The sequence below is a fragment of the Rahnella sp. CFA14(1/10) genome, assembly GCF_004195095.1.
Lineage (GTDB): Bacteria > Pseudomonadota > Gammaproteobacteria > Enterobacterales > Enterobacteriaceae > Rahnella > Rahnella perminowiae.
On sequence record NZ_SEWS01000009.1, the window covers coordinates 115,344 to 169,336 of the forward strand.

Annotated in this window: 70 protein-coding genes and 1 pseudogene; 18 read left to right on the plus strand and 53 right to left on the minus strand. The window is 50.5% G+C overall.

What is annotated here, in order from left to right; translation table 11 throughout:
* Positions 1-26: 26 nt before the first annotated feature.
* From EVX52_RS18275 to EVX52_RS18305, 7 genes are all read right to left on the minus strand, one after another.
* Positions 27-1,076, minus strand: coding sequence for a chemotaxis response regulator protein-glutamate methylesterase (locus EVX52_RS18275; protein WP_129952751.1), 1,050 nt, complete (start codon positions 1,074-1,076; stop codon positions 27-29).
* Positions 1,076-1,948, minus strand: coding sequence for a protein-glutamate O-methyltransferase CheR (gene cheR / locus EVX52_RS18280; protein WP_129952750.1), 873 nt, complete (start codon positions 1,946-1,948; stop codon positions 1,076-1,078). Before cheR ends, EVX52_RS18275 begins: the two co-directional genes overlap by 1 nt.
* Positions 1,949-2,010: 62 nt before the next feature.
* Positions 2,011-3,678, minus strand: coding sequence for a methyl-accepting chemotaxis protein (locus EVX52_RS18285; protein ID WP_129991817.1), 1,668 nt, complete (start codon positions 3,676-3,678; stop codon positions 2,011-2,013).
* A 121-nt stretch (positions 3,679-3,799) separates the two neighbouring features.
* On the minus strand, positions 3,800-5,494 hold the full coding sequence (locus tag EVX52_RS18290; protein WP_129991818.1) for a methyl-accepting chemotaxis protein: 1,695 nt from the start codon (positions 5,492-5,494) through the stop codon (positions 3,800-3,802).
* Positions 5,495-5,593: 99 nt separating this feature from the next.
* Entirely contained in the window at positions 5,594-6,187 is a 594-nt protein-coding gene (locus EVX52_RS18295; RefSeq protein WP_129952747.1) for a hypothetical protein, read from the minus strand.
* Between the two features lie 8 nt (positions 6,188-6,195).
* On the minus strand, positions 6,196-6,492 hold the full coding sequence (locus EVX52_RS18300; protein WP_037034842.1) for a hypothetical protein: 297 nt from the start codon (positions 6,490-6,492) through the stop codon (positions 6,196-6,198).
* Between the two features lie 198 nt (positions 6,493-6,690).
* Complete coding sequence (locus EVX52_RS18305; RefSeq protein ID WP_129952746.1) at positions 6,691-8,166, minus strand: MFS transporter; 1,476 nt, start codon at positions 8,164-8,166, stop codon at positions 6,691-6,693.
* Between the two features lie 114 nt (positions 8,167-8,280).
* Between EVX52_RS18305 and EVX52_RS18310 the strand changes: the two genes are divergently transcribed.
* Positions 8,281-9,294, plus strand: a complete 1,014-nt coding sequence (locus EVX52_RS18310; RefSeq protein ID WP_129952745.1) for a helix-turn-helix domain-containing protein — start codon at positions 8,281-8,283, stop codon at positions 9,292-9,294.
* A 68-nt stretch (positions 9,295-9,362) separates the two neighbouring features.
* On the opposite strand, the pseudogene EVX52_RS18315 reads toward EVX52_RS18310, so the two are convergent.
* Positions 9,363-9,644, minus strand: a pseudogene (locus EVX52_RS18315) (type I-F CRISPR-associated protein Cas7f/Csy3); the annotation flags it as partial.
* A gap of 380 nt (positions 9,645-10,024) precedes the next feature.
* Here EVX52_RS18315 and EVX52_RS18320 point away from each other — a divergent pair.
* The 4 genes from EVX52_RS18320 to EVX52_RS18330 all read left to right on the plus strand — a co-directional run bounded on the left by EVX52_RS18320 (position 10,025) and on the right by EVX52_RS18330 (position 12,547).
* Positions 10,025-10,342 carry a hypothetical protein gene (locus EVX52_RS18320; protein WP_129991819.1) on the plus strand — a complete coding sequence of 106 codons (318 nt, stop codon included), beginning with the start codon at positions 10,025-10,027 and terminating at the stop codon, positions 10,340-10,342.
* A 618-nt stretch (positions 10,343-10,960) separates the two neighbouring features.
* Positions 10,961-11,134, plus strand: coding sequence for a hypothetical protein (locus tag EVX52_RS25330; protein WP_165385186.1), 174 nt, complete (start codon positions 10,961-10,963; stop codon positions 11,132-11,134).
* Between the two features lie 36 nt (positions 11,135-11,170).
* The gene (locus tag EVX52_RS18325; RefSeq protein ID WP_129991820.1) at positions 11,171-11,434 is read left to right on the plus strand and encodes an XRE family transcriptional regulator; all 264 of its coding nucleotides are present in this window, start codon (positions 11,171-11,173) and stop codon (positions 11,432-11,434) included.
* Between the two features lie 39 nt (positions 11,435-11,473).
* Entirely contained in the window at positions 11,474-12,547 is a 1,074-nt protein-coding gene (locus tag EVX52_RS18330; RefSeq protein WP_129991821.1) for an acyltransferase, read from the plus strand.
* A 91-nt stretch (positions 12,548-12,638) separates the two neighbouring features.
* Here the strand turns inward: EVX52_RS18330 and EVX52_RS18335 are convergent, their stop codons facing one another.
* The 32 genes from EVX52_RS18335 to EVX52_RS18510 form a co-directional block, all read right to left on the minus strand.
* On the minus strand, positions 12,639-12,848 hold the full coding sequence (locus EVX52_RS18335) for a hypothetical protein (protein ID WP_129991822.1): 210 nt from the start codon (positions 12,846-12,848) through the stop codon (positions 12,639-12,641).
* An 861-nt stretch (positions 12,849-13,709) separates the two neighbouring features.
* Complete coding sequence (locus tag EVX52_RS18345; protein ID WP_129991824.1) at positions 13,710-14,306, minus strand: YmfQ family protein; 597 nt, start codon at positions 14,304-14,306, stop codon at positions 13,710-13,712.
* A complete protein-coding gene (locus tag EVX52_RS18350; RefSeq protein WP_129991825.1) occupies positions 14,303-15,448 on the minus strand; it encodes a baseplate J/gp47 family protein in 1,146 nt (381 codons plus the stop codon). Before EVX52_RS18350 ends, EVX52_RS18345 begins: the two co-directional genes overlap by 4 nt.
* A gap of 3 nt (positions 15,449-15,451) precedes the next feature.
* Positions 15,452-15,886, minus strand: a complete 435-nt coding sequence (locus tag EVX52_RS18355) for a phage GP46 family protein (protein WP_129991826.1) — start codon at positions 15,884-15,886, stop codon at positions 15,452-15,454.
* Entirely contained in the window at positions 15,883-16,467 is a 585-nt protein-coding gene (locus EVX52_RS18360; protein WP_129991827.1) for a phage baseplate assembly protein, read from the minus strand. Before EVX52_RS18360 ends, EVX52_RS18355 begins: the two co-directional genes overlap by 4 nt.
* The gene (locus EVX52_RS18365) at positions 16,464-17,525 is read right to left on the minus strand and encodes a phage baseplate assembly protein (protein WP_129991828.1); all 1,062 of its coding nucleotides are present in this window, start codon (positions 17,523-17,525) and stop codon (positions 16,464-16,466) included. Before EVX52_RS18365 ends, EVX52_RS18360 begins: the two co-directional genes overlap by 4 nt.
* Entirely contained in the window at positions 17,522-18,928 is a 1,407-nt protein-coding gene (locus EVX52_RS18370) for a DNA circularization protein (RefSeq protein WP_129991829.1), read from the minus strand. The genes EVX52_RS18365 and EVX52_RS18370 overlap by 4 nt, the downstream gene beginning before the upstream one ends.
* Before the next feature lie 46 nt (positions 18,929-18,974).
* Entirely contained in the window at positions 18,975-20,810 is a 1,836-nt protein-coding gene (locus EVX52_RS18375) for a hypothetical protein (protein WP_129991830.1), read from the minus strand.
* A gap of 109 nt (positions 20,811-20,919) precedes the next feature.
* A complete protein-coding gene (locus tag EVX52_RS18385; RefSeq protein ID WP_129991831.1) occupies positions 20,920-21,513 on the minus strand; it encodes a phage tail assembly protein in 594 nt (197 codons plus the stop codon).
* A 2-nt stretch (positions 21,514-21,515) separates the two neighbouring features.
* Positions 21,516-21,884 carry a phage tail tube protein gene (locus tag EVX52_RS18390; RefSeq protein WP_095921538.1) on the minus strand — a complete coding sequence of 123 codons (369 nt, stop codon included), beginning with the start codon at positions 21,882-21,884 and terminating at the stop codon, positions 21,516-21,518.
* A gap of 9 nt (positions 21,885-21,893) precedes the next feature.
* A complete protein-coding gene (locus tag EVX52_RS18395; RefSeq protein WP_129991832.1) occupies positions 21,894-23,378 on the minus strand; it encodes a phage tail sheath subtilisin-like domain-containing protein in 1,485 nt (494 codons plus the stop codon).
* Complete coding sequence (locus tag EVX52_RS18400) at positions 23,378-23,581, minus strand: DUF2635 domain-containing protein (RefSeq protein ID WP_129991833.1); 204 nt, start codon at positions 23,579-23,581, stop codon at positions 23,378-23,380. The genes EVX52_RS18395 and EVX52_RS18400 overlap by 1 nt, the downstream gene beginning before the upstream one ends.
* Positions 23,582-23,597: 16 nt before the next feature.
* Complete coding sequence (locus EVX52_RS18405; RefSeq protein ID WP_129991834.1) at positions 23,598-24,143, minus strand: ATP-binding protein; 546 nt, start codon at positions 24,141-24,143, stop codon at positions 23,598-23,600.
* The gene (locus EVX52_RS18410; protein WP_129991835.1) at positions 24,140-24,484 is read right to left on the minus strand and encodes a hypothetical protein; all 345 of its coding nucleotides are present in this window, start codon (positions 24,482-24,484) and stop codon (positions 24,140-24,142) included. Before EVX52_RS18410 ends, EVX52_RS18405 begins: the two co-directional genes overlap by 4 nt.
* A gap of 2 nt (positions 24,485-24,486) precedes the next feature.
* Complete coding sequence (locus tag EVX52_RS18415; protein ID WP_129991836.1) at positions 24,487-24,777, minus strand: hypothetical protein; 291 nt, start codon at positions 24,775-24,777, stop codon at positions 24,487-24,489.
* A gap of 2 nt (positions 24,778-24,779) precedes the next feature.
* The gene (locus tag EVX52_RS18420) at positions 24,780-25,829 is read right to left on the minus strand and encodes a major capsid protein (RefSeq protein WP_129991837.1); all 1,050 of its coding nucleotides are present in this window, start codon (positions 25,827-25,829) and stop codon (positions 24,780-24,782) included.
* 108 nt (positions 25,830-25,937) lie between these two features.
* Positions 25,938-26,351 (minus strand): head decoration protein, encoded by a 414-nt coding sequence (locus tag EVX52_RS18425; protein ID WP_129991838.1) that lies wholly within the window; start codon positions 26,349-26,351, stop codon positions 25,938-25,940.
* A complete protein-coding gene (locus tag EVX52_RS25335; protein ID WP_165385187.1) occupies positions 26,351-27,001 on the minus strand; it encodes a DNA primase in 651 nt (216 codons plus the stop codon). The genes EVX52_RS18425 and EVX52_RS25335 overlap by 1 nt, the downstream gene beginning before the upstream one ends.
* Before the next feature lie 2 nt (positions 27,002-27,003).
* Entirely contained in the window at positions 27,004-27,855 is an 852-nt protein-coding gene (locus tag EVX52_RS18440; RefSeq protein ID WP_129991840.1) for a S49 family peptidase, read from the minus strand.
* A complete protein-coding gene (locus tag EVX52_RS18445; protein WP_129991841.1) occupies positions 27,852-29,417 on the minus strand; it encodes a phage portal protein in 1,566 nt (521 codons plus the stop codon). The genes EVX52_RS18440 and EVX52_RS18445 overlap by 4 nt, the downstream gene beginning before the upstream one ends.
* A gap of 71 nt (positions 29,418-29,488) precedes the next feature.
* Positions 29,489-29,752 (minus strand): gpW family head-tail joining protein, encoded by a 264-nt coding sequence (gene gpW / locus EVX52_RS18450; RefSeq protein ID WP_129991842.1) that lies wholly within the window; start codon positions 29,750-29,752, stop codon positions 29,489-29,491.
* An 11-nt stretch (positions 29,753-29,763) separates the two neighbouring features.
* The gene (locus EVX52_RS18455) at positions 29,764-31,872 is read right to left on the minus strand and encodes a phage terminase large subunit family protein (protein WP_129991843.1); all 2,109 of its coding nucleotides are present in this window, start codon (positions 31,870-31,872) and stop codon (positions 29,764-29,766) included.
* Positions 31,814-32,383, minus strand: a complete 570-nt coding sequence (locus EVX52_RS18460) for a hypothetical protein (protein WP_129991844.1) — start codon at positions 32,381-32,383, stop codon at positions 31,814-31,816. Before EVX52_RS18460 ends, EVX52_RS18455 begins: the two co-directional genes overlap by 59 nt.
* A gap of 262 nt (positions 32,384-32,645) precedes the next feature.
* On the minus strand, positions 32,646-32,849 hold the full coding sequence (locus EVX52_RS18465; RefSeq protein WP_129991845.1) for a terminase gpA endonuclease subunit: 204 nt from the start codon (positions 32,847-32,849) through the stop codon (positions 32,646-32,648).
* 20 nt (positions 32,850-32,869) lie between these two features.
* A complete protein-coding gene (locus EVX52_RS18470; protein WP_129991846.1) occupies positions 32,870-33,514 on the minus strand; it encodes a hypothetical protein in 645 nt (214 codons plus the stop codon).
* Positions 33,515-33,818: 304 nt separating this feature from the next.
* Positions 33,819-34,289, minus strand: coding sequence for an Ig-like domain-containing protein (locus tag EVX52_RS18475; RefSeq protein ID WP_235173107.1), 471 nt, complete (start codon positions 34,287-34,289; stop codon positions 33,819-33,821).
* 80 nt (positions 34,290-34,369) lie between these two features.
* Positions 34,370-34,903: a hypothetical protein gene (locus EVX52_RS18480; protein ID WP_129991848.1), complete on the minus strand. Its 534-nt coding sequence runs from the start codon at positions 34,901-34,903 to the stop codon at positions 34,370-34,372.
* The gene (locus EVX52_RS18485) at positions 34,896-35,426 is read right to left on the minus strand and encodes a lysozyme (RefSeq protein WP_129991849.1); all 531 of its coding nucleotides are present in this window, start codon (positions 35,424-35,426) and stop codon (positions 34,896-34,898) included. Before EVX52_RS18485 ends, EVX52_RS18480 begins: the two co-directional genes overlap by 8 nt.
* A 2-nt stretch (positions 35,427-35,428) precedes the next feature.
* A complete protein-coding gene (locus EVX52_RS18490; RefSeq protein ID WP_129991850.1) occupies positions 35,429-35,656 on the minus strand; it encodes a phage holin in 228 nt (75 codons plus the stop codon).
* A 94-nt stretch (positions 35,657-35,750) separates the two neighbouring features.
* A complete protein-coding gene (locus EVX52_RS18495; protein WP_129991851.1) occupies positions 35,751-36,158 on the minus strand; it encodes a type II toxin-antitoxin system HicB family antitoxin in 408 nt (135 codons plus the stop codon).
* Between the two features lie 50 nt (positions 36,159-36,208).
* Complete coding sequence (locus EVX52_RS18500; RefSeq protein ID WP_129991852.1) at positions 36,209-36,385, minus strand: type II toxin-antitoxin system HicA family toxin; 177 nt, start codon at positions 36,383-36,385, stop codon at positions 36,209-36,211.
* 840 nt (positions 36,386-37,225) lie between these two features.
* A complete protein-coding gene (locus EVX52_RS18510; protein ID WP_129991854.1) occupies positions 37,226-37,927 on the minus strand; it encodes a hypothetical protein in 702 nt (233 codons plus the stop codon).
* Positions 37,928-38,483: 556 nt separating this feature from the next.
* Here EVX52_RS18510 and EVX52_RS18515 point away from each other — a divergent pair.
* Genes EVX52_RS18515 through EVX52_RS18525 form a run of 3 tightly spaced genes read left to right on the plus strand, consistent with a single transcriptional unit; the run spans position 38,484 to position 40,031 of the window.
* Positions 38,484-39,392, plus strand: coding sequence for a hypothetical protein (locus tag EVX52_RS18515; RefSeq protein ID WP_129991855.1), 909 nt, complete (start codon positions 38,484-38,486; stop codon positions 39,390-39,392).
* A gap of 1 nt (position 39,393) precedes the next feature.
* Positions 39,394-39,645: a hypothetical protein gene (locus tag EVX52_RS18520; RefSeq protein ID WP_129991856.1), complete on the plus strand. Its 252-nt coding sequence runs from the start codon at positions 39,394-39,396 to the stop codon at positions 39,643-39,645.
* A complete protein-coding gene (locus EVX52_RS18525; RefSeq protein ID WP_129991857.1) occupies positions 39,642-40,031 on the plus strand; it encodes a hypothetical protein in 390 nt (129 codons plus the stop codon). The genes EVX52_RS18520 and EVX52_RS18525 overlap by 4 nt, the downstream gene beginning before the upstream one ends.
* Before the next feature lie 7 nt (positions 40,032-40,038).
* Here the strand turns inward: EVX52_RS18525 and EVX52_RS18530 are convergent, their stop codons facing one another.
* The 10 genes from EVX52_RS18530 to EVX52_RS18570 form a co-directional block, all read right to left on the minus strand.
* Positions 40,039-40,389, minus strand: a complete 351-nt coding sequence (locus EVX52_RS18530) for an antiterminator Q family protein (protein ID WP_129991858.1) — start codon at positions 40,387-40,389, stop codon at positions 40,039-40,041.
* Between the two features lie 14 nt (positions 40,390-40,403).
* The gene (locus tag EVX52_RS18535) at positions 40,404-41,417 is read right to left on the minus strand and encodes a DUF968 domain-containing protein (RefSeq protein WP_129991859.1); all 1,014 of its coding nucleotides are present in this window, start codon (positions 41,415-41,417) and stop codon (positions 40,404-40,406) included.
* A complete protein-coding gene (locus EVX52_RS25340; protein WP_165383716.1) occupies positions 41,414-41,572 on the minus strand; it encodes a hypothetical protein in 159 nt (52 codons plus the stop codon). The genes EVX52_RS18535 and EVX52_RS25340 overlap by 4 nt, the downstream gene beginning before the upstream one ends.
* Positions 41,569-42,324, minus strand: a complete 756-nt coding sequence (locus EVX52_RS18540; RefSeq protein WP_129991860.1) for an MT-A70 family methyltransferase — start codon at positions 42,322-42,324, stop codon at positions 41,569-41,571. Before EVX52_RS18540 ends, EVX52_RS25340 begins: the two co-directional genes overlap by 4 nt.
* A complete protein-coding gene (locus EVX52_RS25605; RefSeq protein WP_240783487.1) occupies positions 42,321-42,827 on the minus strand; it encodes a hypothetical protein in 507 nt (168 codons plus the stop codon). Before EVX52_RS25605 ends, EVX52_RS18540 begins: the two co-directional genes overlap by 4 nt.
* Positions 42,820-43,167 carry a hypothetical protein gene (locus EVX52_RS18550; RefSeq protein WP_129991861.1) on the minus strand — a complete coding sequence of 116 codons (348 nt, stop codon included), beginning with the start codon at positions 43,165-43,167 and terminating at the stop codon, positions 42,820-42,822. The genes EVX52_RS25605 and EVX52_RS18550 overlap by 8 nt, the downstream gene beginning before the upstream one ends.
* Positions 43,164-44,171 (minus strand): conserved phage C-terminal domain-containing protein, encoded by a 1,008-nt coding sequence (locus EVX52_RS18555; RefSeq protein ID WP_129991862.1) that lies wholly within the window; start codon positions 44,169-44,171, stop codon positions 43,164-43,166. The genes EVX52_RS18550 and EVX52_RS18555 overlap by 4 nt, the downstream gene beginning before the upstream one ends.
* Positions 44,168-44,344 (minus strand): DUF4222 domain-containing protein, encoded by a 177-nt coding sequence (locus tag EVX52_RS18560; RefSeq protein ID WP_120162338.1) that lies wholly within the window; start codon positions 44,342-44,344, stop codon positions 44,168-44,170. Before EVX52_RS18560 ends, EVX52_RS18555 begins: the two co-directional genes overlap by 4 nt.
* Before the next feature lie 183 nt (positions 44,345-44,527).
* On the minus strand, positions 44,528-45,049 hold the full coding sequence (locus tag EVX52_RS18565; protein ID WP_129991863.1) for a YmfL family putative regulatory protein: 522 nt from the start codon (positions 45,047-45,049) through the stop codon (positions 44,528-44,530).
* 19 nt (positions 45,050-45,068) lie between these two features.
* Positions 45,069-45,320 (minus strand): helix-turn-helix transcriptional regulator, encoded by a 252-nt coding sequence (locus EVX52_RS18570; protein WP_112198248.1) that lies wholly within the window; start codon positions 45,318-45,320, stop codon positions 45,069-45,071.
* A gap of 97 nt (positions 45,321-45,417) precedes the next feature.
* Here EVX52_RS18570 and EVX52_RS18580 point away from each other — a divergent pair, with 97 nt between their 5' ends.
* Entirely contained in the window at positions 45,418-46,113 is a 696-nt protein-coding gene (locus tag EVX52_RS18580) for a helix-turn-helix transcriptional regulator (RefSeq protein ID WP_129991864.1), read from the plus strand.
* Positions 46,114-46,358: 245 nt separating this feature from the next.
* On the opposite strand, the gene EVX52_RS18585 is transcribed toward EVX52_RS18580, so the two are convergent.
* Complete coding sequence (locus tag EVX52_RS18585; RefSeq protein WP_129991865.1) at positions 46,359-46,610, minus strand: bssS family protein; 252 nt, start codon at positions 46,608-46,610, stop codon at positions 46,359-46,361.
* A 776-nt stretch (positions 46,611-47,386) separates the two neighbouring features.
* On the opposite strand from EVX52_RS18585, the gene rdgC reads away from it, so the two are divergent.
* The 9 genes from rdgC to EVX52_RS18630 all read left to right on the plus strand — a co-directional run bounded on the left by rdgC (position 47,387) and on the right by EVX52_RS18630 (position 52,706).
* Positions 47,387-48,304, plus strand: a complete 918-nt coding sequence (gene rdgC / locus EVX52_RS18590; RefSeq protein WP_129991866.1) for a recombination-associated protein RdgC — start codon at positions 47,387-47,389, stop codon at positions 48,302-48,304.
* 178 nt (positions 48,305-48,482) lie between these two features.
* Positions 48,483-48,974, plus strand: coding sequence for a hypothetical protein (locus EVX52_RS18595; RefSeq protein WP_129991867.1), 492 nt, complete (start codon positions 48,483-48,485; stop codon positions 48,972-48,974).
* A 1-nt stretch (position 48,975) separates the two neighbouring features.
* Positions 48,976-49,272, plus strand: a complete 297-nt coding sequence (locus EVX52_RS18600) for a DUF4406 domain-containing protein (RefSeq protein WP_129991868.1) — start codon at positions 48,976-48,978, stop codon at positions 49,270-49,272.
* Positions 49,265-49,897, plus strand: coding sequence for a hypothetical protein (locus tag EVX52_RS18605; protein WP_129991869.1), 633 nt, complete (start codon positions 49,265-49,267; stop codon positions 49,895-49,897). The genes EVX52_RS18600 and EVX52_RS18605 overlap by 8 nt, the downstream gene beginning before the upstream one ends.
* On the plus strand, positions 49,897-50,385 hold the full coding sequence (locus tag EVX52_RS18610; protein ID WP_129991870.1) for a class I SAM-dependent methyltransferase: 489 nt from the start codon (positions 49,897-49,899) through the stop codon (positions 50,383-50,385). The genes EVX52_RS18605 and EVX52_RS18610 overlap by 1 nt, the downstream gene beginning before the upstream one ends.
* The gene (locus tag EVX52_RS18615) at positions 50,382-50,891 is read left to right on the plus strand and encodes a hypothetical protein (RefSeq protein WP_129991871.1); all 510 of its coding nucleotides are present in this window, start codon (positions 50,382-50,384) and stop codon (positions 50,889-50,891) included. Before EVX52_RS18610 ends, EVX52_RS18615 begins: the two co-directional genes overlap by 4 nt.
* 94 nt (positions 50,892-50,985) lie before the next feature.
* On the plus strand, positions 50,986-51,279 hold the full coding sequence (locus tag EVX52_RS18620) for a hypothetical protein (protein ID WP_129991872.1): 294 nt from the start codon (positions 50,986-50,988) through the stop codon (positions 51,277-51,279).
* Between the two features lie 43 nt (positions 51,280-51,322).
* Positions 51,323-51,580, plus strand: a complete 258-nt coding sequence (locus EVX52_RS18625) for an excisionase (RefSeq protein WP_129952702.1) — start codon at positions 51,323-51,325, stop codon at positions 51,578-51,580.
* On the plus strand, positions 51,561-52,706 hold the full coding sequence (locus EVX52_RS18630; RefSeq protein ID WP_129991873.1) for a phage integrase Arm DNA-binding domain-containing protein: 1,146 nt from the start codon (positions 51,561-51,563) through the stop codon (positions 52,704-52,706). Before EVX52_RS18625 ends, EVX52_RS18630 begins: the two co-directional genes overlap by 20 nt.
* A 296-nt stretch (positions 52,707-53,002) precedes the next feature.
* On the opposite strand, the gene EVX52_RS18635 is transcribed toward EVX52_RS18630, so the two are convergent.
* Positions 53,003-53,221 (minus strand): helix-turn-helix transcriptional regulator, encoded by a 219-nt coding sequence (locus EVX52_RS18635; protein WP_129991874.1) that lies wholly within the window; start codon positions 53,219-53,221, stop codon positions 53,003-53,005.
* Complete coding sequence (locus EVX52_RS18640; RefSeq protein WP_129991875.1) at positions 53,218-53,607, minus strand: hypothetical protein; 390 nt, start codon at positions 53,605-53,607, stop codon at positions 53,218-53,220. The genes EVX52_RS18635 and EVX52_RS18640 overlap by 4 nt, the downstream gene beginning before the upstream one ends.
* Positions 53,608-53,993 lie beyond the last annotated feature (386 nt).

A 53,993-nucleotide genomic window follows, 5' to 3' on the forward strand; every position in this document is an offset into this window, starting at 1 on the left:
TTGCTACCCAGCACAAGGCTGAAAAATTAAATACGTAATGCCTGACCGGCTGATATTTGCGCCAGCATCCGCTGGCTGATTTGGCTCAGATCCACCACTTCGTTTACGCCACCCGTGGCGATAGCCTCACGAGGCATACCAAATACCACACAACTGGCTTCGTTTTGTGCAAGGGTGTAAGCCCCGGCGCGGTGCATCTCAAGCATGCCGGCGGCGCCGTCATTGCCCATTCCCGTCAGGATCACCCCGACGGCATTGCGTCCGGCAAACTGTGCCACCGAACGGAATAAAACGTCGACCGACGGACGATGGCGGTTCACCGCCGGACCGTCGTTCAACTTAACCTGATAGTTAGCGCCACTGCGCGCCAGTTCCATGTGTCTGTCACCGGGTGCGATATAGGCATGGCCCGGCAGAACACGTTCACCGTCTTCGGCTTCTTTCACCGTAATCTGACATAACTTGTTCAGACGATCGGCGAAAGAACGGGTGAAACCCGGTGGCATATGCTGAGTGATCATCAGCGCCGGACAGGTCGGCGGCAGCGGCTGCAGCACGTGACGGATAGCTTCTGTACCGCCCGTCGATGAGCCGATGGCAATCAGCTTTTCACTGCTCAGCAGCGGTGTATGGCTGAGAATGCGCGGCTGATCAAGATTGACGCTTTTGTTCAGACGCGCTTTGGAGGCGGTACGGATTTTATCGGCAATCATCTCGCTGTAGGCCAGCATGCCTTCGCGGATCCCCAGTTGCGGTTTGGTCACAAAGTCAATCGCGCCAAGTTCCAGTGCACGCAAGGTAATTTCCGAGCCTTTACCGGTCAGTGAAGACACCATCACCACCGGCATCGGGCGCAGACGCATCAGCTTTTCCAGGAAATCCAGGCCGTCCATGCGCGGCATTTCAACATCCAGCGTCAGCACGTCCGGGTTGAATTTTTTAATGAGATCACGCGCCACCAGCGGATCGGGGGCGGTCGCCACCATTTCCATATCCGGATGGCTGTTGATGATTTCAGTCATCAGCTGACGCATTAACGCCGAGTCATCGACGCTCAACACTCTGATTTTATTCATTACCTCTCCTTGGCGAGGCCATAGACAGTCTGACCGCGCAAATAAAATTCCCGGCTGATTTGGCTGAAGTTTTCGGAGTGTCCGGCAAACATCAGGCCCCCCGGTTTAAGTAACGGAACAAATCGGCGTAAAATTTTCTCCTGCGTTTCTTTATCGAAATAAATCATCACATTGCGGCAGAAAATTGCATCAAACGGACCGTTAAGCTGCCACTGGTTTGCCAGCAGATTCAGCTGCTGGAAAGCCACCATCTGCGCCAGTTCAGGGCGCACACGCACCAGGCCGCTGTGCGGGCCTGTGCCTTTGAGGAAAAATTTCTGTAACTGCTGCGGGCTGAGGGTTCGCAGCTCTTCGAGGCGGTAAACCCCGGCGGTGGCTTTTTCCAGCACCTGCGTGTCAATATCACTGGCCTGAATACGGCAGCTTGCCATTTTCGGCCCCAGCGCTTCACTCAGCGTCATGGCGATGGAATACGGTTCTTCGCCCGTTGAGGCCGCCGTACTCCAGACGCTGTAATTATTCGGACGCGAACGGGCATGTTCCGCCAGGATCGGGAAGTGATGCGCTTCGCGGAAAAATGCCGTCAGATTGGTGGTCAGTGCGTTGATAAACGCCTGCCATTCCGGGCTGTTGCTGTCGTTTTCCAGCAGTGCCATATAGCTGGTGAAATCATTCAGCCCGAGTATCCGCAACCGCCGTACCAGGCGGTTGTAGACCATTTCGCGTTTGTGATCCGCCAGCACAATACCCGCGCGCTGATAAATCAGCTCGCTGATCCGGCGGAAATGGGTATCAGACAGCGGTAAACGCTGGATCATCTGTGCCATGATCGAGGTGTTATCAGCACTCATTGGCGAGCCTGGTTGATTCATGGTGCAGCTCCATTAAATGGACAGGTGGTGTAACGGGTACCCAATTCACTCTTCATCCGATGTCAGAAGGTTTCCCAGTTATCTGCCGATGCCGCACGTGCGGTGGTCGGAAGTAACGCAGGCTGTGCCACCTGGCGGGGCGTAAAGCCCGGAGCCTGTCCGCTGCGGCGTAAGGCACTGTCCGCGGAGGACAGTCGGAATACTGATACCGCACGGGTCAGATTTTCAGACTCGATTTCCAGCGCATGTGTGGAAGAAGCGGCCTGCTGAACCAGTGTGGCGTTTTGCTGTGTCACCTGATCCATTTGAGTTACGGCAATCGATACCTGTTCGATACCGCGACTTTGTTCATCAGACGCCGAAGCGATTTCACCCATAATGTCGGTGACGCGGGTAACAGCCCGAACAATGTCATCCATGGTATTTCCGGCAGATTCCACCAGTTGGGAACCCTGACTGACGCGGCTGACAGATTCATCTATCAGCGCTTTAATTTCTTTCGCCGCCTGTGCGCTGCGCTGTGCCAGACTCCGCACCTCGCCGGCCACGACCGCAAATCCACGCCCCTGTTCACCGGCACGTGCCGCTTCGACTGCGGCGTTCAGGGCCAGTATGTTGGTCTGGAATGCAATGCCATCAATGACGCTGGTGATCGCACTGATTTTCTTCGAACTGCCAGCGATGTCATTCATGGTTTTCACCACATTGCTGGTCAGTTCACCGCCCTTTTCAGCCGTATTCGACGCATCACGCGCCAGCTGCGAGGCCTGCCGGGCATTTTCGGCATTCTGTTTCACGGTGGCGGTCAGCTGTTCCATGCTCGCTGCGGTTTCTTCCAGCGCCGACGCCTGCTGTTCAGTGCGTGAAGATAAATCGGTGTTGCCCGCCGCAATCCCTTTCAGGCCGGAGAACATGGTGTCCGCGCCATGACGCACGGTACGCACGGTTTCTGCCAGCGACGTTTGCATCTGTTGCAGGCTTTCCAGCATGACTTTAATTTCGTAACGCCCTTGCGCAATGATGGGGGATGAAATATCACCGGCTCCGATGCGGTCGAAATGTCCGCGCATAATGGTCAGCGGTGTAAACAGAATGCGGCGGGTCACAACCAGCGCCAGTGCCGTCAGGGCAATCAGCAGCACCAGTACGACGGAGGTGTTGATCATGACATTCTGGTAAGACGCCGCCGTTTGCATTTGCGCTTCACGGAAGCGGGCGCCGACGTAATCGGTGTAATCACCCACATCTTTCTGGAACTGATCCTGGTACTTTTGCGCCGGACCGTTCAGAAAACCATTCATGTCGCCGGCGGACAGCAGATCAGTCAGTGTCTGCAACATATCGTGCAGTTGCTGATAGCTCGCTTTGTTCACGGCGGTCAGCGCAACGGCTTTTTCTGTTCTGCGTGGCAGTGCCGGAAACGCAGCGTAAGCCTCTTCTGCTTTTTTCAGGCTGGCTTTGGCATCTGACATCAGCTGAGTGATATTTTCCTGGGGCTGTTTCAGCGCCAGACGCGTTGCCGCGCGGTTAAGGGTATTACGGGTCTGCAACAGATATGACCAGGACTGGCTGAGCGCATCACGCTGTTCAGCGGTGTTGGATATCTGCTCAAAATTCAATTTATCCGTGTGGGCGGCGTGCAGCGATAACCCGCTGTTAACCAGTTGCATAACAAAGAACACTATCAATAACAAAAACATGCAGGTGGACACACGGATGTGCTTAAACATGGATAACCTCATTAGGTGCCAGCCCAGACCGGCACCTTTATTCTTATACCCTGCATACTCAGGTCTGCATTTGCGTTAACGGCAAACCTGATTATTTCGGGTTGCGATGTCATATACGTACTTAGAAAGTTTCCCAGTTTTCGGTTAAATCTGCCCCCTGCGCTCCACCGTTACCGGCCTTAGAACCTGACAGGTTCGGAGTCAACAGAGGCAGTCTGCCCGAAGAAGCCGGGTTCTGGCGCACGTTGTTATTTGTGGTCTGACTCAGCGTAAACACGGCCACTGATTGCGTCAGCAGGCTCGCCTGCTCTTCCAGCGCCGCCGAAGCGGACGCGGACTCTTCAACCAGTGAAGCGTTCTGCTGCGTCACCCGATCCATTTCAGTGATAGCCTGTGCGACCTGCTCAATCCCGCGGCTTTGTTCATCGGATGCCGAGGTGATTTCGCCCATAATGTCAGTCACACGAGTGACGGCATTCACCATGTCATGCATGGTTTCGCCGGCACTTTCCGCCAGCACTGAACCGGTATTAATGCGGCTGACAGAATCATCAATCAGCCCTTTAATTTCTTTTGCTGCCTGCGCGCTACGCTGCGCCAGGGTACGGACTTCACCGGCCACAACCGCAAATCCGCGGCCCTGCTCGCCCGCACGCGCCGCTTCAACGGCGGCGTTCAACGCCAGAATGTTGGTCTGGAAAGCAATCCCGTCGATCACACCGGTAATGTCAGTGATCTTTTTCGAGCTGCTGGCGATGTCATTCATGGTATCGACCACGTTTGCCACCACTTTCCCGCCCTTCTGTGCGGTTTCGGACGCGCTCAGTGCCAGCTGGCTGGCCTGACGGGCGTTTTCCGCGTTCTGTTTCACGGTCGCGGTCAGTTGTTCCATGCTGGCAGCGGTTTCTTCCAGCGCAGACGCCTGCTGTTCCGTACGTGACGATAAATCGCTGTTGCCTGCGGAGATTTCGCTTGCGCCGCTGTAAATGGCATCAGCGCCGTGACGTACGCCAGAGACCGTGCGGATCAGTTCGTCCTGCATGTACTTGAGACTATCGGCAAGCTGGCCGATTTCATTACGGCTTTTCACGACTATTTCGTGCGTCAGATCACCGGTTGCAATTTTACGTATGGTATCGACGATATTTTTCAGCGGATGGATCAGGATGCGTTGCACGCCAATCCAGGCAAGCAGGATGAAAATTGCCAGCACAATCAACACAGTGCCCAGCATCCACAGAGCATGCGTGAAGGAGTTCTCACTGACCTTCACCGCATCGTTATACAAACGGTCGTTCTGATCGATATAGGTGACGAACGCTTTTTCGAAGTTGTCCTGATACTGCTGCGTCGGTTGTTCGAAGAAGTCATTAATACGCCCCAGACCAATCAGCTCAATCAGTTCCGAAAGCGCATCATGCAGCACCTGATATTGCTTTTTGGCATCGGCGGCAAATTGCGGATTCTGGCTGGCATCGACCGGGATTTTTTGATAATTGGCAAAGTGCTGCTCAGCGATTTGCAGATCTTTGGTCGCGGTATCCGTCAGTTCTTTGACCGTTGCACCGCTGCCCATCTGGTTTGCGTCGAGCATAAAACGGATACCCGCGCGGTTGAGGGTGTTACGGGTTTGCAGGAGATAAATCCAGCTGGCATTAAACTCTGCCTGCTGTAAACGGATTTGCTGAGAAGTGGTGAAATTATCTTTGTCAGTCTTTAACGATTTAAAGAACAGGCCGCCGGATACCAACTGTAAAGCACCGAAGACCACCAGTAAGATCACGATGCCCGTGACCACTTTCATACGGTTAAACATGTTGTTCCTTTTCAAATGAGAATTATCTGGAACAGTTATCGGCAGGGGAAACAGGAACTTTATGTGATCGGGATCGGATTTTTTCGGGGGGGAAGGATATCAGGCGACGGTGGCGACAAAACTCTTTAACACTGCGATGCGTTGGGCATCCGGATTGATCAGAAGGTCGTGATGAATCATCAGCACCACACCTTTAAGTAATTCTGTGGTGTTATCGATTTGGGAAAGGGTTTTGAGCTTTTCAATATCATTACCGATTTCCCGCCCTTTCAGGGAAAGGCGCTTATTAGCCAGACCGGTCGCCAGCTCTGACGTCAGCAAGGTCACCAGATGCAGGGCGGCTTCCGGATTTGATGCCAGTTGATGAATGTAATACTTCAGCAGTAAAGGCACAAAATCAGGGGTTGCCCCCAACTCCGCACTCGCCATATTTAACAGATCAATCATGTGCGCAGGCACACGGGTTTCCACCGCTTTGCGCTGTCTCTGCAACTGCTTTTTGATGGCAGGCACAGACTGATAAGGGATCACCGCAACGCTGTCGCAGGTTTTACATACGCCCGCGATGATATTTTTCACCATACCGCTGCCGTCATCAAACGGCACATCGCGCAGCTGATAGCTGACAATGCGAAAAGCCTCACACACGCCACACATCGCCTTTTTCTCGTCCCCGACTTTATAAATAATCATATTCTTCCTTAATGATGAACGCTGATAAAAACACTGGTGGGCTCTGTAAAATACCACTTGATGTACCAGGGTACTCCGGCACTACTGACGGTGATGATGTGGACATCAATACTGCTGTCAAAATGGTAGGGGCGAACCTGATAATTATCTCCGGATGCCCTGCCGATTAAGGCAGCCACTTCAAAGGGCGAGATGTCACCCGTACTTAACAAATTCTTAAGCTGAATCCCGCGTCTTGCCTCAAATTCAATATTTCCATTCTTCAAACATTCAATCACCTTCCATTTGATCTCTCTGAAACTCATGAGGCCCCAATGTACGCCAGTTGTCGTACTTAATCAAATTATCATTTTGCATCACGACTCTTTCCGTGAATCCCCGTTCCACAGGGCTATCACGCCATATTCAGTCAGAAGATGCACAGGGAAAGTGATTATTTTTCAGGCAAATGGAAGGCATCACGCAAAAATGCGCTGCATGATATGCAACGCTGATTTGTAAACTCAGGACGGCTCGCAAGTCACTGTTTTACGCCGCCCCTTGTCGTTAAAAAGCCAATAACTGAGGAGCGCCAGTACCCAGACGCCAGCCGCGCCATAGATCAGAATACCGGCGAATCCTTGCGTCAGCGCCTGTGCAACCTGCCCGCTTTGCAGGGTTTCAATGACTGATCCGCCTGCGATACGCTCTGCCAGCAAAGAGAGATCCCTTTCAGCAGGCATTAATTCTTTCAGGCTGGCGGTAATTCCCGTCACAAGCAGGATTCCCATCAGCGCAATGTTAATCGTCAGCGTAATCAGCCGGGCACTGATATCAATGCCCGAGGCCATTCCCGCACGGTTTGGCGCAACGGAGCCGGTTGTGGTATTGGTGACAGGCGTATTGGTCAGCCCCAGCGCGATACCTGCCAGCAACGCGCCCGGCAATAAGCTCAGGTGATGAAGGACCGCGATTTGCATCAGCATAAACCCTGCGCCCAGGGTGAATAATCCCAGCGGGATCACGCGTGACGCGCCAAAACGTGCCGTCAGTTTTTCACCGAGCGGCGGCATCAGCAACGTGGGTAACGTATAAGCCAGCAATGCGGTGCCGGTGGCGACACTGCCATAACCCAGCGCGCCCTGATAATACACGGGCAGGTAAATCATCAACGGCCAGAAGCTGAAATTCATCCCGACCGATCCCATCAGCGCACCAGAAAATGCCCGGACGCGGAAGACCGAAAAATCAAACATCGGATGTGGATGGTATTTTTCAATCCGGATGAACATGACCGCGCTGACGGCAGTTGCCAGCAAAACAACACCGGCTGTGACGCTGCTCCAGCCCAGGCTGCCGCCCTGAGTAATGAGAAAGGTCGCACCCATAACTGTCACCGAAAGGGTTATCAGACCGCCAAGATCCAGTTTTTTGGCCTGTTCATCACGGGATTCCATCACGTTTTTCAGCGCCAGTATCAGGGTCAGGACGGCGATAAACACGTGAACCAGAAACACCCATCGCCAGCTCAGCCAGGCGACCAGCGAGCCGCCGATGATCGGGCCGAAGCCTAATCCGAAACCAAACGTAATTCCCCAGGCGGCAAACGCCTGACTGCGCGCTTTCCCTTGCGGAAACTGCGTTGAAAGAATGGCAATCAGACAGGTCAGCATGGCACCGCCGCTCAGTCCCTGAAGAAAACGGCCTGCGATAAGCCATTGTGCGCTTCCCGCGAGACCACACATCAGCGAGGTCAGTCCGAACGCAGCAATACTGATGATAAAAACACGCTTACGACCATAACGGTCTGCCAGCGTACCGATCGCCATCAGTACCGTGGTGCAGGCGAGCGTATAAGCGTTCATGATCCACTGAAGCTCGCGGAAGCTGGTATGCAGTTCCCGTTCGAGTACCGGTGATAAGACGGGGACACTGGAAATTTCCAGCCCCGACATCAGGGCGGCCAGACAAACGGCCATCAGGGCGAGTGTGTTTTTCATGCTTAAATCCTGCGGGGATAAGAGAGGCTTAGCATGGAAGATTGGCGGCAGAGTAGAAATCTGCCTGTGTGCCATGTATCGTCAAGATTATGCCAACCTGATGGTTATCCTGTTATGCAAAAAGTTGATCTGCCACTGATGTGTTCTCCGCGTTATCCCGCTGCGCCCAACCGGCGACTGGTATTGCTGGCTTATGAGTGTCTGTGCACTTTCGAGTTCGGGATTGCCGTCGAAGCCTTTGGACGTGCCGATGAACTTACCGGCGAACCGTTGTACGCGTTATCCGTCGCATCGGTCGAAGAAGGAACTTTCGGCGCACAAGGCGGCGTGCGGCTGATGGTGGACGGCGGGCTGGAACTGCTGGAAGACGCCGGCACAATTGTCATCCCCGGCTGGCGAAGCATACATGAACCGGCTTCTGACCGGCTGATGGCTGCACTGCAAAAGGCTCACCATAACGGGACACGAATTGTGTCGATCTGCGCAGGAAGTTTCGTGCTGGCCGCTGCGGGTTTGCTGGACGGTAAACGGGCGACGGCGCACTGGAACAGCACCGATGCACTGGCGAAGAAATTCCCTGACGTGCAGGTGGAGCATGGCATGATTTATGTCGATGAAGGCAACATCATTACTTCTGCCGGAGGTGCGGCGGGGGTCGATGTGTGTCTGCATCTGATCCGTCGTGATTATGGTATTGAAGTCGCTAACCGTACGGCGCGCCGCATGGTGACTCCGCCGCTGCGCGAAGGCAATCAGGCTCAGTTGATCCGCCAACCGGTACCGCGGCAACAGACAAAAACGCTCGCCCCGTTGCTCGATGACTTACGCGGCCACCTTAATACGCCGCTGGTGATTGATCAGCTCGCCGCGCAAGCCGGAATGAGCCGCCGCACCTTTCTGCGCCGTTTCCATGATGCGACCGGTACCACACCGGGCGAATGGATGCTGAACGTGCGGCTGGAAAAAGCCTGCGCACTGCTGGAAAACGGCACATTAAGCATTGACCGCGTCGCCGAACAGGCCGGTTTTGGATCACCCGAAACCCTGCGCCATCACTTCCGCCAGCGGCTTGGGATGACACCGACAATGTGGCGCAAGGAATCAGCCGAAAGAAGTCTGCCGGGATGAACGGGGGGCCCGCAACGTTGGGCCTGCCCCTGGCCATCGCCTCAAAACCACGGCACTGTTGCCACTGCACTCAGCCCCTCCTCAATGACAGCCGCCAGTTCAGCCAGATCACCGGTTGGCTGGCTGAACTGACGCAGGTTGAATTTGTCCGCCTCAAATTCCCAGCACTGCGTATTATGCGTAACATGAACGGCAATGCCTTGCGCGCCAATCCGGTTACGCCAGAGGAAACGCCCGTTAGCAAGGTTTTCTGCATAACGGGCCGCCAGCGTGACAAAGCCATGTTCAGAGCGATAACCATCAATCACTGCCGCGAGAGCGGCCTGATAATCCTGATCGTTACACACTGACTTTCTAAGCTGCCTGTACGGCAGCAATGCGAAAACTCAACTTAAACCTTAAAAATCATATATATAAATCACGTTTCCACTTCAAAACGCATGCTTTTAAATGTTAAATAAATTCCTTTCATTTCATATAGTTGAAAATGGTTTTGGGGAGGCTTTTTTGGATGTGGTGGAGCTTGCAGAATAGATTTTAAATCCTGCGTGGTATCTAATAAATTTAACAAGATACATGTTTTATTCATAATAAATGCGTAATGTTAACCCCTTTGATGTCATGCAGTTATAATTGCTAGCTCTGCAGAATTATGAAGGTCTTGCGAAGAAAAAACTCTTGTAGGCAACATTCTTCTGTCCCGTTTAAAATCTTTTTGGGTATATAAAATATGCAATATAGTTACGGATGGGAAAAATTTCACTCTGCAGTTCTTACTCTGGCTGGCCCTGGTTCTCAAGCTCAAAGACTTAGTGATGCCTTCGTTTTCAGTCTGAGTCATATCCGGCCAGAGGAGAATCTTCCCGAACAGCTTCGAGCCGATTTTGGTGTGTTGATGCTAGCTTTGATACAGAAACAAGCTGTTGCAGATGAGGGGAATGCACAGGCTACTATTTTTGCAATGGACGAATTTGAAATTCATCAATCGATTTCAAAGATCATCGGGCTTTATGATTCTCTCTGCAGAGAAATGCCCAAGGACTACTGAGTTGTAGGCTCAATACGTATATTCGGTATTGAGCCATTTTTTCAAACAATGCACATTAATGCACATCCATGTTTTTTCAGTAATTTATAAATATTGTATTACTACCACTGTTCACCACAATGCACCTCAGTGAAATATCTATGCCCACTGATGCCCCATACCCCTCCTCATATCACGTAACCCATATTCATCATGAAATAACTCTTATCGTCGCCGTGATGATCTGTGTAATCACGAAAGCATGTTTGATAGCGCGCTATCCAGTCGTTCGCCTCCTGCTTGGACCAGAAGTGATTAAGCTTCGCTAACTCTGAAACGAATCGACCCGTTGTCACAACCTGGCCGCGCTTATGATCTCGCGTGATGCTCCTGACAAATGCCTCTCTGATGTCTGAATTCTTTGGCATAGATTCCCTTAATAAATACTGCTCATGCATACAGTATAATCACGATAATTTTAAATTGTGAAGTTTAAAAACCGGGGAAATCTCAGGTGCCTGATCAACAACAAAAGAAACTTAAGTGGAGTATTTAATTGACAATTAGCACCATTGGGGCTATATTTTATTTCATGAGGTAGCGGATAAGCCGCAGCCCAGCCCCGAAAGGATGAGCGAGATGACAAACGATATGACCACCGCAGAGCTTGAAAAAATCCACGCCGAAATCGCCAAATTAATGGCAGAGACGGCGAAGATTAACCGGGAAACAATGTGGTATCCGGTAGCTCTCGCAACAGGCTTGATTGGTGCGGTCGCGACGGTAACTACCATCATCGTGAAATTCATTTAACAAGGGCCCCGAAAGGGGCTTTTTAGCAGGTACGCAATGAGACTGATAAACGAGTACACCCCGCCAACCCCGGAAGAACTGGAGAAGCTTAAAACTGATCTTGGCTATACTGGCGCGCAAATGGCTGACTTGGCTGGCGTTGCCAGTAACAGTCAGTGGCGGAAGTACACTGGCGGGGCTGAACCGCGCGCCATGTCTCCGCATATTCTTTTTTTTATGGCTGCGCAACTAACATTAACCGATGCAGAAACGCAGCGAGTGATAGACAAAATGAAAGATATTGGAGCCAATATATTGTGAATAATCCCATTAAAAACAGTTAATAATGGTATCGGTTAAATGATAAAAAACGTTAATTTAGATATTCAGGCCTTACGCGCAGTTGCTGTATTTATGGTTATTGGTCAGCATTATAGGAATAGGCTCCCTACACCATTATGGTATCAGGAAATACTTAACCATGTGTCCTTCCTTGGAGGAGTGGACATTTTCTTTGCTATCTCTGGCTATCTAATGTGTACCACATTATTCCGTGACGTATCTAATAACGGTAAAAACATCACTACATTTTTATCATTTTTTAAAAGAAGATTCTTCCGTCTAATGCCAGCAGCCATATTCTGGGTCTTATTCACTATTTTTATCGCAACATTTTTTACAGTTATAAAAACAAATATTTCAGATGTTGTATCTAGTGGTATAGCTGCACTGTTTGGATATGCAAACATATTTTGGTATGGATGTTTTTCTGGCGTATATGAATGTGGAAGCTACGATTTAAATGTTGTTAACTGGTCTTTATCTCTAGAATGGCAAATGTATTTAGTTCTTGCTGTGGCCGTTTTTTTACTTAATGCTAGATATTTGATTGCTTTTTTATTGCTTGCATTTATTTCGCATTCTTTTATATCAGCTCATGATAATGTTTTGACAGGTGTGGCTTGGTGGTTCAGGCCGCAAGCATTTTCCCTTGGAGCTTTAACATTTGTTCTTGGGATTAAATGCAAACTACCCATTCCATTAAGATTGTTATCTCTAACCATGGTGCTATTACTCCTAATTGTATCTCTGAACTTTAGCAATGAATACAAATACATCTCAATAGGCGTTTTCGGATGGCTTTGCTTCTTCACGACTATTTCAGAAAGAAAAATAATAACATCGAAAAATAACATATTAGTATTAATTGGAGAAAGATCGTACTCAATTTACCTTTGCCACATGCCAGCAATATATACAGTAAAACAAGTTACTTACTCTATTGGGACTCACTTAAATTTCACCATTGGCACCGCTACCACCCTAATACTAATGATTTTTATTACTTTTTTTTACTCTGAGGCTTCATATCGATTCATAGAACTAAAGTTCATTAAAAAGCGATATCTAGCAGATGGTAATCAACATCGTTGAACATATGGGTTGCATGTAGCAACCCACCGAGCCGCGTATAATTCCGTTACCCTAACTGACCTTTGAAGTTATGTAGCAGTCCACATGAGAGCTACTCATCTATAACGCTCTCTGAATTAGTGAAAGCTTCATCGTAATAAAACAACCCATCACCTTTATTATAATACATCCCAGTTTGGCAGAGTATTCCATCTAATATTTCTATCAAATAATAACCTTCAATTTGAAATGTTTCATCAGCAACAATAGTGTTTACGACTAATATTTTTTCATTTGCTATAAGAGCATAACTCTTAATCATTATGCGTACTCCTCGATTATTATGCAGCCGTTAGCCCCTTTACCCGCACCGTATGAAGACTGACCAGCTGTACTTCCCGCACCTCCCCCGCCTGGGAAACCGCCAGCATCGCCACTTGATGAAGAGTGAGACAGCCCCCCGTACGATGAGAATGCAGCTCCTCCGGTGCCTCCAAATAGAACCCCGCTATACACCCCTTGCCCCGATTGCCCATTTGACGACAGAATTGTAGAGGATGGGGCTGTTGCGCCGGCGCCTCCTCCCGATGGCGAACCGCTGATGCCTCCGGGACATGTAATATATGTACCAAATGATGACGCACCGCCTGATCCGCCTGCAGTGGATGAATTAGCACCGCCTGCCGTTCCGCCGCTTCCAACTGTGACAGAAATAGTTGTACCTGCTGGGATGCTTATCCATGACTCAGCGTACGCCCCTGCACCGCCTGCCGCCCCCCCAGTCGCCGATGAACCTAAAACCCCTGCGCCACCCCCGCCGGCGCCCCAAATTTTAACTCTGACCTTGGTTGTCCCTGGTGTAGGTGTATATAGCGCACTTGAGAGAAAAGATTTTGGTGCTGAAAGTAAACGCCCTGGCCCCGTTAGCAGTTTAAGAGCGGCCAGCAATTGAGCATCATTCGTTGGATCCAAAGTTAGTCCGGCATTAGTTACCACATTCGAAATTTCTCGCTGAACCGTGTTTAACCATGCGGCATCAATTATTGTTGGTGGTGTGCCTGCAGCCACATTTCCGTTCGTCCATTCTCCGCTAGCATTTGCCGTAGAGGTAATACTCCCAATCTTTTGCATAGAAATGTCCTCGCCAATTAAGGCGCTTATTTTATTTTCCGGATATTAATGATTAGTTGGCGTAACCAAATAATACGATGGTATGTGATGGTGCCAATTTACTTAGGCGACATTCAAGCCGCTTATTACCCCACGAACGCAAGGGATCGCTGGCATAAGATTGCCCAGCCTGAGCGTAGGTGATAGTGGTTGAAGGCGCGGTAACCAGCCAGGTAAACGGCCAGTCATCGCCATTCAGGGCATCACCGCAAACTGACATGCCGGCTCTGGCCTGACGAAAAAAAGTGATAGTAATGTCATACCCCATGGCCTTAGCCACACCGATGAAATAAGCGGCGGACTGACCACCGGTGCTGAATAGCTTCGACACAACCGATTTTTGTCGGATCGCAATACTGTCATTTTCCCCGATGGCGCAGTCATCCGGAAGCCCGAGTGTTTTCTCCCAGTCAGTTAACATGATGGTCGCTGTCGCCGGGAAAGCACCCGTTAACAGCGTTACGGCAGCATCATCACTCTGTTGGTATGACTGGGCCAGAGCCCGTAAAACAGCAGTTTGAATACCATCCGCCTTGCGCGGCCACACCAGCCCAACTGGCAGTAAATTCTGCAACGCAGATGTGTAATCTTCTAAAGTAAACCGGCTCATGTGTACGTCACCGTACCCCTTACCGGAAGCTGCCCGGTCGTTGTGGTGATATTTACCGAGGGAGAAGTCAGTATAAAACCGCTCGTGCCGCTGACATTACTGATTGCAATCAGCAGATCAGACAGATAAATCGTAGCCCCTTGTGGATTTCCGGATTCAAACAGTACGCCATCAATCGCTGCCGCAATCGCGGACGTTGTTGTGCTGTCAGCCGATGCCAGACCGTTAATCGTAAAATTGATGGCTGTTTTAATCGGAGAACAGACATAAACCAGCGCAGTAACAGGTTGAATGGGGTAAATGTGGTCAGCGACCCTCTTCTGATCTCCAGTTGCCTTTGTTCCTGACCAGCTGTCCAGCGAAGATATGCCGTCCGTACCGACGGGAAATCCGTTATTCGACGTGTCATTTCCATCTACCATAATGTACACGCCGACGGTACCCGCCCCCATGAGCCTGCGCACGGTCCATGCACGCGTCACGCCTGATACGGCAAGTGCCCAGGCTTCGTAATCATCATCGTTTCCGCCCTGAGGCGTATTCTGATAGGCCAGCAGTGTACGCGATCTAAAAGCATCTTCCGTTTCGATATCCGCACCGTCAGTAATGTCCATGCTGATGGTTGCCGTCGAATCGACACCTGAAATACTGACATCCAGTGTGAGTTTGGTGCCTGCCGGGGTATTCCCTGCATCGCCGCCGCCCGTCGGGTCGTTATTAGGATCGGGAAGCACCGCAGTGATTGCGCCTGTTGCTGTGCCATCCGGTCCGATATCTATCTCCGCATCTGTCGTGTACTGATAACCGTCACCCCGGTTTAATACCGTCCCCGCCGGAAGAGTTGCATCTACAGTGCCGGTGAAAAGGGTAGCGTTGTTTGTCCCGGCATTGGCCGCTTTCTGCGTCACGCTTTTTAAGGCGGCCCAGCCCGCAAGATTTTCATCCGTCGCGCTCCACGGCACTGACTGCTTTGCTATCCAGTCAAGATAGCCATAATGGAGGTAAGCCAGACCCGCATCTGCCGTTCCGAGGATGTTAAGATTTGAAAACCGTAAAGGTGTGCCTGTTACTTTTAATTCTGATTCAATCGCGGCGAGGTTACGCGCGCGCAGCTCGGTGAGCGTTGGCCGGTTATATGGCATCGGTTAAGACTCCCAGACCCAGAAATAACGCTTCGACACAGCGTCCTGTCCTGGTTTTTGGTAGGTGATAAAAAGGTTAAGGCGGTTCGGATACACGATTTGTGTAACGGGCGTAATACTGGCGACCACTCCGTCATCCGTAAGCCACTTCAACGCCTCGGCGGCGAAGTCCTGCGCTTTGTTTGCAACGGCCAGCGTCAGTTTTTGTCGGTTCAACAGCCAGAGCCGCGAACCGATTGGATAATCCTGATCCTGGTCGCCCCACCAGCCGCGGCGGTTATCGCCATCGTATTCGTCATCTTGCCGTGCCAGCCGGTCAGTAAAGAGGCTGATTAAAATGGCCGTTTCAAGGTCATCGCCCGACAGCAGGTCACCGGATGCCTCAGCCCAGTCACCAACGGACTGTTCAGCATTCCAGAGTGTTGTGATGTCCGTCATTGAACCTGCTCCCCCGGTTTTTCACTGGTTGGCGATGAGCTGCCGCTTTGCACGTTTTTCACGACGTGATTGTGCGTGTTGTAGGTATCGCGCAAATTTTTCAGCGTGGTGGTGTTACTCCCCGCGTTATCAATGATATCGCCAGAACACTTTAAAACAGGGGTATCAGCAAAAATCTCTTCTGAAGCAACGATGGTGACGGTGGTTGAATTAATGACTTTGACGGGCTGACCGTTTGCATCAACTTCTATCCCCGTTTCGGTGAGTTTGATGTGCTGCCCCCACTGGTCATAAATAATGGTTTCACCCGGACTCAGGCCTGTTTTGCGGCTGCCCTTATGACCGGAGGCGATCACTACCGCGTTTGAGCGGTCACCGCCAAGGTAGGCAATCAGCACGTCAGCTCCCGCCGGCAATGAAGAGGAGAAACCGAACTCCATCAGGCGGGGCGTATCGCTGCGCACTTCAAGCGGCGTCTGATACTGCACTTTCTGGATCCCGCCATCATCATTCGTCAGTGATACACTGCCCACTCCGAGCATCATCATTGCCCGGCGGTAAAGCGTGTTGAGCATTGTCATCTGTTCAGCTCCTGAATGACGTTGTAAAAACGATATGGCTGAACCGAGAATGCCGCTGGCGGCATCAGCACCATCTGCGCCACCGTTCCCTGGTCATCTTTGATAAATGTGACTTCTGCCAGCAGCCATAGCACGTCATTGATGCCCATCTTGGGGATGTTGACGGGTATCAGGGTATTGGGTTCCCACAGCTTGCCCGCGCTGTCGCGCCAGTTATCAATTGTGACCTGCAAAACCTTAGAGCGGCCATAACGCCGGTTCATTTCCCAGTCAATCGCCTGCTGTGCCAATTCGGTGGTGTTCATGGTACTTTCGACAATGATGATCCGGTTCCGGTACCGCATTTTGGCAACATCCGGATCATTCGCTGTGGCTTTGGTCACGGCACCATAACCGCTGTCATCGACCAGCGGGTTAACCGTCATTGAGACTCCGGTGTATTCGGAAAACCGTTCATCAATCGAGGTCTCGTAGGCCGCTGCTTCAATGTTGATACCCTGTGCCACGCCGCTGGCTGCTTTTCGGGTACCGACGCGGGTCAGGTAGAGGCTGCCATCAGGCAGGTCATAGTAGAGAAGCGCCGCCCAGCGCGTGACACGGTCAATGATTTCCTGCGAACTTTCTCCCCAGTTCAGCGTGAACTGAGGCACATTTTGCATATCAGTGACGTCGCTCGACACGGTGATCCCATACGGCGCGGCCAGGCGCTGCGCAATCTGCAACGGGGTAGCGCCGGTGATCACGTTGTTGTCCCATTTGGCAGAGCAGTCCACCAGGTCTTCGCACTTACTGCGCCCCGTTGCCCGGACTTCGTGCCTTGAGGCGGAAATCATCGGCGCCCACCGGTCGATGTAGCCGGTAATGACCGTATCGCTCCCAAGCTTTACCACACAGGCATCGCCTTCTTTGACCAGTTGCTGACCATCACTGCCGGGAAATTCATCCATCAGCGAAAGGTCAAAATCACTGGGAAGGTGGTCGATGCTTCGGGTCACGCGGACAGAGTCCCAGCCGGAAAGCACCTTACCACCCACGGTTAACGTCATTTCATCATTCATGAAGAAAGCGCCCTGAAAGAAAGCGGCATAAATGCCGGATGGACAGGATCGGCCATTTTTATCAGCCCTTCAGTCCGGCCTGCGTCCTGATACAACCGGTTTGCCAGATTAAGTGCGGGAAGCGCCGCGCTAAATGTCACGGTGGTCACGTTCGCCAGCTGCGCCCCTTTCTCCTGAAGCGTCGTTTTGACCGTTGTTTTAAGGTCAGACATCTCACTGAAGACATCGTCATAACCGGCATCAGCCGCCGCAAGTGACACCGTATCGATCACGCTGACCAGGCGCTGAAGAAGTTCAGCAGCATCGTCATAGCTTACGGGCTCGTAAAGAGACGCCGCATAGGCCATTGCGCCAGCACTTAGCGTGATGAGGTAAATATGTGCCGCAGAAGCAATGCTGCTGTCGCTGCTGTCCGGCCGGTAAGTGGCATCCGTGAACGTAGACAGCGTTTCAAACAAGCGAACCAGATCCAACCCTTTTGCCTCACTCGACAGTAATGCATTAATCACATCCTGCGCGCCGCTGGCATATGCCGCTACGCTGACTGACTCCAGAAGGCTGGCCGTTATATCCTGAACTTCTGCCCGGTTTTCGACTGATGCCGCCATTTTCTGCGAAACCAAAAGGTCATAATTATCCGTGTCCGCCGTCGTCGTCGTGGTATTTGTCGCGCCCGACGCATTCCCGCCAACATCGCCCGTGTTATAACGCCCATAACGGCTACTGCCGAACGTGGATTTCAGTGTATTGCTGAGATTCGTCGCCTCATTTGCCGTGCGGGTCACCATGCTGGTCCAGAAGGAAACCGTGCTTTTAAGCGTTTTTATTGCCTGCGTCACCGTGCGTAAATCAGAATTAACCTCCGCAATAAACGTGGCTGCCGTTTTAGCCGCCAGCGCCAGCCAGGACGTCTGAACCGTTGAAGCGGCTGAGACAGCTCCGGTCACAGCAAAAACCCGAAGGCCTGACTCAATCACGGTGAGAGAGAATTCAAAGACGCGTTCTGAATCTTTGCTTTCCCGCAGTTTAAGCCCGCCGTCAGGGATACTGACCGTCAGTTCGCCCAGCGTAGGATGCACCAGCGTGCCAGCACCCGCGCTTTCACAGGCGGCAATAAGATTATCCCGCTGTGTCATGACATCAGCTGCGCTGTAGATCAGGCTGGACTGGATAATGAATCCGTTTAAGGTCAGGCGGCGGGTAGAACGCCCCAAATCTTCGACCCAGACCGTATCGCGATAGGGGTATTCATGGACGGCCTGCCGGCGGCCAAAATTGCCATCCGCATCAATAATCGCAAAGGGCACGCCGCGAAACGAAGCCGGATGAATATGGTCCTGCCAGTTCCAACTGTCGCCAGAAAACCCTAACAGCGAAGACAGCGCATTTTGTAACAGTGGCATCCTGTCCTCCAAAAGGAAAAACCCGCCGAAGCGGGAGGGTTGATATTTATGGCATCGACATTGCTGTGGTAACTTTCCCACCCGTACCAGAGACTTTTTTGCGTTCTCCGGTTCGCTCATTAATCAGCGTCAACTCGATTTCACTTTTATTTTCTTTCAATGATTTGGATAAAGCGTCAGCAAGTTGTTTCATGTCAATTCCACCGCCAGATATTCCATTAGATCCGGCTGCAGACGCGTTGATATTTGGCTCATTCCCTTTGCCTGTCTGGTTAATTTCATAGTTCCCTGAATATCCTTGCGGTACTCTCCAGCGGGGATCGGTCATCGATGTATTGATACCATTATCAATATCAGTTTCGCTGTAGGGCTGACTTCCATTTTCATGGCGGATCATGGCTGTCATCAGGCGCTTTAGGGTGGCTGGGTCGCTCAAATCCAGTTTTTCATGTGCGCCAAAGCCCGTATCTTTTGTCACAGCATTGATATAGGCCTGTGAATCGTTTTCGCTGGACGGGGCGTAAGTGCGGATGATGCCATAAGGCGTATCATTCCCTCTGCTCCCATACAACTGTAATTGCCTGCTCATCGCTGCCAGGCCATCGTTCGGGTTACTGAAAATTGGAAAACCGCCATCGCTGGCGACAGCATTCGGCGCTGACCGTAAATTGCCAGGATTATTGTTACGGATACCCCGGGCATTATTATTACCAGGTTGATTGAACGATAATGGCGGCACTACGGAAGATGGCGGCTGCTCATACATCGCTTGCACGTCTTTTTGAAGTTGATGGGCCTGATCGGTCGGTCCATACCAGCCATGCAATTTTTTCTTTAGATCATCATCCAAATAACCTATGTTCACTCGAGCCTTTTCAGGCAGAGTCAGGGTTTTCTTAAATTCTTCGTCTTTTGATGCCCTTCTGAGCAAATCATAATCCTGATCGGTATTTCCACCCATACTGAAAAAATGTGCCACCGAATACTTGTCACCGTTTTTCATGAGGTCAGATATCTGATCGGTCTGCTCCTTAACGAAGCTACTCTGTCCGAGCCATGCCTGAGATTTCATCAGCATGCCATCCCACGATGCTGAAATCTGATTGACCTGGTTACGGAATGCGAGGGCGTTCTGTATATCCTTATCAGAAAAAATCAGCCCGTCACGCTGGGCCTGATCTTTAAGGCGCTGGACCTGATCTGTGCTTTGCCGCAAAAAGTTTAATAGCTCTGGCGGGAACTGCCCGATCTGCGCAATCACTGCCTGTCTTGCCGGTGTCTGTTTCAACATGGCCTTATTCAGGTCATCCATCAGTTTCACAACATCAGCCATCCCTTCCTTGGTTTTGCTGATCTTTACACCCATCTGAGCCAGGAGCGCATTAAAAGGATCATCGCGGCCATTGAGCGCATCATTGGCACGCTGGTACAGTCCGGTAATAGCACCCTCCGCTGAATCACGGGTCGCCCCGTTTTCAATCATTGCCCCCGTCAACTCCTGATAGGCACGGGTTGTGGTGCCGATATTTTTGGCGGTAGTATCAATTTTGTAACCGGCATCCGCATATTCCTGAATTCCGGCCTTTATTCCATTGATCGCGGTGGCCAAGCCGCTTAACCCGAGAGTTAAACCGCCGACCATTTTCAGCGGCGGCACAAGGTCCCCGATAAACTGCACGCCGTCACGGGCATTATTAGCAAGCTTATTCAGCCGCCCGCTTATTTCGTCAAGCCCTTCAGCCGATCGGCGCCCCCCGAGCTGCACAACTTTTTGCGCATCATTGAGGTGGGGTGTCAGTTTCTTTACAACATCATCAATGTTCTGAATTGACTGAGAAACCTGATCGTCCGCTTTCAACTGGAAATCAAACACATTAGCCATTAATCGCGTTCCTTTAACTTATTGATGCGCAATGCCTGATCCCGCCACCAGTTGAGCTTCGACCACGTCATTCCCCAGCCTTGATCTGGCCCCCAGCCGTAGTAATACGTCACATCGGCGATGCGTTCACGCCACCTCCCGCCGTCGGGGAGAAGTTTAAAAAACCCAGCATGTAACCCTCGCAGCGTTTGTAGTCTGTAAACGGGAGACGGTTTATGACCTGCGTGGGAATGCCGGAGATTTCAGCGATAAGTGCGGACATCGCCGCCAGACCGCCTTTCACTGTCTGGGTTTTATAAAACTGGTCCACCTGGTCAAGACAGGGTTCACCAAGATCGATACCTGCCCAGTGTTGCTCCCCTTTTCCATCCTGAAGGGCTTTTGGCAGCACGATCACCGTGCTGCTTTCAACCGTCGTGACGGGTTCGGGAAGGTAATTTAAGAAGGTGAGAAGAAATACCTCACACTGCTTGAAAGTGGTAAACGGCATGCGCCTGACAACCTGCGGCGGTATCCCCGATAACAGCGAGATAAGGAGCCCCATCGCGGCCAGTGCTCCGTCCGCATTCTGCTTATCAAAGAACTGATTCACTTCGATGAGCGCAGGTTCATGCAGTGGAATGCTTTCCCAGACCAGTTTACCGCCGGCATCCGCCAGCGGTTTATCCAGAGGAATAACGATACTTTTTTCCTGCTCTTCCACGATCAGCTCTCCACGACTGAGAAGCTTTCCCAGCGGACATCGAACACGGCGTCTTCACTGTCGACTTCCTGTGATTCGACCGTCCACATCCCGGTGCCGATAATCGTTTTACCGTTGGCGAGTTCAGCCACCACGGTGACATCGGTCATGTCGTTAAAGTCCGCCACCGTGGTACCGCCGCTGTCGCGTACTTGGCATGAGATATACGGTGCGGAAGGCTTTTCCTTATAGCCATGGACACGGTCCATCCCAGTCAAGGTTTCACGTTTAACGGTTGAAGGACTGTATTTGAATTGCCCGGCGACCATGATTGTGACGCCATTGGTCGTCACCGATGCGGTGCCCGCCAGGCGGTTGGAAGTATCACCCATTTTTTTTCCTTACGCCGCGGCTTGCAGGCGGAACTGGTTAAGAAGTGCAAATACGCGCAGCTGGTTGATCAGCACGCCGTCCCATAACACGTCTACGCGGTTCGGGTTGGTCGTGCTTTTCATCACAATCAGACCGGCGGCGAAGGCTTTGGAATCCTGCACATAGCCGTTGTACTCCAACTGTGTGTACTGGGCGATCATCTCAGCGCGGATAATGTTCGGCGTCACAATCGCGGAACCCGGGGCGAAACGGGTACCGTCAGCGGCCAGCTTCATACGCGCAAATTTCGAAGTGATCTGCGTGCGGATAAAGCGGGTGACGAACATCAGCAGGAACAACGTTTCCACCTGCAGATAGCTATCGTCCGCATCACCGTATTTATTGGTCTGGTACGTGGTGATCAGGTTTTCCACCTGCACCGTGCTGTCATCAGCCACCGTGAAGGTCGAAATGCCGCTGTAAAGCAGGTTGTTGCGCTCGGTCAATTCGAAACGCGAAGCCAGTGGCGGCGCCAGCACGCCGGAAATCGTGAGCGTTTGCAGAGGACGCCCCGGATCGTTGCGCAGACTCCCCGCGACCGCACCCGTTGCAGCCGCTGCCCAGACATAAGCCGGCGTTGGTGAGTCATATACCCCCAGCAAAGTGGCATGCTGATCGTTGCGGGATTCGCCGAGCGTGGTCAGTTGTCCATAGGTGCCAGACACGGCCCCAAAGACGTGGCCATAAAGCTGTGAAGCGTAGCTCCAACGACCGGTGCTGTCCGACAGCAAGTTCTTCAGCGCATCGAGAGAAGTCGTATCAGTATAAGGTGTGACGATAAAATCAAAGGTCCGGTCGCCGAGGTTTGCCAGTGCTGTTGTCATGTCCGGTGACCCGGCACCACCCGTGAAGGCAGCGAGCGTAATACCCAGACCAGTCGGAGTAAATTCCCCACCTGCGCTACCCTTGTAATTCAGCCTTAAATCAATGCTGTTACCATGTGCGCCTTTATTTTTGGCCGTCAGTGTAATAACGCCGGCGGCCGATGCAGCCGTTACCGGCAACGCAATGGTGGCATTGATCGCCGCCGTCAGTGCTGTTGCCATCGTAGTCACTGTGTCGGTGCTCAACACTGTGGTCTGCACGCGCTGGCCTGCGACATACAGTGAAATTACACCGGTTTCACTCGGTGCGGTTGTCAGCGTAATGGTACCTGTCGCCGCGACCATGGATGAGCCATCCACCAGCGGGAGCAGGTAAATATCACCCGAAATATCATTTGCCAGGTATGCCGTAATCTGGTTATGAAGCATAGACCCGGCGCCATAAATCCCTGCGGTGTTCGAGGCTGATGATTCAATAACCGGAATATTTGGATTCACCGCAGCATTCGTCAGCATCTGACCAATAATAAGCGTGCGCTGGGTTGCCGTTGCGGTGTTCGCCTGCGAGTTATCGAACTCAGCAAAAAACAGAGGTGTCCGAAGGTTACTGGGGATCTGTTGAAAATTCATTAGCTCGCGCTCCCGGCATCAGTACTTTTTACAGCGGTTGTCAATTTCGCGGCGGCTGATGAAGCATCAACGGTGATAACGTCACCATCACGCAGCCGGCGATCCCAAAACGTGCTTTTAGCAACCTCTGCCCCTTCTTCGGGCAAAAAGGTGCCTTTAACCGGATCGCGCACAGTGCGCCCGGCTACGGGTTTTACAAACATGGGATACTCCAGAATGTTATTGAGGCAGGTCGATGGTGACGCCAACTTCCGGCGTGCCGTCAGGCTCGACAAGGGTGACGTCGATACCCTGAAGCGGGTCCGCTTCGATGGGGTAGAATTCTTCCGGGCCCTGGTAATACTCGATATCCAGTTCCATCAGTAGCTGGGCGGTATGCCCTTCGCCAGCGGCGCTGATATCAATCGTGGAACGCATCTGCAAAAACTGCTGAATTTGCTGGGTCAGGTCATAACTGTTAATCACTGCCCGCTCGATTTGTCCGCGCAGCTGCTCCAGCGCCTCTTCCGCTTTTACCGCCCCATTGTCCTGATCAAGGTCATCAAGCTCCTGCAGGCGACCGGTGATCCGGACGGTGGTCACTGTCGTAAACTGCGGTACGTTACGCCCGAGGGAATTTTTCAGATCGAAAGGGGTTTGCACGAGAATAGCGGGATACATATCCTCAGACGTCGGCCAGTCTCGCGGGGAATAAACCCGTTCAAGAGCATCTGTCTTCCCCGCAAGCGCGCTGATAACGAGCCCCCGCAAAGCTGCTGCATTCATACCTTCACCCTGTTAAGAATAAGCTTTGAGCCGCCGTGGCTGTCCGGCTGGATATCGGCGATGGTGAACAACGTGTTCACCGGCTCGCCGCCGACCGTGCCGATAAACAACCGGTCCCCCTTCTTCGGTGGAACGCGGAACTCACTGTCCAGCACACCCAGGACGGGAGACGTCGTGTTTATCGTGCTACCGTCATCCAGAGGTTCAACCTCCTGCGTATAGGCGCGGTCGAAAATCCCGCTGATGGTATAAGCCGCACCGCCCGCGGGTCGGAAATCAACCGGGTCACCAAATACGCCATGCAACGGCCTGAGCAAATGCCGATCCCAGTTGATTCCCATTATCAGGCTTCCCCGCTCTCGGATTTGACAACTGAAGGCGCGTCCGAGGTGATCATGGCCTGCCCATCAGCTTTTATGATGCTGACTTCCTGACCAGACGCCGCTTCCATTTCCTCTTTCACCGAATCCAGTGTTTTAACAAAGCCGGACGCAATAAGACGCTCGGCGTCATTCGGTGAAAGTTCAATGCGGGTGTTCTGCGTGTACTTCTCTCCGTCGTGACGAACGCTTTTCCCTTTGAGCACCACCACGGTGACCGCGTCAGCAGCCTCGGTTGTTTTATCTTTTGCCATGATCAGACCACCTTCGCACAAAGGGCTGCGTTAACCCGGCTTGGGATAACGATCGGAGAAGACTGCATCAGCAGGAAGCGCTGCGCTGGGTCTTCCTTCACCCAGCTTTTTGGCGCATACGCCATCGGCCCGTAGTTGAAGGCGGGATCGATGATGGCACCAAACGCACGGGTTCCCATCAGATCCGGACCCGACATAACCACTGAACCGTCTGCGAACATCGGAGTTTCAACATTGGTATCCGGGTCGATGAACCAGTCGTTGTAAAGCCAGAGTGTATACTGCCCCCAGAAACCTTTACAGACAGCGCCTTTCGCAATCTGCGGGCCCGGATTGATGATGTTGCCGGATGGGTTTTGCGCTGGCAGGATAATGGCACCTTTCAGCGACGTATCGAGCTTGAACGCGCGCCATGAGGCGTTAGTGAAGACAATGTCCGTCGCCTGTGCGCCAGATTTTTGCAGGATCAACGCCTGCCATTCTTCAATATCATCCGTTGGTTGGGTGTTGGTAGCGCCAACCGCAACGCTGGTCGGCCATTTATCTGCCCCGCTGAGCGCGATGGTTAACGATGGATCGCGACCAAAATCAACAACGGTCGTCGGGAAACCATCACCTTTAATGGTGACGGTGCCGGTGGCGATTGCGCTGCAGCCCATCCACTCGAGTCTACGATTCAAAATATCAATCTGGTCGCTCATTTCGAACTGGATGTTCAGCATTTCACGTTCTGCGGCGGTGTATTCGCCGCCAATACGTTCACCAATCTGGCGGCGGATCGGTTTACGCAGGTCAGGGGCGCGCTTATCTTTGATGTAGGCAGGCTTGAACTTGTCGGTCTGGTAACGACGACTTTCCACCAACTTGCCTTCGACCAGCGGTGAGCAGAACGGTGCCATGCGGCGCAGACCGATGTCTACGTCAATCGCCACATACTCATCGTCACTTGTCACGATGTTCGGGAAAAAACGGTCGAGGATGAAGTTTTGTGACGTCATCAGATTGGGCACCAACCCGACCAGCGACACGGTATCGTAAATAGTTTGGGACATGGCTTATTCTCTCTGTGTCCCGGCCAACAGGTCGGGATAAATAAAAGACGCACAACGCCCTGCCCGGTGAAGGGCATGCGAAGAAGGCGATTAAATTAAAACGGGTGTTTAGCTGGCAGGTGCCTGAACGCTGTCGCGCAGGAAGATACCAAACGGACGGAGCGCGGGCTTGAGCGTCGCGAGCGTCCAACTCGCATCAAAGGTAATGCGGTTCTTGTTGATTTCGGCCATCAAATATACGCCAGCTAACGTGTCCGCCGCGGTGGCATCAGCATCATCGGCCAGAATAGCTTGGGGAACCTGGCTACCATCGGTAGCGGTAGCCACACTCAGGGTATATTTACCCGATGCAGTAACCACGCCAAGCACGGTACCACGCTTATAAGTTGCTGCCGATCCGGTCAAAATGGTGACTGTATCGGACACAACCTGCAAAGGACCAGACAGTAACTGATCCGGAACGAAGGTGTCATGCTGTACGCCCGGCACCCAGGCGTTTTCTCCTACCTGATTCACAGTCATTATTTTTTACCTTTTACCTGGTTATAGAGAGCGGCCGCACGGGCAACCACGGAGTTTGCGGCTGGGGCGCCGGCATCAGCATTACCCAACTGATGGTTTTCAACTTTTGCCATACGTTCGTCCAGAGACATACGGCGGGGCTGCGATGCCACCGGTACCGGGCCAGAGCTTGCCATCACCCGGATGGCGGCTGCGGAACTCATGCCGGTAGTAATCGCCAGTGATACAGCCAGAGGACCTTTACCTGTGGCATATTTACTGCTAAGGATACGGGAAATGCGATTGCGCTCAGCGCGGCGACCTTTCTTGACGTCACGATCATCTTCATCGTCGTCTCCGTCGTCTTCATCGCCTTCATCTTCTTCGGCGTCCGCATCATCGTCGTCATCTTCCGCACGGCGGGATTTGGCCTTTTTAGACTTTTCCTTGTCCTTATCATCTTCGTCGTCAGAATCATCACCATCGTCTTCTGCGCGTTTTGATTTTTTGGACTTGTCTTTGTTTTCTTTGTCGTCCTGATCGTCGCTGTCGTCCTCTTCCGCACGACGGCCTTTGGCCTTTTTGGACTTTTCTTTTTCGTCTTCATCATCTTCGGACGCATTAGCACCGCGACCAAAAAGGTGACCAAACCCTCTGATTTTCATCGACATCTTTATTCTCCAACTAGTTGTAATAAATCGCGGAATGCCGCATCAGGCGAGGCCACTTGATCAGCCAGCCCCAGTTGCACACCGTCGGCGCCAAGGAAACAGGCGGCTTCGGTATCCCGGACGGTTTTTTCTGTGATCCCGCGATTGCGGGAGACGGTACTCACGAACAGGCGGCCCATTTCATCAATATCAGACTGAATGGCTTTACGCGCCGTTTCGCTTAAAGGTTCATACGGATTGGACTCTGCCTTACGGTCACCGTAGGTAATGATGGTGACCGCAAGGCCGTCTTTTTTGATTTTCTGCGACCAGTCAACGTGCATCACAATGACGCCAACAGAACCGACGCCGCCTGTACGCGGCACGATTATCTTGTCCGCCGCACTCGCCAGTGCGTAAGCAGCGGAATAGGCGCTTTCGGATAAAATGGCCCAGACCGGCTTACTGCCGCGCGCGGCATAAATCTCGTCGACAAGGTCAAAACACCCTGCGACTTCGCCGCCGGGCGAATCAATATCCAGACAGATGGCTTTGACCTCACCGTCATTCAACGCCTGCAGGAAGCAGGCGCGAATGCCGTCATAGCCAGTCATCCCGCTGTAGGGCCGCAAGGTGCCGAGTTTCTGCACTAACGTGCCCTGAATCGGGATCACTGCGATACCTTCCACTACGTCATACCCTGTATCGCGGGCCTGCCTGGAAAATGAATCGTCATCATCATCCCAGTCAGACATAGACTGTATGCGTGTCAGGCCGAAACGGTCAGTCAGCGCAGCCATCACCACTTCGGCCTTTCGAGGATGCAGCGCCAGCGGCGTGTTAAATAGGCGCTGCGCTAAGTGCGGTAAATTCACTGTGCCTCCGGATCTTTAATTGTTTGAGGTGCGAAAGTGTCCGCCTGCGCCCATGTTGGTACAGGCAGTCCGCGTTCTTTAAAGGCTTCGATCTCGCGGGCACGCTGGTCCAGCAATTCTTCCCAGTCTTCGCCAACGTTTTCTGAGACTTCCATTTCCAGCGTTGACATGCCGGAATCCATACCGAGGATCGCACCCTTTTTCTCTGCAACCGGATCGACCCAACCACGTCCCGGCCCCATCCACTGTGCACGGCAATAGGCAGCTTTGGCCGCCAGAAATTCCGGGGCGCCAGCAGGAAGAGGTACCTCCCCGAGGTCATGGAGTTCTTCGATAAAGCTGCTGAATATTGGTTGTGCAAAACCACTGGCAAAATCATCACGACGACGTGTCAGGGTTTTCCAGGCTTCCAGCATCGCGGAGCGCGCTGAACTGTAATTGACATCGGACCAGTCCTGTGTTAACTGCTGCGTTGAGATACCCAGCGCGGCGGCGCAGTTACGGAGCGCAGCGCTTTCGAAAGCGACAAAGTTACTAATCGGGCGCGTTGCATTAACGGTCGTTATTTCTTCACCAGGCGCAAGAATGGGAATGCGCGCCCCGCTCTGCAGAGACAGGCGGTTATCCTGATGAAACTCGGTACGCATATCCTGATATTCGAGTACATCATCCGTTCTGAGTCCGTCTTCGAATAGCCGTGGATCGTATGGGGAAGTGACGTAAGCCCCAAAGATAGCGTTGAGGATTGATGCTTCCAGTTCGACTTCGTCGTACTTGATCAGCATTTTTAAGCGCTGAACAATTGGCGTAAAAATACTTGTTCCCCGGTGCTGGGCAGCCCTGTCACCGTCAAAATCGTGGACAACGATCGGGCGGCCCCAGGATGTTTCACGCGGAACGCGCTCCCACGTCATCGTTTTCTCTGCGCTCCACCAGTCCCCCATATGCGCTTTGCGTATGTGATACGCCAACGGCACACCGTCATCATCGATTTCCACCCCACCGCGAATTTTCAGCATGTCAAAAACCTGCTGAGGATTACTTAGGCGGTCTGGATCGATAATCTGAATCGTTGTGGCGTATCGTGCCCGCCCATGCCCGAGCCTGTCAGTTCGGTATTGCAGGACAGCCAGCGCATCTCCATCAACCAACTTGTGGCGGAAGGCAAGTCTGAGCATCTGGGAAACTGTTTTCTTACGCTCAACATCACAATAACGACTGGGGTCATTTGCCCATGTACGCCAGGCTGCTTCCACAGCCCGTCCGTATTGATCTGCCCATGTCGCATCAAACGCTTTTATCCCGGTCTGCATGGCCAGCGCGCGATAGTCCACTTTTGCGATCGGGCGAAAATTAGCACCGATGGCATTATCTAAAATTCGGGTAACGCTGCCGGACGCCCATCCGTCATTTCGGGCCATGTCGCGCACGCGCGAAACAATGCGGTCGCGGTAAATATTGACTTCATTATCTGGCGACCAAAGAGCCGGCTGCCAGTTAGCCATCGCATCACTGAAGGAATCAGCAGCGTCATAAGGAACACGACCCGATCCGTTTAGCATTGATGCCCGGCGATTAGAGGGAGGTAGTGGCCGCCCATTGGGGCCAAGGATCCTGACTTCTCCAGTTTTCATCAGTACCTAAACCTTAACGTCCTGCGCGGACGCCGCACAATGCCCAACTGGGCCTGCAGAAGCTGAATAAATGCAGTGAGTTGTCCGATATCAGTTTGCTGAAAACTCACGGAACGGGTGCCATCTCCCTGTGCATACGAAAAAGAAACACCTTTTGCACCGGTTGAAAGCTCGATATAAGCCTGCTGAGCAGCCGTCAGCGCTGCCGTTAATTGGTCACGAGTCAGCGCACCAGCCAATAAACTGGAGTTGGGATCAAACATAGGATTCCTTTTTAATTAGCCAGGCGTTTGTGAATAGGTTTGCGCTGAGGTTTTTCAGGTTCGGTAATGATGACGCCAGGTAAACGCAGATCCTGCTTTTCTTCAGGTTCCGGGGCCGGAGGCAATAACGTTTCAGGGTTATTCTCCAGCGCAATTACTTTGGCGTTTAATTTAAGGCCAGAGTGGAACAATCCACATAAAGCGGCATAGGCATACACACGGCAGTCCAGCGCCTCATTGGCTTTCCCATTCGGAAGTTCCCATACGCTGTACCGCTGGCCGGCAGCCTCTTTCATCACTAAACGTTCGGACGTTAGCTGTGTGAAATAGCCCATATCCCGATCCGTTGAGAAATGCATATAGCCGGGACCCGGCTGCTCAATATGTAAACGTGACCTTATTGAATCCTTTGCAGAGTTAACGCCCAAAATAATTGGCCTGAATTTTGCGCGAGTCTTCGAGGTTGGCCGTTTGTTCGGCCAGATTGGTGAACGTTTCCCCGTGGTGGCAGATTCGCCTTTGATCGCCCAGATTCTTCGCCCAAGCCTTTCCTGCGAGAACTCATACACTTTTTGCGTATGGTTACCGCCCGAGTCATGGCAGGCCGCCATAATGGTAAAACCCCGGCCATCAGCGCGGCGCCATATCTGTTTCAGATAAGCATCCAGCCTCAGCCAGGGTTCAGCAGTTTCCAAATCGCCTTCAATCACGTCGAAAGCAACTGACCAGCTTTCTTCATCTTTACCCCAGCCGACGACTTCAATTTCAAGCCGGTCATTTTGGGTATCAATACCGGCCGTAAGAACTGCTACACCATCAGGTACTTCGGCGTTGAACACCTCGCGGCGCGCCAGCAGAACGTCAACAGGAAGTCTTTTCCCATAATTAGGCCGATGAGGAAGCCCCATCTGGGTATTCCACCACGCCAACTCTTTATCGGGGTCACCCTTGGCTTTCAGATATTTTTCCGCGATATCTGACGGCTTATCTTTTTGCCAAGGGCTAAATAACTTTGAAGCCTGAAATCCAGCGTGAATATTGTCGACCGCCATTTTCCCGCAGTCCGGGCAAGTAACCCGGTGTACCGCATGCCTTTCAGACGCTGACCAGGTCCAAACCTTACTGACCGCTGTAACGTCGTCAGCGTGCCATGCCTGCTCATAGAGATTAAGCGGGATATGCCGCGTTCCGCAGCACTCGAAAGGTTTTGTCTGATGCCATTGAATTGTTCTTAACGCACGAAGCCTGTCACCTTCAGACCATCCGGTGCCGCAGCTTTCACAGTGGATCATCGCCTGTTTGGTGTTGTGTTTATCAGCCTCTGACGGCCAGTGAATATGCTTAAAAAAATCAGGGAACTGGCGGTGTCCACAGTGCGGGCACGCCATCGATGCACGACGTTGATCTGAATCTTCATAACTCGCTGCGATCCGGCTTTCGTCTTCCACCGTCGGAGAACAAGCGCGGACGGAAAGCCAGTTCAGCCCGAATGTTGCTGTGCGCTCCTCGGCTAGCGTTATCGGATCGCCTTCGCGGGTGATAGGGTATTTATCCACCTCATCGGCCAGCAGCACGCGGATCGGGCGACGCGCGAGGTTATCAGGACTACCCGCGCCAGCAAGCGCCAGAAAGCCACCGGTAAAAGATTTATAAAGCAGCGTTTCTTTTGAATTTTTTTGCTTATTGCCGCCGATCAGGTCACGAAGAACCGGGGTAACACGCACCAGCGGCGTAATGCGCTCTTTTGAAAATTGCTCTGCAGCGTCTTCTTTTGGCTGGAGGAGCAGCATCGGGCACGGATCGAGGTGCGCAAAATAACCGAACAGGTTTTCAAGTAATGCCGTCTTCATTAGCTGAGTGCAGCACATCACTGTAATGATATGAACGCCTGATTCTGTTGCAGCCAGCATAGGGCCGCGTGCTATTTCTACGGTTTCGGTTTCCCAGTTGCCGGAGGTGCTGCCCGCTTCTTTCGCGAGCTTACGATAACGGTCTGCCCAATCCGGCACGCTGATACGCGGCGGCGGTGTCCAGCCCTTCCTTATACTGCTTAAAAGTCTGTCACGTTTCGTCTGGGTTAAATTCAGGCTCGCCGAGTCCGGAGATGTGTTTATGGACATGTTCGATTAACACCTCGGTCATTCTGTCAGCTGGAACGCCCAGATCAGCCGCCATCAGAGGCGCTACGCGTGACGGCCAGTTCATCCAGGCGTCACGTTGCTGGCGGAACGCTGCGAATAACACAGCTTCAGCGACAGAGAGCTCGACCAGTTGACCATCCTCTTTCTCGAATTCGAGCTTTGTTAACAGGGCAAGATAGTTCTCTTTGATCCTGCTGGCTTCTTCTCTCGACATTTCAGCGCCGGTCGCCAACATGATTTGTTTAACCGCCGCGTCAGTGTCTGAATTATCTCTAAGTCCGATATCAGCCTTCGCCGGTTTATTTTTGGCCGCATTTTTCGTCCGGGGATCTTTACCGTCACGCAGCATGATGAGGGCTTTGTCGGTAGCTTCTACATCAATGAGGCTACCGTCGAGAACGACATATTTCCCTGCTTTAACCCACCGACCGATCGTCTTCCGATCTACACCAGCGTGTTTCGCATATTCAATTTGCGTCATCGTTGTCATGGGACATTTTCCTCGATGGGACAGTGGGACATTCAAATGGGACATTTTTTTGTGTCTCACCTAAATGTCCCATGCAAATATCAATCGCAAAACACCCGCAAAGCCACGCGGCGTAAGGGCTGGTAATAATTAGTGCATAAATATGCACGTGGGACATGGGACACAAAATGAAAAATTCATAGCTGGTGAAACTGTGCGGCGCGCAATGCCCGTGCAATAGAAAGGACCGGGGAAGGACCCATTTTTTTATCGATAACTATTATCACTTGATGGTGACGATTGCATGGGGTGGCAGGCGATAATCCACTTCATTACCTGTTCCCTGCAAAACCGCGCAACCCTTACACCAGCCGACTATTTCAATTTCAAACCGGTCGGCTCTGATATCAATAGCGGCCGTAAGAACTGCTACATCAACTGGGATAGATTTAACGCTTGGGATAATATTTGTTTTGCTGTTGACCATTTTATCCGCCTATTTTCAGATTACTTTGCTGTCTTCAACGCCTCACTGATCGCCTTGCTTATCGCTCTTGGCATCAGCGTTGCAGCCATCTTCTCTGCCCTGTCCATGTATCCCAGCGTGGGCTTAACGGGGAGAGCGTCACCAAACCGAATCAGCAACTTCGGCATAGGGTTCTTCTCACGCTCACGGCGCGTGCCATTAGCTGAGCGCTTCTGGCGCTTCTTACCCTTCTTGCTCTTTTTCACTTTCACCCGCTGCCAGACACCGTTGATTCCATCGATATCCCCGATAAACACGTTTGACTTTGCCTTGAGTTGGGAGAGCTTATTTCGTCCTAAGTTACCGTACTTGTTCAGTTTGACGTCTTTGGGATTTAGCAGCGCATTGCCATTGAGCTTATGTACACCACCGAACTCGAGCGGCTCCAGATAACCGGCAGCAATATCACGGACAAAGACTGTAGCAGTGAGATTGTCACGTCGAGCACCGACAGATCCAACAGCGTTCACCGTAAAGGGTGTTGGACTCTCAAGCTTACGCTGGAAAGCGGTTTTCTCTGCTGCAGCTATTTGACGGGCGACGCTGGTCAGCGCTTGTGCAGTGGCGAAAGGTATTTGTTTTTTTAACGACTGAAGTTTTACAGAAAGGTCTTTGATATCGGCCACGGGTCACCACGTGAAATTTCTTCAATGGGCTTGTTTTCGCCAATCTCAGGCATAGGATTGATCTGGGTATTACACACACAGAAAATAGGGAAAAAATGAAGAAAATAATCTTTGCCTTACTCGCTTTAGCTTTGACACTTCCAATGCCATCAATGACCTTTGCAAAAGGTGGTCATTACTATCCGAGCCACGGCTCATCACATAAAGGAGGAAAATACTACAATCCGAGCACTGGAAACCATTATGTGAAAAGACATTAATCATCAGTATTTGAGCCACCTTATATAGGTGGCTCATGAAAGGCTCAAAGGTATTTATCTTTCAGTGCAACCAGATCGGCTTCTGCGTCTTTGCCCAGAACTTCGATACCGTGTTCGATGAATGCGACCACTTTATTGAAATCGTCTTTCAGTGCTTCCAGCGGGGATAAGGCTGCGGTCGCGGCGTCCACTGCTGGAATTGGATTAACCACATCAGTTCCATCTGCTGGCACAGCAATAAATGTAACCAGCGCAGTTACTGATACTGAACCGTCAGGAAGTGACGCAGTTAATGCCGCATTTCCAGCAGTGTTGCTTACGAGAGTTACGGTTACATTCCCGGATCCGTCGGTAATTGCATGATCGAAGCCAATAACAGCACCAGCGACGGAGAAATCTAATTGAGTGCTGCTTACTGGATTACCAGCATCATCGGTGGCTGACGCCAGCATGAGAATTGGTGATGTGCCATCAGCAGGTTGCGAATTGTTAATTGAGGTTAACGATAATTTCACGGTGTTTTCCTTCGGTTGGGATTCAGTCGCTGGGACTGGCGTGTAGAAAAAGGCTTTAATGCTTGCCCATAGGCGCTTAATCATTTCTGTCTGGCCTCATCTGCCTGTTTGATGCCGTCGAGCTGGTTATTTAGCTGGTCTATCGTCGTGAGCAACGGGTCAATCCAGTAAACAGCCTGCCCGTATGTCAATCGGCAGCCGGTGGAAGCGGTGGGGGTACTTTCTGCAGCAGGCTGGCCGGTATCGGTGTGCATTGCGCTGGCACGTAAACTGTTCGTGTATTCGAGCAGCCGGTCAGCAACAGCAGAATCAACACACTTGCTGCTGGCAGGATCGCGTTTAATAATCGTCCGGTATTCAATTTCTCTCTCCTGGCTTTTACCAACGATTTGCACTGCGTATAGCTGTGCAGCGCCAGCAATCTGATTTGAGCGCTGAAAATTAAATGCCTGGGTTGAAATGGTTTCTGACTGAAGAGCGTTATCTGACTGGAGCTTGTTGACCTGCCCTTTCGCTTCTACGGATTGACCGTAAAAATGAAATGCCAGAAATATCATCAGCGCGATAAATCCGGCCGCTAACGCCGTGGCCGCGACGCGAAAATAATTAACCATCGAGCCCCCAACACGTCATCTCGCTTTCCTGATCACGTCTGATTACCTGTCCGGCGCAGTTGTTCGCGCGAATTCGGCAATCTTTCCCACCGTCCCAGATCCAGCGCTTTATCTCAGCGCATGCCCCGAGCCGGTCCCCGGAGTTCAGCTTCCGGTAGAAAGTTGAAGTGAAGCATTTCGCCGGACCAATATTCCACGGGCAGAATGATGCGATCCCAACTTTTTGCGGTTCAGTCAGGGGGGCGTAAACATTTTTGCCGACCCAAGCCAGTGCTTTGGCCTGTTCCACTTTATCGATAGCATCACATTGGGTCAGCGTAAGGCGCATACCTCTATAAACAGGTTTTCCGTTTACTGCAGTGACACCGCCGCAAATAGTCCATTTCCCGCCTTGATCCTGATAAGCAATCAGGCTGGTTCCCTCTTTTTCTTTCTGAAACTGAGCCATCATGACGGGAGCTGAGGCACCAGCGGCAATCAGCGCCAGCATGGCAGCGCTGAGTTTTGTTTTCAGGTTTGCCATAGTCAGTCCTCGTCACGCCGCACCATATTATGTTTTCTGTCCCAAACCTTAAAAATGATGTTGCAGAGGCATGTAATAAAGGCGAACAGCAAAGTGCCGAGTACGCCTATGGCTGCCCATTGATCTGGAGTGTGTGAGTTAAGGAATTCATTGAACCAGTAGGCCGCGCCGCCGAGCGATGTTCCATAAGAAACGGCTGACGTAACCGCGCTCGTTTTATCCATCTTCATGGTCTCCCCCTCCGGTCATCCGGTTGGGTGCATAGTTATTGGGAAATAAAAAAGGCCACCCGAAGGCAGCCTTAAAGGAGAGGTAAACGACTTTTTAATTAACCAGAATCTCTAACCGTTTTCCGAGGGCGGCGAGCGCCGCCTCAGTAGTATCAATCTTTGTATTATGCCCAAGTGTCACAATCCGCTGAACCTCCTGAGGCTTCAGATTCATTCGCCGAGCTAACTCTGCGTTTGAGGTTCCAGTCTCGAGCATTGCATTAAGCAAAAGAACTTTTGCCCAGATGCTTGCAGGTACTGTCACGAAGTCATCACCTGATTCACCAGGCATCGGCACAGATTGGTTATCTTCGAAGTAAAATTCAAACGCAGTAACCAAAGCGTCACGCGCCATTTCTAACGCCTCTTCTCTGGTATCACCCTGCGTTAACGCTTCCGGTATATCGGGGAAACTCACGAAGTACCCGTCGCCGTCTTTCTCTAATTTAACTGGATATCGCATATTTAATACGATGAATCTTTGCGAGTAACCAGCCCCGAAGGGCCGGTTTGTTAATTTAGACCTAACTGCTTGAGTATGGCCTTTCGCAGTGGTTCTTTTATCTCAGAGCTGGGATGCCTTGGCATTACGCTTCGCTTCCCGTTAAATCTCAGTTTCAAGTGGTTAGTACCGTTTGAAACTTCGACCCCCTGCGACTCAAGCCACCGCCTGAACTCGCTCTGCTTCACCGCCTCCTCCTGTTTGTTTAACTTGAGATGATTATAAACATTTTTGTTTATAGGCACAAGCTAAATTATAAACATTTTTGTTTATTTTCAGAGGTTGCGAACTCTTGCCACAAATAGGTGTAACCATTCTGTGGTCTCTCCGTTTACTGTTGCATTTTTCTATACATCAGAAACGCAAAAACCCGCGCATTGGCGGGTTCAAATAACTTTTGTAATTAAAGATGTAGTCCCTGCCCCACCCGGCGCTTATCTCCGGCACTCTTAATGGCTTAGCTCTTGAAGGGGCCAAATCATAATCTCAGATTAATCCCGGTGACATTTAACAATTTTTGCGAAATTAACCATTTTCAGACCAACAAAGTACAACATTGTGATCCAGACCCAATAATCAGCGACCATTGCAGCACCGATGAAACAGACAAGGCACCCCGTTGGAATAATAGATTTCTCTAACTAATAATGCCGAACAGCTTTGCCCACTCTTCTATCTGGGATCGATATATAAACTGAATAGACGGCGGAGAGTAAGGGCCTTCGCCTTCTACAACTTGTGCAAGGCAAGGAAATTCTTTGGGCGCCCGTCTCAGCATTTCTCTTTCAAGCTCGTCCGCGTCGAAAAGCGAAGGAAATTCCTCATCCAAGTGAAGGTAGCCGTTTAGCATCCATTCGCGATACTCAAATTCGTTAGTTAGTAACTTCATGCCGATGGTCTCATATGATGTTTTATATAAGATAGCAGGCATTTAACAAATAAACGAAGATGCAAATCCACATTTCAGAAACGCAAAAGCCCCGTAATGTGTGAGGCTCATAAACTGAGGAGTTTTTTGTTTATTCAGGTTAACGCGGCTTCAAAACTACCCCTTTTGGCAAACACTGAGGAACAAGATTCCAACCGCTGTCGTTCGTATCAACATTGCAGAAAAGATTTCCTTTCCTGTCGATCAATACAACGGGGAAGAATGCCCCATGATCATCATGCTCAATCTTTTCTACTATTACCTTGCCGTTGCTAACGCCTTTAAAGCTGCCAGCAGTTAGGAAGTTCTCATCCCCTTGCGTAGATCCATTTGCTGGGAATGAAATGTAATGAATGGCGCGGCTTGTAGCCCATGCATCTGTCGAGAAATAAAGCGTCGCGGTGTTCCTGTCATAAAAATTTATTGAGATATTTTTAAACGTGTCTTTGGGTGATTCTGCATAATTAGGATTATTTTCAACAATATTCCTCATTTGCACGCGGCCATCTTTCAGTTGGTAGACCGCTATGATTCGTCCAACATGATTTTTGGAGCTATACAACCCCACGTATAAAAAATCAACGTTCTTACCAATTCCAGAGGCTGATGTTAAAACTTCATCCTCAGATTGTTTTATTTTTGATGTGATATCTTTCCCATCCAGGCAAATAGCAGATGGTTTAAACACAAAATTATCCATACTTTCCATTGGCGCGGATAGGCCGGAAAGGAGTGGGCAATCCGCAAGTGCTATAAGCGGAAAGCAGAATATGGACAAGGCTACTATTAACTTCTTAAGCATGAGTTGCTCTCTTCTTTTATTAGAGTCTGCATCTCTGATATACCCAGAAGGTCTGTCAGTCAATACTCAGCATATTATGAAAAAAACAAAATTTTATGCCACTTTCGCTGTGGCCGCGCCCATGCCCTTGGGTGTTCTGTCGCTCCTCGCCGCTAATAACCGGTGCGCGTTTGGCTGGCGCGCTGCTCTACCGGTATGCCTTCTTCTTTAATAACCCTCACCAGCGCATATTGCAGTTCGGATCTGCATCTGGCTCCCTGTAGGACTCGGGGCAGCATCATTACTGCTGCATTGGCTGACGCCTGCGGTCTATCCGTTTACGTATGCATTTTTCGTCCCTCCAGAAACGACAAAACCCCGCCGGAGCGAGGTTCTGAGATTGTCTAAGCTTTGTGACTACGTAACCGACCTTAACAGATTACAAGAGTTTTTGCGTACGCGTTAGTAATTTTGTATTCTTCAGATCCATTAATCGATCTCGGCTTTTAATTACTCGTCAAATACATGCTTTAATTTTAATTAAATAAAAACAATAACTTATTGGAATTAATAAATTATGACTAAACAGCAAGAAGTTTCTTCTGATACGGAAGTGGTCCAAAAATTCAGCGTACATTATGGCGCAGCGGAAGGCTCAGACCTTGATAAGCATAAAATGAATGCTTATGACTTAGGAATGGCAATAGTCGAGTTCGCTAAAATGGTTAACCGTGCGGACGATATAATTAACAAACAGAGCACATTAGAGCTAGAAGTAACTGCTCCAGCGAAAGAAGGCTCCCTAATCATTGAATTCGCGCTGCTCATAAAAAGCACGGGAGCGCTTGAAGTCATGAAATATTTGGGGATTAGTCTTGCTTCAGGAGCGGTCGCTTATGGGTCTGCACTGGGAGTGGCTAAGAAATTGAGGGATAAGCGGATTCTTGAAGTAAAAAGTGAAACCGGTTCTGATAAAGCAACGCTCGTTTTAGATGATGAAGAAATTACTTGCAACAAGACTGTTGCCCTGCTTGTTTCTGACCCAGTCATCAGGCAATCTATGAATGAAATTATTACCCAACCCCTGAACTCTGAAACAAAACCTACCTTCAAAATCGAAATGGATGGAGAAGATGTTTTCAGAGTTGAAGATGATGAGATCCAAGATTACACACCTCTCCCTAAAGCATCGCTTTCGCATCAAAAAGTTGAATCGATAACCGCTAATGTTCTATTAACACAGGTTAATTTTGATTCGAGCCGCGGCTGGAAGATGCTTTACGAAGGAAAGGAGATTGCGGTCAAGATGGAGGATAACTCCTTCATGGCCCGGGTAGAACATAGTGAAAAAAGTTTCACAAAGGGTGACATGTACGAGGTTGCACTGTCTATAATTTCCAAGACCACAGCGCGATCTCAACGTACTGAATATGTAATCACAAGGGTGATACGCCACCGAGCCTCTGCAGATAGGAAACTCTTTTAACGTGAGCGAAGTTGAAGCGATCAGTATCATTTCTCAATTTATAGGATGGGCAGGCTTAATAGCCTTTGTCCCCTTGCTGTATCGCTTTGGCTATGCTTTCTCGTACTACTTGACTGGAAGACTAAAAAAACACCAAAAGCTTATCATTCAGTACAAAAAGGATGATCAGATCATCAATGAGATTGTGGTTAATCTCGATTCAAAGTCCCCGTTAATCAAACAAATTGAAGCTGCCAAGCGAGGAACTCTATGAGTACAGTTCCTCACGATAATGCTGTTGGCTTAAAGGCGGCAGTAGGAAGTACCGCTAGCATTGGTTCAATATTAATTGGCTTAGCAAATTTTATACCTGGAGATTCTGGAAAAATTTTCACACTTTTAGTACCTGTGATTAGCTCTGCGATTTCTTGGTTTGGGATTTACTGCTACAACCGTTGGATGGAACCCCAGGCAGTGGTTTCTTGGCGATCAGCACTAAAAATGGACTTAAAAGAGCAATTAGAGGTAATTAACGACATTAACTGCGATGAAGCTACGAAAACACAAGCTCGGGAGGTTTACTCCCGAACTAAGATGAAGTTGGCGACCTTGAGGCAAGATTATGCATCAGGAACGTTAAACATTCGCTCCTCTGATTAAGTGATTTTTAAAAACTGCTTAGCATAGAAAGGCAACCATCGATAAATCCTTGCGCTGTCTGCATATCCTTCCTAACAGTTCCGTCTGAGCATTTTCGTCTTTTCGCAATTGATCTTAGCGATACAGCAAAAACATAATGCAAAATAACTAATTCATACTCTTCCATTCTATATTTTTTAAGCCTTGCTACGCATCCGTCAATCATAATTCCCTCGTCATCAGAGCATTGCAGCCTGGGCTTGGAAGCTTGGGGAAGTAACCCTTTGAATCCAGCCGCGATCGGGGAAAAATCCACACCACTATTGTCGCTGGCTGCCCATGCCCCCCAAAGTTCTAATGTCTCATCAATATCACGCATTATTCTCTCCACACTTATTTTTGCTTGCTGGTAGCGATGACGCCCATCGCCAGCGCGCGGTCTAATGTCTTCAGTACCAGAAATTCCTGAGTACCGTGTTCTGATTCCCAAGCCTGGGTATCAGCATGAAGTGAGTCGTGACACCGTCTGCACAGCGGAATCACGAACATGTCATGCGCTTTTGTCGCCATTCCACCAAATCCATTGCCGGTGATGTGGTGTGGATCATCTGACCCGTTACCACAGCCGCAACATGGCTGGCGCTTTACCCATTGGGTGTATTTCGTGTTTTCGTACCGTCTTCGCTTCGGACGAAGCAAATAGGACTCGGGCGTCTCCGGATCGATTGCCAGCGCCAGCACCGGTTTGACATTGTTCGCCAGTTCTTCGCGGGGTTGCTTCTCCCACGGGTTAACGTCAGCCTCTTTACGCTGACCACCAGGCGGGATGTATTTCATCCCCAGCGCCTCGCAAATTATCTCCTCCGGCAACTGTGTCGCCAGCCCCTTACTCGTTGCCCACCAGCACAATTCCGGTAAGGTCAGGCGGTGGCCGTCTGGCAGCCGAGACCGCGCACGAATAGCTTCAGTCACGAATTCAGTGACGTTCGCCAGAGCAGCAGCGTCCAGTTTGGCTGATTCTTTGTCGCGGTATTCATTGTCGTGAGACCAGCACAGGGACACCATGCCGCGCGCCCGGCGCACCTGCACCAGCTCATGATGATGATATTGGCCGCCGAAGTCGGTGCACTGACAGCCGCTGTTACGCTTAACCCACTGCGCCAGCGCATCCCAGCCACCAGCAAGACCAATCACGCGCTCTGACGAAAGAAAGGCCGCGAGACGCGGATCACGCGATAACGGCTGAGCCTCTACCGGTACCAGACCGTCCGCCGCGCCGCGCAGGTCTGCAGGCTCATCGGTGATCAGCAGACGTTTCCCGCTGAAATGTTGCAGCATGTCGCCCGGCGGCCGCAACAGCACGATCCCCAAATCCCTCTGTGGATATGGCTTTAAGAGCGCTCTCATTCAGCTCTCTCCCCGGCTTTAACCAGGCTGCTCAGTACAGCATCGGCATGTTCCCGCGCAGCGGTGTAATCAGTGGGATGTAGCTCCCCCGAAGGGGAGACCGCTGTCAGCCAGCCGTTGTAAGCAGAGAGCCAGATTTTCTGAAATTCATTCACGCAGCAACCTCCTGCAGGTAAACGATGCCAGCGGAGATCTGGGGTTTAGAAGCTGATAGTAGTGTCAGTGCCTGATAATGACCTGCCAACACTTTTACGCGAGAGTTCCGCACAGGAGGAATAGTAGTGAAGCTCGCCGGTACCAACTCGATATCGTTGAATGGGTTTTCATTTCCCCAGTGATGCCAGCCTGGAGCTTCTCCACGGCTAAAAAGCTCGATGCGTGAAACTTGCCCGTAAAGCTCTTCGAGGCGAAAACGCACCTCTGCTGGCTTTTCGCTGTGCTCACCGCGGCAACTGTAAACAACCTGCTTAATGCTGGCGTTCAGGCGCTTGAGACCGGACCCGCGAACGGCGATCAACACATCTTCTGTGTTGCCGCGCGTGTAGTTTCCGCCATTCATCACCGTTTCCACGTTCAAAGTATCCATAAAGTCTTCGAAATCGATCATGGTCTGTTCTGCCAGCGCACGCTCTATACGGCTACGTGCCTGCTCATAGAGTTTTACCCACGTAAATCCCTTCATGGTTTTCACCTTGAAGCCCCATGCATGCGCCAGCTCCACTGCTTCTGAAGCAAAGTTGCCGGTGTACCACATCGCCAGAACTGCGTTTTCATCTGCAATAGACCAGACCGGAAGACGCTTCATTTCCTCAACCGCCATAGTGCTATAGTGGTCACCCGCCGCGCCGTTACTTATCTTGTTGGAATACTGCCAGGCAGGATCTGCATAAATCAGTTGATAACTCATAGCGCCTCCGATTTAGGGGCGATACGGAAGTTTTGATCAAAGTTTTTGGTTTGAAAGCATGACCAGCGCCCCGTATGTAGGGCATAGCCACATACTTTGTTTTTGTCCCGGTAAACAACATTGAACTCCTTATAGAAACGTGGTCTCAATTCAAGGTAGAGGCCTAGTTCTTCAGGAATTACTGATAAAGTGCTTTTCTCGCCATGGTTCACTGGTGGTGTCGTGTAAACAGGAATAATTACGCCGCCGTAGGCGTTTTTGCATTTGATGGCATCAACTTCTTCCAAATACACATCAAATTTAAAAGTAGAACTATTTCCGTCTGTGAACGGTCGACTAATGACGTAATAATCAGGCTTGGCCTGCTTTACTGCTAATGCTATACGTAAAAGTGGAATGATTTCTTGAACATCAAACAAAGCATTTCCGTATGAAATTGCTTTAGCCATTGAAAGCAACTCTTCCAACCGCCCTTCGCTGAACTGCCCCAAATCGTTATTCATAACGCCCCCTGCCCAGATGTACTGCCCATAGGTTGCATTCAAACTCAGCACTGATTTCAGCCGGTGTTTTCACAAGAGCTATATTGGATTTTTCGGCTGCTGGTTCTGCGACTTGTTTTGGCGCTTCGCCCAGTGAATAGGTTTTCTTCACGGCACAATGCCCAGTGACAATGTTGAACCGAGGCTTTTTGCTGATCGTATTAATCTTAGATGACATCGAATGCCCTGAAGGAATAAAGCAGGCATGTTCGATTAACGATGCTTCAGTATTCGAGCAGGTGCGCGCAGTGCAATCACGCATGGGCTCTTCTATGACTAATTCCTGATGGTTTTTTTTCATGCAGGTTTCCCACCCTGCCGGCGCTGGGCACATTCTTTCCAGATGCGATTCCAGGTGCTGATCGCGAAATCACTGCGCATGCCGCGCACGCTGGCTTTGCTTGCCTCAGTACAGACCAGTTTTTCCAAATCACTTGGGGCTTTGCTCGCCGCAACACCGCTGATAAACCGGCGATAAGCTGAATCACGTTCAGAGGTATCAACGGCCACTTCGCCGCGGTCCCACTTCCCGTTTTTGCGGGCTGGGCGGCCAGCACGATTCCAAGCATTGGCACCTTCGAGATAACCCGGGAACTTGGAAGGCTGGAACAACGTGGACGGGCGCAGATACTCGGCCATTTCCAGATCGCCGCCCCATTTGGCATGCATGTAATCAACGGTCAGTTGCTGTTCTTCAGGGGTGAAGCCTTCACGCAGTCTGGCGCGGATGTTATCCAATGAGGATTTGCTGACCTGATAACGTGAGCCGGTGGTCTGGTTCAGGTAGTTCAGAACCTGTTTAGCCTGATCAGTAATTTCAACCTCGGCGTCGGTCTGCGCAGCATGCTGACAAAGGGGTTTTATATCTGATGGATCTTGTTTTGAATTTACTGACGGATCCCCCCCAGATTCTGACGGGTGAAAACCGGTATTCGTGTTGGATTTTGATGCGTCGGATTTTGACCGGTCAGAATTTGAGGTGTCAGATTTTGATGCGTCAGAATCTGACGGTTGAGCGGCAGCACGAAGCTTCGCAATATTCAGCTGGTACATGTTCGACGTGTTGCGGTTTCCCTTACGGCGCTGAGTGCTGGTGATCCAGCCGTCAGCCTCAAGTTTGCCCAGCGTAGTACGCACAGTGCTTTCACCAGCACCCAACTGGCGGGCAATGGTGGTAATTGACGGCCAGCACAGGCCTTCGTCAGAACTGAAGTCAGCGAGGCGCGCCATGATGGCCACCGCCGATATTTTCAAACCGGCAGCAGCGCAACCATCCCAGACGTATGCGGATAATTTAACGCTCATAAGACCCTCTTAAATTTTCGCCGGAATTGTTCAGTAGGCTGGGCACACTCATGCGGGTAACCTGCGCGCATGAAGATGACGCGATCCCCTGCTCTGTCGAAGCCCACGACGTGTACCACAACGCCCCGCCAATCCTTGTAACGCCGGTCCAGCTTCTGGATTTCTTCAGACATGCCGTCACCTTCTGGCTGCTCTGGCGGACGTAACCTACCCACCACGCCGCGAACTGGTAGTTGCACGGTACCCAGTGGCCCGATACCATCACTTCGTACGACAAAGCTTGTTTGTTGCCGCCAGTCGCTTTACAGCGCATTTGCGGAACGCCAGCTTTTATGAGTAAACTGTTCATGCGTTAATTACTCCACACACGTTTTTAATGCGCCCGACGCCTCAAGCTGCACACTTGGGGCGTCAACCTTTCCGGCTTTACTTTTCTTGCCAAACAGCGCCAGCACAGCCCTAACCTCTGCATCACGCGCCGCTAAATGCTGACGGTGAAAATCCAAGATTTTTTCGGCTTCCAGCTCATCAATAACCCCATCTGCCAGTGATGACTGAATAATCATGTCCACCTGCCCACGGTGCGCAGCGGTACGCACGCTTTTGCTGAAAAGCTCAACCTGATCAAGTTCATCCAACTGGGGAATATCTACGTACAGGCCACCACGGCGATGTGCGTAGTACTGCGCCAGGTAACTTGTGCCGCTGATGTCTTCCATTGCGATCAGCTCATCAATTTCAAAGAATCTGCAGCCGTTCTTTTCGTAAAGATTGTTGTTGAATCGGGTTTCAGTCATGTCCAAAGCGCCAGCCATTGCCGACCGTCCGCCGGGGTAAGCGGCGCACATTGCTTTCACTACTGATTTCAGTCCTAACATGTGGCTTTCCTTTTGGTAGTTATGGCTGTGCGCCAGTGGTGTTAGTCTTTCCAGATGAAACAAAGTCTGGGTAGCGGTGGGGGTATAAAATTTGAAGCTCATTAATCTGACCTTCATAAAATTTCACAAGTCTTTCAGCTACTTCGAGGGACGCCATTTGCTGACCTCTTTCAATCCGGCTTAAATTCGCAGGGTCGATTTCAATCAGCTTCGCTACATGAGAAAGCGTGTGGCCTTGCGATGTACGCAAGCTTCGTAATGGTGATTGCATAAAACCTCCTATAATTGCGCAATTCGCATATTAAAGTGTAGTTACGAATTGCGCAAGTCGCTTTGCATATGACGCAAAAACAACTTGTAATAGGCGCATGAACATAGGAAAACGCATAAGAGAACTTCGCCTGGCGAAGGGAATGAAAATTAGTGATTTGGCTGACGCTGTCGGAATTGACGGTGCGAATATTTCACGCCTTGAGACAGGTAAGCAAAAGTCATTTACTGAACAATCACTTAGTAAGTTTGCTGAAGCTTTAGGCGTTGAGGTTTCTGATCTCTTTACTGCGGCTGAAAACAGGAATACTGTATATGAATACAGTAAAATTAATCCTGTGGTTCAGAAGGAAACAGCCGTGTTCAGAGTCGACATACTTGATATAAGCGCTAGTGCGGGCGGTGGATTTATTCAGGGAAGCGATGTGATCGATGTGATCAGGTCCATTGAGTATAACAACGAGCGGGCCATTGCCATGTTCGGTAGCAGACCTCCCGAAACAGTGAAAGTAATCAATGTGCGCGGTGATAGCATGGCTGACACTATTGAGCCTGGTGACCTGATATTTGTCGATGTATCAGTGACAGACTTCGATGGTGATGGAATTTATGTCTTTGGATTTGATGATAAAATTTACGTCAAAAGATTGCAGATGATTCCTGATAAAATCTTGGTGATCTCTGATAACAACAAATATAGAGAATGGACAGTAGATGAATCTAATCAACATCGATTCTATGTATTTGGTAAAGTTATGATAAGCCAATCGCAGGCATACAAGCGTCACGGCTAAACCTTCATTGAAAGAAATGACCGCCTATCACGGCGGTTTTTTTTCGTCCTTATAATTGCGCAATATGCAATTTAATACTTGCGTGATTCGCAATTGTGTTTTATCTTTTCCTCATCGGCAGCACAACGGGAAGAACACAGCAGCTTAATGAGGTATCAGGATGGATGACACAATTTTGCTTAAAGAAAAAAGCGCCAGTTCTACCAGGCGCTTTGAAAAATCGGAAATCTTAAACGTATTCAGTATTAGTGCTTCTCAGATGTCGGAACTGAAGAATCAAATTTTTCGACCGTATCAATATGCTTTTGTAATTCTGAAATCAAAGCTCGGGCAATGTCCGGAGTAAGACCAAAAAACTGGGTCTCTTGGGCTTCTTCTATAGGTTGAATCGGTGAAGTTAGAAACTGAAATTTCATTACTAAAGCATCATAACCAGGTAAAGGTCCTATTTTCCAACCTGCGATAGGGAATATAGGTATATCGGATTTGTTAGACACGTTATTTCCTTCTTGGCTGTGTGAGAACTACCAAGATAACACCGCCGCCTGAGGTGGAGAAGTGACCAGGCATACAACGGCAAAAACACTGGGGGTTGAGGAACTCATCAACCGAAGTCACTCATGACCACAGTTGAAAAGTGTTCTTGCCGATGTTTAGGGATTAGTGGATCGGTAAATCAGGGACGAGCGTCAGATATGGAATTTCGCGGAAGGTTACAACTTCATAAACGTTAACTGGATGCTTACACACTGCACATACGATGGAGGAGATAGTCTCAGAGAATACGACATCAGAAGTGATATTGAATCTCTCAGAATTACATTTTTCGCAGATAAGTTTTATATCGGGCATTTTTAACTCATGGATAAGTGATGATCCTAACCAGATTATTAAGAATTTTCTTATTCCAATGACAAGTATAGCAGACGCTTAGATTCTTGAATAAATGCATAACGTAAAGAGCACTGACGGTGAGCAAGCTGGCAAAGCTTTCAATGTCCTACAGTCCCGATAGTGCTCTCTCCGTTGTGGCCAGCATCAGGTGATGGTCGGGTTCCCTACCCGATTGTGGGTTCGACTCCCGCCGCACAATCAGATCGACGTGGAACCTCGATAATTGCTGCGTGTAGTTGCTTCGGCGGTGGCATGACTCTTCAACCTACCCAAGGGGGGAGCGAAGATAATGTTCTGATCATGACCACCGCCAATTTTTTCACAACATTCATCATTTTTGTGCAGAAGAATGACCATCTCAAAACGTGTGGAGCAAACAATGAAATTAGCGACAATCAAAAATGCAATCGTCTATAAGGCTCACCTGCCCGAAGCTGACCTGCTGGCCGGCCATCTTAAAGAATTTCCGTTCTCTGAAATTGGTGAACTGGAAATGGCGCGCGTTGGATTTATCCCGAACCTGATCACCGCCGAACTGGTAACGCCATTCCAGGGTGGATTGTCTCTTTCGCTGCGCATCGATGAGAAAATCATTCCCGGCGCCGCAGTGAGAAAAGAGGTTCAGGATCGCGTGTCCACTATCGAGCTTGAAGTCGGCAAGAAATTAAAGCGCTCTGAAAAGCTGAATATCAAAGATATGGTGCTGGCGGACTTCTGCAAACAGGCATTCGTGAAAACCACAGTACTGAACGCGTTCTACAACACAGAGCACCACCTGCTGATCGTCGCCACGGGCAGCAAACATTATGCTGGTGTGCTGGTCAGTTACCTGGTCAAAGCTGTTGGTTCTGTGAAGACTGAAACCATCCATATAAGCGATATCAAACACGGCCTGACCACAAAGCTTAAAACGTACCTGAATGGCGATGATCGTGCGTTCGACGGCTTCCACGTCGGCGATTTCACCCAACTGTCACGAAAAATCGAACAGAAAGAAACTATCAAATATGCAGCTGACATCGACAGCATCCGGGAAGAATTGCGCGAGAACTTGGAAAACAGTTATATCGTCGATTCCATCAACCTACGTTACGGCGATGTGAGTTTTTTGCTGACCGAAAATTTCTACTTCAAACGCGTGGATCTCCGCGAACTGGCAGATAACGCTGAAGACGACCTGCCGTTCCGTTGGCGCCATGAAGCTTCAGTTGCGACTTTGCTGCTGACCAGCGTGATTAATACCCTGTGTGTGCTGCTGAGCTATAAGCCGCAGGAAAAAGAAATTAACCCTCAGTAATACAGTCGCCCAGCGCACCGGGCGTTATTTAAATCTGACCAATGAAATTTAATTGCCATCACTGGCAAGGGATTCGCTCACGCCGAAATCAGGAAAAAGGTTATTTCATGAAACTTGATATCGCATTTTTCTTTTATCTCAGCGTGATTATGGCAACCACATATTTAGGAGTGCATCCATGAAACTAATTCAACCAGTAACACCAGAACGTAACGCCGATAACCTGGGTTTTTGGACTCACCCTGATTTCTTCGAACCGGCCAACGGTAACGAATACCCAGCGCCAGGGGAATTTGAAGCGTGGGCAAAGGCTCAGGGTGTCGAGGTTTATACCCTGTCACTTGATGCCGATCCAGCAGCTGACGATATTCAGGCCGCCTATGAAGCAGGCGAAGCTGATGTTTCTGCGTGGAACCCAACACCGCCGATCGGGGATGGCTGGTTCCTTGCCTCAATTCACGATACCGAGGATGGCCCTTATAGCGTCTGGTTCCGCCGCAATACTGAAGAACAAGCCGAAATTGCGCGCCTTAAAACCGACTTTTTGGAAAAGCACCAGGTGGCGATCACCGCCGCTTATGAATATTTCAAAGCCTGCCCTGTGGGTAATGAACGCACTATCGCGCACCAGATTTATCAGGTACTGCGCACGGCTACGAGGGTGGGCTGAAATGAAAGTTTATATCGCTGGGCCTATGACCGGCCTGCCGCATTTCAACCGCCCTGCCTTCCAACAAGCGGCGATCAACCTGTCATTCGAAAAGCACCTCCCGCTGAATCCGGCGATCCTGCCTGATGGCCTGACAGAAGCTGATTACATGGCTATTGCTCTGACGATGCTGCAGCGCGCTGAAGCAATTTACCTGCTGTCCGGCTGGCAGTTCAGTGCGGGCGCCAGAGCAGAACATGCGCTGGCTTTAAAGCTGGGTTTGGAAGTAATCGAACAGAGAGATAGCAGCCATGACTGATCGTTTCTATATGGCATGCCTGCGCGACACGGTCGGTAGCAATATGTCATTCCACTGCCGCGACGGGCATGGTTATGCCTCTGATATCAATAAAGCACATGTTTACACGCTGGAAGAGGCTCAAAACAGTTGGAATCGTGGCCGTGATATCGACCTGCCTGTTTCAGCTGATGCAATCGACGCCGCTGCTGTTTGGCATGTTGATCATCAGCATATTCCGGGTGAAAGCGTTCTCGAAGAAGGTTGCGAACGTTACGTGGCTTTCGTGAAAGGCAGGTGGAACGGGAATGATGTTTATTGGCTGTCTGATCTGCTGCCGACCGATGATTTCAGCAAGGCCAGAGTTTTTTCTCAGCCTGATACAACCGATAGCGATCTGGTCTGGTTGCCCTTCACTACTGCTGACGCAGTGAAACGCAGGACGTTCAACATCAACCTGCTCGACCGCCGAACCATGATTCAAAGCGCGGGGCTGCGCCAGCCTGACTGGTTTAAACGACAAAAGCGCCGCAAATCATCAGGTAAGACACGCTGGAACTGCCCATGCTGCGGAAAAATCAGTTGGCAGGAAAACCCTTACGACTTTGACGGCTGCCGGGACTGGGCATGCGAGGGGCACCGATAATGACTAACGTAACCAGCAAGCCAATCCTCGATATGTGCTGCGGATCCCGGATGTTCTGGCTCGATAAGCAGGATGAGCGCGTTGTATTCAGTGATGTGCGCAGCGAAGAACACACGCTTTGCGACGGTCGCCACCTGGTGATCAGCCCTGATGTGATCGCCGACTTCCGCCAGTTACCATTCGCCGATAACAGTTTCTCCCAGGTTGTATTCGACCCGCCACACCTCGAGCGGGCCGGAGAAAAAGGCTGGATGCGGAAGAAGTACGGCGCGCTGGACAAAGCAACGTGGCGTGATGATATCGCCGCCGGCTTTCGTGAAGCGTTCCGAGTGTTGCGGCCACACGGCACGCTCGTTTTCAAATGGAACGAAACGCAGATACCAGTTGCCCAGGTAATCGCGCTCACTGACCAGAAGCCAACAATCTGGCAGCGCACCGGCAAAGGCGACAAAACTCACTGGATCCTGTTTTTGAAGGAAGCCGTATGACTGACAAAACTGATATTGCAGCGCAACTCTCAAAGCGCATTTTACATTACGCAGATATGGCCTCATGCACATCTGAAGGAACCAGTGTTTTGGGCGCTGACCTTCTCAAGCTTATTGGCGACACGATTAATGACCTCATCGGCAAGCTCGAGGTTGTCAGTAAATCGGAGTGGAAGCTGGCTGGTGAATTGACCGAACTGCAAATGACTTTTAACGCGCTGCAGAAGAAAGACAACAGTTGCACTCTGGGTGTTGGTGAGGGTTCTGGAAGGCTGTTTGTCCACGGGGATTACGACTCGATCAAGGCCACACAGAAAATCATCCTTGAGCGTGATGCATTGAAAGCCAAGCTGGCTAATCCAGTGGTGCTGACAGATTGCACCTTTGAGGCGGTATCTCACATGGCTCACTGGTATTCGGAAGGTGAATGTGTTGCGTGGGTTTCAGGCGCGGAGCACGTAAAAAAGCAGATTCTGGGAGCCGGATTTACTGTAAAGGGGGATTGATGGCACCGCACTGGCTACAGCAGCGGTTCCAGTATTGGAAATACTGGAGGGGTTTTGAACAAGCCTATTACAAAATTAAAGCAGAGAGGAAATCATGAAAAATTTAACCAACGAACGTCTGAAGGAAATTATCGCGCATCGCTCCCCTTCTCTGCGCTGGGGAGAGGCTGAAGCCATGGCAAGCGAACTTTTGGTTTTGCGACCGGGTGAAGCGCCAGCCGTTACGCCTGACTCTGCGCCATCATTTATTCTGGATTTAATGGCCCAGATCCGCGCTGCAAAATCACCAGAGGAAGTCCGCGCAATTAAGGCAAAGGTCTGTGCCGCTGACCTGGATATTGCTGTGGAGACGTTCGACAAGGCAATCGAAAAACTTTCAAATCTGTAAGCCAGTGTGCAGCCGGCTATAACTAAACGTGTGGAGTAACAGTATGGGCCAATTAGTTTCTTTAGCGGAATGGGCAGCAGGACCAAATGGCTTCAAAGAACCTCCCTGCAAAGCCACCCTTCATCGTATTGCGAAAACCCGGCAGACTTATCCGCCGGCCGTTAAGCAGGGTCGTAGATGGGTTGTTGATGAGGAAGCCAAATTTATTGGTATGGTTGATCGGGTCGAAATATCGAGCCATCTTCCGGCCAGCGCCCGAAGTTTAGTGGAGAAAGCACTTAATGGCAGCAAGACCCCGTAAATACAACATTTCAACACCGAACCTGTATTGCAAGTTAGATAAGCGAAACAACAAAACATACTGGCAATATCGACACCCGATTACGGGAGAGTTCATCGGTTTTGGTACAGATGCAGATGCCGCGCACGCTGCGGCACTTGAAATGAATCGCATAACTTCAGAGCAATTATCTTCTCAATCTTTCGCCCTGATAGATATTGCGAAGCAAAAAGCCGACCCCAATGCTCAGAACATGCGATTAAAACAATGGGTAAAAGAATACAAAGCCATCCTTGACCGACGTGTGCAACGAAAAGAGTTGGCATCATCAACCGCCAGGGGGCGTAAGGCATGCGCAGAGATTCTTTCGGCGCGTTCACAGAACATTTTGCTTAAAGAGGTTGGCGCACGTGAGATGGCTGCTTTGATAAACGAATACGTTGATGCAAATAAAACAAGAATGGCGCAAGTCATGCGGGCGGCGTGGATCGATATGTTTAAAGAAGCACAGTTTGCCGGAGAGGTTCCCCCAGGCTTCAACCCGGCGCTGGCCACCCGTAAACCGCTGGATGAAGTTTCAAGACAGCGCCTCACACTCGATGACTGGTGGGCGATTTATCACGAGGCAGAACGCAGATCACCATACATCTGCAATGCCATGCTGCTCGCTGTAGTTACCGGACAACGGCGCGGAGACATTGTAAAAATGAAATTCTCTGATATTTGGGATGACATGCTTCATGTTGTCCAGGGAAAGGGTAAAGGCAAAGTCCGGATAGCGATCCCCCTCTCGTTGCGATGTGACGCCATCAACATGAGTGTTCGGGATGTGATTAACAAATGTCGCGACCGCGTGCTGAGTAAACATCTTGTCCATAATTCAACACTCTCCGGCGGTTCAACGCTGGGTTCACCAGTGGCTGAAGGATCATTAACACAACGATTCGCCGAAGCCCGGGATTGCGCAAATATAAAAATTGAAAAAGGTAAAACCGCGCCGACATTTCACGAACAACGTTCTCTTTCTGAACGCTTGTATAAAGCTCAGGGGATCAACACTCAGGAATTGCTGGGGCACAGTTCAGCGAAGATGACTGAGCTCTATCATGACGAGCGCAAAGAAAAGTGGGTTGTCATCGCCGTTTAATTATTGCTCGGTTTTGGGGAAGGGTTTTGGAGGGGTATTGGAGAGGAGATTTATTTAACGATAAAACAGTGAGTTATTGCATTCGTGAACTGCCTGTGCGGCAGTGAACTGTTGCGTTTTCAAGTTTATCCTTTGAACTGCAAAAGATTATGCCTGTTTGGGCAAAATACCCTCTTTTTGTGATGACCTGAGTGATTAAGTAAAATCAATGGGTTAGCGAAAGTGCAAAAAAGAGGGTTAGTTCGCAGATGCCATTAATACCCCAACCCTCCCCTTTGCAGGGGAGGGAGCTGATCTCAGTTGTATGTTATTTCGGTGTAGCGGCTCGGCCAGATGGTTTCGGCTTTTACGCCGATGGCTTCGGCGATCAGCCTTTCACCTTTCGGCCATTTGCGGGTCAGCGCATTCGAAAGCGTTGAGGAACACAACCCCGCACGGCGTGAAACTGCCGCCATCGTGGTGCCCTTCTTTTTAATGGCCGCAATAATATCGGCCTGATGCCAGTCTTTGTTCATGCGGCTTCCTCCGTGGAGGCATACAGCGAGCAGCGCAGCATTTCGAAACGTTCCCACAGGATAAACGCGATAATCTCTTTTATCTTTCTGTCTTGCAGCGTCATCAGTGTGAAGTTCAGCGCCATGCACTGATCGCAAAGTTCATCGGGCTCAAGCTCGGCGTAATCAAATAAGCCGTCGTCCAGCGGTATGCCTAAATCTTTCCGGTGCTCCGGGATGGGTTGCGATAAGGACGCTTCAAGGCATTCAAGCTGGTTGTGCAGCATCATACAAAGCCTGTCCTGCGCACCTTTGTTTTGCGGATTCACCAGCGCATTTGCCAGTAACCGGCAGCGATCGGTGAGTGTCCATGAATCGGGGGATGTGTTGTTGGTCTGAGTGGTCATTTCAATGGCTCCAGTTGAGGCGTTACGTTACCACCGGAGTTCCTAAGCTCATGGGTGGTAACTCAGACGAGGTTAGGAATCGGAAAACTGGAAACCGACCAGCCCTAAGGCTGCCCCGCCTGAGCCACCAATTGATATATTACATAAGTGATACAAAATCCACTTTTCAATCAGTAAAGCGAAGCGACAACGCATTTTCTATGAGCGTTTACAGTTTACCGGGTTCCTAAGCCCGACTGCGGATTGTGCCGCAGCGAGGAGACAATAACGGGATATCCACACATTAAAAATGGGCAAAGCGCGGGAATGGGATACTGCTTCCAGGGAGTTTTTAGGATTTGCAGTGAGTTGCAGAGATACGATTAATACCCCAACCCTCCCCTTCG

Excerpts from the sequence above, each read along its gene's own strand:
- EVX52_RS18275 (WP_129952751.1), bottom strand. The coding sequence starts at position 1,076 with ATGAATAAAATCAGAGTGTTGAGCGTCGATGACTCGGCGTTAATGCGT.
- cheR (WP_129952750.1), bottom strand. The coding sequence starts at position 1,948 with ATGAATCAACCAGGCTCGCCAATGAGTGCTGATAACACCTCGATCATG.
- EVX52_RS18285 (WP_129991817.1), bottom strand. The coding sequence starts at position 3,678 with ATGTTTAAGCACATCCGTGTGTCCACCTGCATGTTTTTGTTATTGATA.
- EVX52_RS18290 (WP_129991818.1), bottom strand. The coding sequence starts at position 5,494 with ATGTTTAACCGTATGAAAGTGGTCACGGGCATCGTGATCTTACTGGTG.
- EVX52_RS18295 (WP_129952747.1), bottom strand. The coding sequence starts at position 6,187 with ATGATTATTTATAAAGTCGGGGACGAGAAAAAGGCGATGTGTGGCGTG.
- EVX52_RS18300 (WP_037034842.1), bottom strand. The coding sequence starts at position 6,492 with ATGAGTTTCAGAGAGATCAAATGGAAGGTGATTGAATGTTTGAAGAAT.
- EVX52_RS18305 (WP_129952746.1), bottom strand. The coding sequence starts at position 8,166 with ATGAAAAACACACTCGCCCTGATGGCCGTTTGTCTGGCCGCCCTGATG.
- EVX52_RS18310 (WP_129952745.1), top strand. The coding sequence starts at position 8,281 with ATGCAAAAAGTTGATCTGCCACTGATGTGTTCTCCGCGTTATCCCGCT.
- EVX52_RS18320 (WP_129991819.1), top strand. The coding sequence starts at position 10,025 with ATGCAATATAGTTACGGATGGGAAAAATTTCACTCTGCAGTTCTTACT.
- EVX52_RS25330 (WP_165385186.1), top strand. The coding sequence starts at position 10,961 with ATGACAAACGATATGACCACCGCAGAGCTTGAAAAAATCCACGCCGAA.
- EVX52_RS18325 (WP_129991820.1), top strand. The coding sequence starts at position 11,171 with ATGAGACTGATAAACGAGTACACCCCGCCAACCCCGGAAGAACTGGAG.
- EVX52_RS18330 (WP_129991821.1), top strand. The coding sequence starts at position 11,474 with ATGATAAAAAACGTTAATTTAGATATTCAGGCCTTACGCGCAGTTGCT.
- EVX52_RS18335 (WP_129991822.1), bottom strand. The coding sequence starts at position 12,848 with ATGATTAAGAGTTATGCTCTTATAGCAAATGAAAAAATATTAGTCGTA.
- EVX52_RS18345 (WP_129991824.1), bottom strand. The coding sequence starts at position 14,306 with ATGAGCCGGTTTACTTTAGAAGATTACACATCTGCGTTGCAGAATTTA.
- EVX52_RS18350 (WP_129991825.1), bottom strand. The coding sequence starts at position 15,448 with ATGCCATATAACCGGCCAACGCTCACCGAGCTGCGCGCGCGTAACCTC.
- EVX52_RS18355 (WP_129991826.1), bottom strand. The coding sequence starts at position 15,886 with ATGACGGACATCACAACACTCTGGAATGCTGAACAGTCCGTTGGTGAC.
- EVX52_RS18360 (WP_129991827.1), bottom strand. The coding sequence starts at position 16,467 with ATGACAATGCTCAACACGCTTTACCGCCGGGCAATGATGATGCTCGGA.
- EVX52_RS18365 (WP_129991828.1), bottom strand. The coding sequence starts at position 17,525 with ATGAATGATGAAATGACGTTAACCGTGGGTGGTAAGGTGCTTTCCGGC.
- EVX52_RS18370 (WP_129991829.1), bottom strand. The coding sequence starts at position 18,928 with ATGCCACTGTTACAAAATGCGCTGTCTTCGCTGTTAGGGTTTTCTGGC.
- EVX52_RS18375 (WP_129991830.1), bottom strand. The coding sequence starts at position 20,810 with ATGGCTAATGTGTTTGATTTCCAGTTGAAAGCGGACGATCAGGTTTCT.
- EVX52_RS18390 (WP_095921538.1), bottom strand. The coding sequence starts at position 21,884 with ATGGGTGATACTTCCAACCGCCTGGCGGGCACCGCATCGGTGACGACC.
- EVX52_RS18395 (WP_129991832.1), bottom strand. The coding sequence starts at position 23,378 with ATGAATTTTCAACAGATCCCCAGTAACCTTCGGACACCTCTGTTTTTT.
- EVX52_RS18400 (WP_129991833.1), bottom strand. The coding sequence starts at position 23,581 with ATGTTTGTAAAACCCGTAGCCGGGCGCACTGTGCGCGATCCGGTTAAA.
- EVX52_RS18405 (WP_129991834.1), bottom strand. The coding sequence starts at position 24,143 with ATGAATGCAGCAGCTTTGCGGGGGCTCGTTATCAGCGCGCTTGCGGGG.
- EVX52_RS18410 (WP_129991835.1), bottom strand. The coding sequence starts at position 24,484 with ATGGGAATCAACTGGGATCGGCATTTGCTCAGGCCGTTGCATGGCGTA.
- EVX52_RS18415 (WP_129991836.1), bottom strand. The coding sequence starts at position 24,777 with ATGGCAAAAGATAAAACAACCGAGGCTGCTGACGCGGTCACCGTGGTG.
- EVX52_RS18420 (WP_129991837.1), bottom strand. The coding sequence starts at position 25,829 with ATGTCCCAAACTATTTACGATACCGTGTCGCTGGTCGGGTTGGTGCCC.
- EVX52_RS18425 (WP_129991838.1), bottom strand. The coding sequence starts at position 26,351 with ATGACTGTGAATCAGGTAGGAGAAAACGCCTGGGTGCCGGGCGTACAG.
- EVX52_RS25335 (WP_165385187.1), bottom strand. The coding sequence starts at position 27,001 with ATGTCGATGAAAATCAGAGGGTTTGGTCACCTTTTTGGTCGCGGTGCT.
- EVX52_RS18445 (WP_129991841.1), bottom strand. The coding sequence starts at position 29,417 with ATGCTAAACGGATCGGGTCGTGTTCCTTATGACGCTGCTGATTCCTTC.
- gpW (WP_129991842.1), bottom strand. The coding sequence starts at position 29,752 with ATGTTTGATCCCAACTCCAGTTTATTGGCTGGTGCGCTGACTCGTGAC.
- EVX52_RS18455 (WP_129991843.1), bottom strand. The coding sequence starts at position 31,872 with ATGTCCATAAACACATCTCCGGACTCGGCGAGCCTGAATTTAACCCAG.
- EVX52_RS18460 (WP_129991844.1), bottom strand. The coding sequence starts at position 32,383 with ATGACAACGATGACGCAAATTGAATATGCGAAACACGCTGGTGTAGAT.
- EVX52_RS18465 (WP_129991845.1), bottom strand. The coding sequence starts at position 32,849 with ATGGTCAACAGCAAAACAAATATTATCCCAAGCGTTAAATCTATCCCA.
- EVX52_RS18480 (WP_129991848.1), bottom strand. The coding sequence starts at position 34,903 with ATGGTTAATTATTTTCGCGTCGCGGCCACGGCGTTAGCGGCCGGATTT.
- EVX52_RS18485 (WP_129991849.1), bottom strand. The coding sequence starts at position 35,426 with ATGGCAAACCTGAAAACAAAACTCAGCGCTGCCATGCTGGCGCTGATT.
- EVX52_RS18490 (WP_129991850.1), bottom strand. The coding sequence starts at position 35,656 with ATGAAGATGGATAAAACGAGCGCGGTTACGTCAGCCGTTTCTTATGGA.
- EVX52_RS18495 (WP_129991851.1), bottom strand. The coding sequence starts at position 36,158 with ATGCGATATCCAGTTAAATTAGAGAAAGACGGCGACGGGTACTTCGTG.
- EVX52_RS18510 (WP_129991854.1), bottom strand. The coding sequence starts at position 37,927 with ATGCTTAAGAAGTTAATAGTAGCCTTGTCCATATTCTGCTTTCCGCTT.
- EVX52_RS18515 (WP_129991855.1), top strand. The coding sequence starts at position 38,484 with ATGACTAAACAGCAAGAAGTTTCTTCTGATACGGAAGTGGTCCAAAAA.
- EVX52_RS18525 (WP_129991857.1), top strand. The coding sequence starts at position 39,642 with ATGAGTACAGTTCCTCACGATAATGCTGTTGGCTTAAAGGCGGCAGTA.
- EVX52_RS18530 (WP_129991858.1), bottom strand. The coding sequence starts at position 40,389 with ATGCGTGATATTGATGAGACATTAGAACTTTGGGGGGCATGGGCAGCC.
- EVX52_RS18535 (WP_129991859.1), bottom strand. The coding sequence starts at position 41,417 with ATGAGAGCGCTCTTAAAGCCATATCCACAGAGGGATTTGGGGATCGTG.
- EVX52_RS18540 (WP_129991860.1), bottom strand. The coding sequence starts at position 42,324 with ATGAGTTATCAACTGATTTATGCAGATCCTGCCTGGCAGTATTCCAAC.
- EVX52_RS25605 (WP_240783487.1), bottom strand. The coding sequence starts at position 42,827 with ATGAATAACGATTTGGGGCAGTTCAGCGAAGGGCGGTTGGAAGAGTTG.
- EVX52_RS18550 (WP_129991861.1), bottom strand. The coding sequence starts at position 43,167 with ATGAAAAAAAACCATCAGGAATTAGTCATAGAAGAGCCCATGCGTGAT.
- EVX52_RS18555 (WP_129991862.1), bottom strand. The coding sequence starts at position 44,171 with ATGAGCGTTAAATTATCCGCATACGTCTGGGATGGTTGCGCTGCTGCC.
- EVX52_RS18560 (WP_120162338.1), bottom strand. The coding sequence starts at position 44,344 with ATGTCTGAAGAAATCCAGAAGCTGGACCGGCGTTACAAGGATTGGCGG.
- EVX52_RS18565 (WP_129991863.1), bottom strand. The coding sequence starts at position 45,049 with ATGTTAGGACTGAAATCAGTAGTGAAAGCAATGTGCGCCGCTTACCCC.
- EVX52_RS18570 (WP_112198248.1), bottom strand. The coding sequence starts at position 45,320 with ATGCAATCACCATTACGAAGCTTGCGTACATCGCAAGGCCACACGCTT.
- EVX52_RS18580 (WP_129991864.1), top strand. The coding sequence starts at position 45,418 with ATGAACATAGGAAAACGCATAAGAGAACTTCGCCTGGCGAAGGGAATG.
- rdgC (WP_129991866.1), top strand. The coding sequence starts at position 47,387 with ATGAAATTAGCGACAATCAAAAATGCAATCGTCTATAAGGCTCACCTG.
- EVX52_RS18595 (WP_129991867.1), top strand. The coding sequence starts at position 48,483 with ATGAAACTAATTCAACCAGTAACACCAGAACGTAACGCCGATAACCTG.
- EVX52_RS18600 (WP_129991868.1), top strand. The coding sequence starts at position 48,976 with ATGAAAGTTTATATCGCTGGGCCTATGACCGGCCTGCCGCATTTCAAC.
- EVX52_RS18605 (WP_129991869.1), top strand. The coding sequence starts at position 49,265 with ATGACTGATCGTTTCTATATGGCATGCCTGCGCGACACGGTCGGTAGC.
- EVX52_RS18610 (WP_129991870.1), top strand. The coding sequence starts at position 49,897 with ATGACTAACGTAACCAGCAAGCCAATCCTCGATATGTGCTGCGGATCC.
- EVX52_RS18615 (WP_129991871.1), top strand. The coding sequence starts at position 50,382 with ATGACTGACAAAACTGATATTGCAGCGCAACTCTCAAAGCGCATTTTA.
- EVX52_RS18620 (WP_129991872.1), top strand. The coding sequence starts at position 50,986 with ATGAAAAATTTAACCAACGAACGTCTGAAGGAAATTATCGCGCATCGC.
- EVX52_RS18625 (WP_129952702.1), top strand. The coding sequence starts at position 51,323 with ATGGGCCAATTAGTTTCTTTAGCGGAATGGGCAGCAGGACCAAATGGC.
- EVX52_RS18630 (WP_129991873.1), top strand. The coding sequence starts at position 51,561 with ATGGCAGCAAGACCCCGTAAATACAACATTTCAACACCGAACCTGTAT.
- EVX52_RS18635 (WP_129991874.1), bottom strand. The coding sequence starts at position 53,221 with ATGAACAAAGACTGGCATCAGGCCGATATTATTGCGGCCATTAAAAAG.
- EVX52_RS18640 (WP_129991875.1), bottom strand. The coding sequence starts at position 53,607 with ATGACCACTCAGACCAACAACACATCCCCCGATTCATGGACACTCACC.